Source organism: Desulfomicrobium macestii, assembly GCF_014873765.1.
In the GTDB taxonomy this organism is placed as follows: Bacteria; Desulfobacterota; Desulfovibrionia; order Desulfovibrionales; family Desulfomicrobiaceae; genus Desulfomicrobium; species Desulfomicrobium macestii.
The window spans coordinates 1-57,671 of the sequence record NZ_JADBGG010000025.1; the positions used below are offsets into that span (position 1 = coordinate 1).

At 53.6% G+C, this 57,671-nt stretch carries 55 protein-coding genes; 18 read left to right on the plus strand and 37 right to left on the minus strand.

What is annotated here, in order from left to right:
* From H4684_RS14795 to H4684_RS14805, 3 genes are all read right to left on the minus strand, one after another.
* Positions 1-200 (minus strand): aldehyde ferredoxin oxidoreductase N-terminal domain-containing protein (locus H4684_RS14795; RefSeq protein WP_318779647.1); only part of this gene is annotated, 200 nt, incomplete at its 3' end.
* A gap of 203 nt (positions 201-403) precedes the next feature.
* Positions 404-556, minus strand: coding sequence for a hypothetical protein (locus H4684_RS14800; RefSeq protein WP_153304603.1), 153 nt, complete (start codon positions 554-556; stop codon positions 404-406).
* 58 nt (positions 557-614) lie between these two features.
* A complete protein-coding gene (locus H4684_RS14805) occupies positions 615-1,796 on the minus strand; it encodes an iron-containing alcohol dehydrogenase (protein WP_092190206.1) in 1,182 nt (393 codons plus the stop codon).
* A gap of 498 nt (positions 1,797-2,294) precedes the next feature.
* Between H4684_RS14805 and H4684_RS14810 the strand changes: the two genes are divergently transcribed.
* From H4684_RS14810 to H4684_RS14840, 7 genes are all read left to right on the plus strand, one after another.
* Positions 2,295-3,437 (plus strand): iron-containing alcohol dehydrogenase, encoded by a 1,143-nt coding sequence (locus H4684_RS14810; RefSeq protein WP_192624348.1) that lies wholly within the window; start codon positions 2,295-2,297, stop codon positions 3,435-3,437.
* Positions 3,437-4,663 carry a two-component system sensor histidine kinase NtrB gene (locus H4684_RS14815; protein WP_092190202.1) on the plus strand — a complete coding sequence of 409 codons (1,227 nt, stop codon included), beginning with the start codon at positions 3,437-3,439 and terminating at the stop codon, positions 4,661-4,663. Before H4684_RS14810 ends, H4684_RS14815 begins: the two co-directional genes overlap by 1 nt.
* Positions 4,660-6,036 (plus strand): sigma-54-dependent transcriptional regulator, encoded by a 1,377-nt coding sequence (locus tag H4684_RS14820; protein ID WP_092190200.1) that lies wholly within the window; start codon positions 4,660-4,662, stop codon positions 6,034-6,036. Before H4684_RS14815 ends, H4684_RS14820 begins: the two co-directional genes overlap by 4 nt.
* 219 nt (positions 6,037-6,255) lie before the next feature.
* The gene (locus tag H4684_RS14825; protein WP_092190198.1) at positions 6,256-7,383 is read left to right on the plus strand and encodes a LuxR family transcriptional regulator; all 1,128 of its coding nucleotides are present in this window, start codon (positions 6,256-6,258) and stop codon (positions 7,381-7,383) included.
* 137 nt (positions 7,384-7,520) lie between these two features.
* Positions 7,521-8,714 carry a quaternary amine ABC transporter ATP-binding protein gene (locus tag H4684_RS14830; protein ID WP_192624349.1) on the plus strand — a complete coding sequence of 398 codons (1,194 nt, stop codon included), beginning with the start codon at positions 7,521-7,523 and terminating at the stop codon, positions 8,712-8,714.
* The gene (locus H4684_RS14835) at positions 8,711-9,547 is read left to right on the plus strand and encodes an ABC transporter permease (protein WP_092190194.1); all 837 of its coding nucleotides are present in this window, start codon (positions 8,711-8,713) and stop codon (positions 9,545-9,547) included. Before H4684_RS14830 ends, H4684_RS14835 begins: the two co-directional genes overlap by 4 nt.
* Before the next feature lie 16 nt (positions 9,548-9,563).
* Positions 9,564-10,403: a glycine betaine ABC transporter substrate-binding protein gene (locus tag H4684_RS14840; protein ID WP_192624350.1), complete on the plus strand. Its 840-nt coding sequence runs from the start codon at positions 9,564-9,566 to the stop codon at positions 10,401-10,403.
* A 183-nt stretch (positions 10,404-10,586) separates the two neighbouring features.
* Here the strand turns inward: H4684_RS14840 and secA are convergent, their stop codons facing one another.
* The gene (gene secA / locus H4684_RS14845) at positions 10,587-13,103 is read right to left on the minus strand and encodes a preprotein translocase subunit SecA (RefSeq protein ID WP_092190192.1); all 2,517 of its coding nucleotides are present in this window, start codon (positions 13,101-13,103) and stop codon (positions 10,587-10,589) included.
* Positions 13,104-13,242: 139 nt separating this feature from the next.
* Between secA and H4684_RS14850 the strand changes: the two genes are divergently transcribed.
* On the plus strand, positions 13,243-13,824 hold the full coding sequence (locus H4684_RS14850) for a cysteine hydrolase family protein (RefSeq protein ID WP_192624351.1): 582 nt from the start codon (positions 13,243-13,245) through the stop codon (positions 13,822-13,824).
* A gap of 28 nt (positions 13,825-13,852) precedes the next feature.
* On the opposite strand, the gene smpB is transcribed toward H4684_RS14850, so the two are convergent.
* From smpB to H4684_RS14925, 15 genes are all read right to left on the minus strand, one after another.
* Complete coding sequence (gene smpB, locus H4684_RS14855) at positions 13,853-14,317, minus strand: SsrA-binding protein SmpB (RefSeq protein ID WP_092190188.1); 465 nt, start codon at positions 14,315-14,317, stop codon at positions 13,853-13,855.
* Between the two features lie 23 nt (positions 14,318-14,340).
* A complete protein-coding gene (gene ptsP, locus H4684_RS14860; RefSeq protein ID WP_092190186.1) occupies positions 14,341-16,107 on the minus strand; it encodes a phosphoenolpyruvate--protein phosphotransferase in 1,767 nt (588 codons plus the stop codon).
* Positions 16,107-16,385, minus strand: coding sequence for an HPr family phosphocarrier protein (locus tag H4684_RS14865; RefSeq protein WP_092190184.1), 279 nt, complete (start codon positions 16,383-16,385; stop codon positions 16,107-16,109). The genes ptsP and H4684_RS14865 overlap by 1 nt, the downstream gene beginning before the upstream one ends.
* Before the next feature lie 10 nt (positions 16,386-16,395).
* Positions 16,396-17,142 carry a PTS system mannose/fructose/sorbose family transporter subunit IID gene (locus H4684_RS14870; protein WP_244150290.1) on the minus strand — a complete coding sequence of 249 codons (747 nt, stop codon included), beginning with the start codon at positions 17,140-17,142 and terminating at the stop codon, positions 16,396-16,398.
* Positions 17,143-17,144: 2 nt separating this feature from the next.
* Positions 17,145-17,975 carry a 16S rRNA (cytidine(1402)-2'-O)-methyltransferase gene (rsmI, locus tag H4684_RS14875; RefSeq protein ID WP_192624352.1) on the minus strand — a complete coding sequence of 277 codons (831 nt, stop codon included), beginning with the start codon at positions 17,973-17,975 and terminating at the stop codon, positions 17,145-17,147.
* Positions 17,926-18,330, minus strand: a complete 405-nt coding sequence (locus H4684_RS14880) for a YraN family protein (RefSeq protein ID WP_192624353.1) — start codon at positions 18,328-18,330, stop codon at positions 17,926-17,928. The genes rsmI and H4684_RS14880 overlap by 50 nt, the downstream gene beginning before the upstream one ends.
* Positions 18,312-18,935 (minus strand): ribonuclease HII, encoded by a 624-nt coding sequence (locus tag H4684_RS14885; protein WP_192624354.1) that lies wholly within the window; start codon positions 18,933-18,935, stop codon positions 18,312-18,314. The genes H4684_RS14880 and H4684_RS14885 overlap by 19 nt, the downstream gene beginning before the upstream one ends.
* A gap of 7 nt (positions 18,936-18,942) precedes the next feature.
* Positions 18,943-19,290 carry a 50S ribosomal protein L19 gene (gene rplS / locus H4684_RS14890; protein ID WP_015775468.1) on the minus strand — a complete coding sequence of 116 codons (348 nt, stop codon included), beginning with the start codon at positions 19,288-19,290 and terminating at the stop codon, positions 18,943-18,945.
* Positions 19,291-19,338: 48 nt separating this feature from the next.
* Positions 19,339-20,613, minus strand: coding sequence for a tRNA (guanosine(37)-N1)-methyltransferase TrmD (trmD, locus tag H4684_RS14895; protein WP_192624355.1), 1,275 nt, complete (start codon positions 20,611-20,613; stop codon positions 19,339-19,341).
* Between the two features lie 221 nt (positions 20,614-20,834).
* On the minus strand, positions 20,835-21,383 hold the full coding sequence (rimM, locus tag H4684_RS14900) for a ribosome maturation factor RimM (protein ID WP_192624356.1): 549 nt from the start codon (positions 21,381-21,383) through the stop codon (positions 20,835-20,837).
* 1 nt (position 21,384) lies between these two features.
* Positions 21,385-21,618, minus strand: a complete 234-nt coding sequence (locus H4684_RS14905; RefSeq protein ID WP_015775465.1) for a KH domain-containing protein — start codon at positions 21,616-21,618, stop codon at positions 21,385-21,387.
* A 61-nt stretch (positions 21,619-21,679) separates the two neighbouring features.
* Complete coding sequence (gene rpsP / locus H4684_RS14910; RefSeq protein ID WP_015775464.1) at positions 21,680-21,925, minus strand: 30S ribosomal protein S16; 246 nt, start codon at positions 21,923-21,925, stop codon at positions 21,680-21,682.
* Between the two features lie 74 nt (positions 21,926-21,999).
* The gene (gene ffh / locus H4684_RS14915; RefSeq protein WP_192624357.1) at positions 22,000-23,478 is read right to left on the minus strand and encodes a signal recognition particle protein; all 1,479 of its coding nucleotides are present in this window, start codon (positions 23,476-23,478) and stop codon (positions 22,000-22,002) included.
* Positions 23,479-23,596: 118 nt separating this feature from the next.
* Positions 23,597-24,790, minus strand: coding sequence for a pyridoxal phosphate-dependent aminotransferase (locus H4684_RS14920; RefSeq protein ID WP_092190170.1), 1,194 nt, complete (start codon positions 24,788-24,790; stop codon positions 23,597-23,599).
* Positions 24,791-24,817: 27 nt separating this feature from the next.
* Positions 24,818-26,233 carry a sigma-54-dependent transcriptional regulator gene (locus tag H4684_RS14925; protein ID WP_092190168.1) on the minus strand — a complete coding sequence of 472 codons (1,416 nt, stop codon included), beginning with the start codon at positions 26,231-26,233 and terminating at the stop codon, positions 24,818-24,820.
* A 145-nt stretch (positions 26,234-26,378) separates the two neighbouring features.
* Between H4684_RS14925 and larB the strand changes: the two genes are divergently transcribed.
* From larB to H4684_RS14965, 8 genes are read left to right on the plus strand one after another with little or no spacing between them, the layout of a single operon-like run.
* The gene (gene larB / locus H4684_RS14930; protein ID WP_225940464.1) at positions 26,379-27,131 is read left to right on the plus strand and encodes a nickel pincer cofactor biosynthesis protein LarB; all 753 of its coding nucleotides are present in this window, start codon (positions 26,379-26,381) and stop codon (positions 27,129-27,131) included.
* A 4-nt stretch (positions 27,132-27,135) separates the two neighbouring features.
* Entirely contained in the window at positions 27,136-28,260 is a 1,125-nt protein-coding gene (locus H4684_RS14935; protein ID WP_192624359.1) for a glycosyltransferase, read from the plus strand.
* On the plus strand, positions 28,251-29,252 hold the full coding sequence (locus H4684_RS14940; RefSeq protein WP_192624360.1) for a polysaccharide deacetylase family protein: 1,002 nt from the start codon (positions 28,251-28,253) through the stop codon (positions 29,250-29,252). The genes H4684_RS14935 and H4684_RS14940 overlap by 10 nt, the downstream gene beginning before the upstream one ends.
* Complete coding sequence (locus H4684_RS14945) at positions 29,249-30,313, plus strand: glycosyltransferase (protein ID WP_192624361.1); 1,065 nt, start codon at positions 29,249-29,251, stop codon at positions 30,311-30,313. Before H4684_RS14940 ends, H4684_RS14945 begins: the two co-directional genes overlap by 4 nt.
* A complete protein-coding gene (locus tag H4684_RS14950; RefSeq protein WP_192624362.1) occupies positions 30,310-30,915 on the plus strand; it encodes a protein kinase family protein in 606 nt (201 codons plus the stop codon). The genes H4684_RS14945 and H4684_RS14950 overlap by 4 nt, the downstream gene beginning before the upstream one ends.
* A gap of 11 nt (positions 30,916-30,926) precedes the next feature.
* Positions 30,927-32,678, plus strand: a complete 1,752-nt coding sequence (locus tag H4684_RS14955; protein ID WP_192624363.1) for an ABC transporter ATP-binding protein — start codon at positions 30,927-30,929, stop codon at positions 32,676-32,678.
* 2 nt (positions 32,679-32,680) lie between these two features.
* Positions 32,681-33,508 carry a putative nucleotide-diphospho-sugar transferase gene (locus H4684_RS14960; protein WP_192624364.1) on the plus strand — a complete coding sequence of 276 codons (828 nt, stop codon included), beginning with the start codon at positions 32,681-32,683 and terminating at the stop codon, positions 33,506-33,508.
* On the plus strand, positions 33,501-34,808 hold the full coding sequence (locus H4684_RS14965) for an O-antigen ligase family protein (protein ID WP_192624365.1): 1,308 nt from the start codon (positions 33,501-33,503) through the stop codon (positions 34,806-34,808). Before H4684_RS14960 ends, H4684_RS14965 begins: the two co-directional genes overlap by 8 nt.
* Positions 34,809-34,831: 23 nt before the next feature.
* Here H4684_RS14965 and wbaP read toward each other — a convergent pair whose 3' ends face one another.
* The 6 genes from wbaP to H4684_RS14995 form a co-directional block, all read right to left on the minus strand.
* Positions 34,832-36,298: an undecaprenyl-phosphate galactose phosphotransferase WbaP gene (gene wbaP / locus H4684_RS14970; RefSeq protein ID WP_192624366.1), complete on the minus strand. Its 1,467-nt coding sequence runs from the start codon at positions 36,296-36,298 to the stop codon at positions 34,832-34,834.
* Positions 36,285-37,409: a glycosyltransferase gene (locus tag H4684_RS14975; protein ID WP_192624367.1), complete on the minus strand. Its 1,125-nt coding sequence runs from the start codon at positions 37,407-37,409 to the stop codon at positions 36,285-36,287. Before H4684_RS14975 ends, wbaP begins: the two co-directional genes overlap by 14 nt.
* An 82-nt stretch (positions 37,410-37,491) precedes the next feature.
* Entirely contained in the window at positions 37,492-38,583 is a 1,092-nt protein-coding gene (locus H4684_RS14980; RefSeq protein ID WP_192624368.1) for a glycosyltransferase, read from the minus strand.
* Positions 38,584-38,621: 38 nt separating this feature from the next.
* Positions 38,622-39,413: a glycosyltransferase family 2 protein gene (locus H4684_RS14985; RefSeq protein ID WP_192624369.1), complete on the minus strand. Its 792-nt coding sequence runs from the start codon at positions 39,411-39,413 to the stop codon at positions 38,622-38,624.
* Positions 39,414-39,485: 72 nt separating this feature from the next.
* Positions 39,486-40,679: a hypothetical protein gene (locus tag H4684_RS14990; protein WP_192624370.1), complete on the minus strand. Its 1,194-nt coding sequence runs from the start codon at positions 40,677-40,679 to the stop codon at positions 39,486-39,488.
* A gap of 310 nt (positions 40,680-40,989) precedes the next feature.
* Positions 40,990-42,663, minus strand: coding sequence for a polysaccharide biosynthesis protein (locus H4684_RS14995; protein WP_225940471.1), 1,674 nt, complete (start codon positions 42,661-42,663; stop codon positions 40,990-40,992).
* Here H4684_RS14995 and H4684_RS20675 point away from each other — a divergent pair.
* Positions 42,553-42,876: a hypothetical protein gene (locus H4684_RS20675; RefSeq protein ID WP_225940474.1), complete on the plus strand. Its 324-nt coding sequence runs from the start codon at positions 42,553-42,555 to the stop codon at positions 42,874-42,876. The two genes, H4684_RS14995 and H4684_RS20675, sit on opposite strands and share 111 nt — an antisense overlap.
* On the opposite strand, the gene H4684_RS15000 is transcribed toward H4684_RS20675, so the two are convergent.
* The 9 genes from H4684_RS15000 to H4684_RS15040 form a co-directional block, all read right to left on the minus strand.
* Complete coding sequence (locus H4684_RS15000) at positions 42,870-43,709, minus strand: MraY family glycosyltransferase (protein WP_192624372.1); 840 nt, start codon at positions 43,707-43,709, stop codon at positions 42,870-42,872. The genes H4684_RS20675 and H4684_RS15000 overlap by 7 nt on opposite strands.
* A gap of 146 nt (positions 43,710-43,855) precedes the next feature.
* The gene (locus tag H4684_RS15005; protein WP_192624373.1) at positions 43,856-44,827 is read right to left on the minus strand and encodes an NAD-dependent epimerase/dehydratase family protein; all 972 of its coding nucleotides are present in this window, start codon (positions 44,825-44,827) and stop codon (positions 43,856-43,858) included.
* A 2-nt stretch (positions 44,828-44,829) separates the two neighbouring features.
* Positions 44,830-46,950 carry an STT3 domain-containing protein gene (locus tag H4684_RS15010; RefSeq protein WP_192624374.1) on the minus strand — a complete coding sequence of 707 codons (2,121 nt, stop codon included), beginning with the start codon at positions 46,948-46,950 and terminating at the stop codon, positions 44,830-44,832.
* Between the two features lie 23 nt (positions 46,951-46,973).
* Positions 46,974-48,098 (minus strand): glycosyltransferase family 4 protein, encoded by a 1,125-nt coding sequence (locus H4684_RS15015; protein ID WP_192624375.1) that lies wholly within the window; start codon positions 48,096-48,098, stop codon positions 46,974-46,976.
* Positions 48,095-49,993, minus strand: coding sequence for an asparagine synthase (glutamine-hydrolyzing) (gene asnB, locus H4684_RS15020; RefSeq protein ID WP_264080959.1), 1,899 nt, complete (start codon positions 49,991-49,993; stop codon positions 48,095-48,097). The genes H4684_RS15015 and asnB overlap by 4 nt, the downstream gene beginning before the upstream one ends.
* A 44-nt stretch (positions 49,994-50,037) precedes the next feature.
* A complete protein-coding gene (locus tag H4684_RS15025; RefSeq protein ID WP_192624377.1) occupies positions 50,038-51,000 on the minus strand; it encodes a glycosyltransferase family A protein in 963 nt (320 codons plus the stop codon).
* Complete coding sequence (locus H4684_RS15030; protein WP_192624378.1) at positions 50,997-51,746, minus strand: glycosyltransferase; 750 nt, start codon at positions 51,744-51,746, stop codon at positions 50,997-50,999. Before H4684_RS15030 ends, H4684_RS15025 begins: the two co-directional genes overlap by 4 nt.
* A 116-nt stretch (positions 51,747-51,862) precedes the next feature.
* Positions 51,863-52,360 (minus strand): DDE-type integrase/transposase/recombinase, encoded by a 498-nt coding sequence (locus H4684_RS15035; RefSeq protein WP_192624379.1) that lies wholly within the window; start codon positions 52,358-52,360, stop codon positions 51,863-51,865.
* 289 nt (positions 52,361-52,649) lie between these two features.
* Positions 52,650-52,931 (minus strand): hypothetical protein, encoded by a 282-nt coding sequence (locus H4684_RS15040; RefSeq protein WP_192624380.1) that lies wholly within the window; start codon positions 52,929-52,931, stop codon positions 52,650-52,652.
* A gap of 167 nt (positions 52,932-53,098) precedes the next feature.
* Between H4684_RS15040 and H4684_RS15045 the strand changes: the two genes are divergently transcribed.
* Complete coding sequence (locus tag H4684_RS15045; RefSeq protein ID WP_192624381.1) at positions 53,099-54,490, plus strand: IS4 family transposase; 1,392 nt, start codon at positions 53,099-53,101, stop codon at positions 54,488-54,490.
* 206 nt (positions 54,491-54,696) lie between these two features.
* On the opposite strand, the gene H4684_RS15050 is transcribed toward H4684_RS15045, so the two are convergent.
* From H4684_RS15050 to H4684_RS15060, 3 genes are read right to left on the minus strand one after another with little or no spacing between them, the layout of a single operon-like run.
* Positions 54,697-55,647: a GDP-mannose 4,6-dehydratase gene (locus H4684_RS15050; RefSeq protein ID WP_225940465.1), complete on the minus strand. Its 951-nt coding sequence runs from the start codon at positions 55,645-55,647 to the stop codon at positions 54,697-54,699.
* Positions 55,644-56,735 (minus strand): glycosyltransferase family 4 protein, encoded by a 1,092-nt coding sequence (locus H4684_RS15055; RefSeq protein WP_225940466.1) that lies wholly within the window; start codon positions 56,733-56,735, stop codon positions 55,644-55,646. Before H4684_RS15055 ends, H4684_RS15050 begins: the two co-directional genes overlap by 4 nt.
* Positions 56,736-56,760: 25 nt before the next feature.
* Positions 56,761-57,609 carry a glycosyltransferase family 2 protein gene (locus tag H4684_RS15060; protein ID WP_192624383.1) on the minus strand — a complete coding sequence of 283 codons (849 nt, stop codon included), beginning with the start codon at positions 57,607-57,609 and terminating at the stop codon, positions 56,761-56,763.
* Between the last annotated feature and the right edge of the window lie 62 nt (positions 57,610-57,671).

Genomic DNA, 57,671 nt, shown 5'->3' on the forward strand with positions numbered 1-57,671 from the left:
CCGGAGTTGGCTGCATTGGTCGGGGCAAGCACGCCGGCCGCGAAAATCAGCTTGTTTTCGGCGGAAAGCGGGTGACAGTTTGCCGGGACTTCCTTGTTGACCACTCTTGAGGTCAGGGCGCGACCTCCAAGACCGGCCAGCTCGCCGAGTTCTTCAAACTTGAAGCTTTTGGTTCTGGTATTGATGCGTAGGATTTTCATGAAGACTCCTTGATCAGCAAATCGGGTAAGAAGTTTGTGAAAGGCACAGGATCATGCCTCTCAAGACATAAAGCAAAAAAAAGGGCAGGGTTGGGAGGAATGCCACCTCTCAACCCTGCCCCAGTTACTGGCATCATACAATTACGGCAGTCTCACGCTTCGGGTCCGGATCAGGGTGACCCGGCTTGCACACACTTCACGCTTCAAAGCCGCGAACCCGCGCACCACGTTTCGTCGAATCTGGCCGTTTCCAGAAAATCTTCATCGCGCACCGTGGCCCCGACCTCATCGCGCTCAAGGCCGACTTTCCAATCAACCTCTTCCAGGGAAAGCAGCGAAGCATCGTCAAACCACATGCGGACCTCCGGTTTCTGAAAAAAAAAGCGCGCCGGTTGGCCGGCGCGCAATGATTAATTACAGGGCAGCCTCGTAAATGCGGGCTACATCGGCGTCTTTCAGGCAGACGGGATTGGTGAAACCGCAAGCATCTTTCTGAGCGTTGCCGGTCATGATGGCGATGTCTTCCTTCTTGACGTCCTTGCCATAACGCTTGCCCAGCTCGATCAGGCCGGAAGGAATGCCGACGTCGGTGGACAGCTGCTTGATGGCGTCAAGAGCCTTTTCCGCACCAGCACGCAGGGACATGCCTTCAACATTCTCGCCCAGGAACTTGGCCATGTCGACAAAGCGCTCGAGCTTGGCGTTCAGGTTGGCGCGCTCAACGTGGGGCAGCAGGATGGCGTTACATTCACCATGGGGCAGATCGTAGAAGCCGCCCAACTGGTGAGCCATGGCGTGAACGTGACCAAGGCTGGCGTTGTTGAAAGCCATGCCGGCCAGATACTGTGCGAAACACATACCTTCGCGGGCTTCGATGTCCTTGCCGTTGGCAACGGCTTTGCGCAGGTACTTGGCGATCAGTTCGATGGCCTTCTGTGCGCAGGCGTCGGTCATGGGGGTAGCGATGGTGGAAACATAGGCTTCCACGGCGTGGGTCAGGGCGTCCATGCCGGTGGCTGCGGTCAGCGCCGGGGGCATGCCGACCATCAGCATCGGATCGTCGATGGCGATACCGGGGGTGACGCGCCAATCAACGATGGCCATCTTAACCTTGCGGGAAGTATCGGTGATGATACAGAAACGGGTCATTTCAGAAGCGGTGCCGGCGGTGGTGTTCACGGCCAGATATGGAGGCATGGGCTTGGTGGACTTGTCCACGCCTTCGAAGTCATGAATCTTGCCGCCGTTGGCGACAACAAGGCCGATACCCTTGCCGCAGTCATGCGAGCTGCCGCCGCCCAGGGAAATCAGGGAATCGCATTTGGTTTTCTTGTACACGTCGACACCGGCGTGAACGTTGTTGTCGGTGGGGTTCGGAATGGTTTCGTCGTATACTTCATACTTCATTCCGGCGGCGTCCAACAGGTCGGTGATCTGCTTGGTCAGACCGCAGCCAGTGATGCCCTTGTCGGTAACTACCAGGGGCTTGCTGCCGCCCAGAGCCTTGATTTTCTCAGGAATCTGCTTGGAAGCACCAATACCGATCAGAGTAACGCTGGGAATGAAAAATCCATACACCATTTCTTGAACAGCCATGATTGCACCTCGCTAAAGATTGTTTGACTCGAATAGAATCCACTCAATTAACTCTCGTGATTCCCCATAAGGCAAGAATGAGGCCAGACTGCTCGAAAACGTGAAAAATCCTTGCTTTTACACTGTAACATACCGAAATAAAATACCATAGCCAATTCACTCTACCCCTGAATGAAAGGCGACCGGCAATATGTTTTCAAAGCCCATCCCGTTTTGTATCACTTTGATCCTGGCCTTTATAGACAAGTTGAGTCAAAATGACTCATTGTGCCTCCCCGCCCCAAAAAAGCACCTTTGCCAGTCCTCTCAATGTTGGGTAGCATGGCCGAAATCGACCATATTATTCTTATTATTTTCAACGCCTTGAAGATATTCATCAAAGAAACGGCGTATGCCGGACAAGCCGGGACAAGCGGTCGTGTTCTTGCACTCTAAATGAAACAGACCAGTCGAGCCCAATCCCGGAACTCAAAGACAAACCCGTCGCGAGGAAAAGACATGGATATAAGAAAATTCTCTCTGCCAGAAATAATTTTCGGACATGGCAGCATGGAATATACAGGATCGTACGCTTTGCAGCTCGGCGCCAAGAAAGTCTTTGTGGTCAGCGATCCGGGTCTCGAGCGCAGCGGCTGGGTCGGCAAGCTCATCGAAGTTCTTGAGGCCTCGGCCTTGAAGTGGGTTTACTACTCGAACGTGAGCTCCAATCCGCGTGACTATGAAGTGCATCTGGGTGCGGATCTGTACAAGGCCGAAGGCGCGGACGTGGTCATCGGCCTTGGCGGAGGCAGCCCGCTGGACATGGCCAAGGGTGTGGCCACCGTGGCCAGCAACGGCGGGATAATCCAGGACTACGAAGGCGCGAACCTGATCATCAGGCCGCTTCCGCCCATGATCTTCCTGCCGTCCACGGCCGGAAGCGGCTCGGACATTTCCCAATTCGCCATCATCACCGATGTGGCGCGCAAGGTGAAAATGTCGCTCATCAGCCGCTCCCTGACGCCCAACGTATCCATCATCGATCCGGAAATGCTCTCCACCGCCGGCGACGACCTCATCGTGACCTCAGCCGTGGACGCACTGTCCCACGCCGTGGAATCCTACGTCTCGCTCATCGCCCACACGCTGACCGAGACCCAGGCCGTAAAAGCCATGCACCTCATTCTGGACAATTTGAAACCAGCTCTCAAAACCCGCGATCCCCTCGCCATGGAAAACCTGTCCATGGCGGCGGTTGCCGCAGGAATGAGCTTCAGCAACGCCAGTCTTGGGGCCTGCCATGCCATTGCCCACTCTCTTGGCGGATTTTTCGATACCACGCACGGAATGGTCCACCCGGTGCTCCTCCCTGCGGTCATGAGCTACAACCTGCCTGCCTGCGAGGCAAAGATGGCCACCATCGGAGAAATTGTCCTCGGCAAACGCCTGTCGTCATCCCTGCAAACAGCCGAGGGCGGCATCAAACGTCTCAAGGAGATTTTTCTGGAACTCGGCACCGCGGTTCATTTTCGCGAAATTGTGGATGACGAGACCGCCTTCCCCCAGATCTGTGAAATGGCCACCAAGGACGCATGCCTGCTGACCAACCCTCGCCCGGCCACGGCCGAGGAATTGCTGCGCATCTGCCAGGAGGTCTGGTGATGGGTAAGACCACGCTCAGCGACATCGTCGGGCCGGAATATACCAAGCTCGGTTTTTTCCGCGAAGTGCAGGAAAAAATGGGAGAGCTTGAGACATATAATGCGGAGCTTGAACGGAAAAAACAGGAAATCCAGGACATCCTGAACGGAATCATGGATCTTTTGGCGGTGGTCTCGCCGGATTACCGCATTGTCTACGTGAACAAGGTGTTCAACGACTATTTTGATATCCCCCACCCAGAAGGGCTCTTCTGCTATCAGGTTTTCCGGGGCGGCTCCGAGCCCTGCCAGATCTGCCCCCTGCGCACGGCCCTGCAAACCGGCAAGCCCGACCGGGCCTCATATATCGACCACCGACCGGACCGCAGCCTGCACTTCGAGGTCGTGGCCTCGCCCATGTTCGACGACAAGAGCCAGGTTCGCACGGTCCTGGTCTCAAAACGCGACGTGACCATGGAAAAAGAATATCAGGCCAAATACTATCAGGCCGAAAAAATGGCCACCATCGGCCTTCTGGCGGCGGGCGTGGCGCATGAGATCAACAATCCCCTGGCGGCCATCAGCGGCTTCTCCGAGGCATTGAAACGCCGCCTGCCCTACCTTGGGACCCTTCTGGACAAGGAAACGGAACAGGGCATCCTGGAGGATTTCACGGACTATACGACCACCATCCTCGAAGAATGCAACCGCTGCCGGGACATTGTCGGCAACCTGCTCTCGTTCAGCAGCCAGAAAACATGCAAATTCAATACAATAGACCTAAACTCTCTGGTCACGGGGTCCCTCAAGATTCTGCATCACCAGATCAAGTTGCATCCGGGCATAACCCTGCATCAGGATCTGTGCCCCGAACCCGTGACCATCCGGGGCGCCCAGGGCGAACTCAAGCAGGTCCTTTTGAACCTTGTGCTGAACGCCATGGACGCCATCGACGCCAAGGGAACCATCACCATCCGCACCAGCATGGACAACGCGGAACGCGCGGCGCTCATTGTCGAGGATACCGGACAGGGCATCCCCCCCGAAACCCTGGACAAGCTTTTCATCCCCTTTTTCACAACCAAGACCAAAGGGCACAGCATCGGCATCGGCCTGTCCATCTGCTACAACATCATTAAAATGCACGGCGGGGAAATCCACGTCTGCAGCGAACCCGGCAAGGGTTCCGCCTTCCGGGTCATGCTCCCGACCGGATTTTCAGCAAACAACAAGGAAATGACTACATGAGCATCTTCAATTCCATTGAAATACTCGTCGTGGATGACGAGTCCAATATACGCAAGCTCTTCTCCCGCGAACTGGCCTCGCCCGGCCGCACCATCCACACCGTGGGCAGCGCCAAGGAGGCTTTCGAGCACCTGCACAAACATTATTACGACATCATCATTCTCGATATACGCCTGCCCGACGCCAACGGCCTTGAACTGATGACCAAGCTGCTTGAGACCGTGCCCAACGTGGCCATCATCCTCATCACCGGCTACGCCGACGTGGACAACGCCGTGGAGGCCATGAAGAACGGGGCTTACGACTACATCACCAAGCCCTTCTCTCTGGATCGCATGGAGCAGGTCATCGAGAAGGCCTACCAGCGAGTCCGCCTTCAGAGAGAAAATGAGCTCCTGCGCCACAATTCAGAGCACAAGTCCATGCCCAAATTCATAGGGCACTCCAAATCCGTGCAGCAGGTCCGCTATCTCATCGAAAAAGCCGCGCCCACGGATGTGCCGGTCCTTCTGACCGGGGAAAGCGGCACGGGCAAGAACGTGGCCGCCGCCGCCCTGCACGCCAAAAGCAAACGCGCGGGACAGCCGCTCATCATCAAAAACTGCGGCACCTTCGACAAGGAATTGCTCAGAAGCGAACTATTCGGATACTGCAAGGGCGCCTTCACCGGAGCGGAGCGCAGCCATGACGGCCTCCTGTCCCTGGCCCACAAAGCCACCCTCTTTTTCGACGAAGTCGGGGAACTGACCCTGGAGTTGCAGGGCGCCCTCCTGCGCGTGCTTGAAACCCAGCATTTCAGGCGTGTGGGAGACAAGGAGGAGCGTTGCGTGGATGTACGCTTCGTCTTTGCCACCAACAAGGACCTGGCCAAGGAAGTCGAGATGGGACGCTTTCATGACGCCTTCTACCACCGCATCAACGTCTTCAACATAGAGCTGCCGCCGCTGCGTGAACGGCGCGAGGACATCCCGGCCCTGGTCGAGTACTTTCTCATGTCACTGGCCAAGGATGGGCAGGAGTACAAGATCTCGCCCCGGGCCATGCAGCAGCTCATGGACAATCCCTGGCCCGGCAATGTGCGCGAACTCAAGAACATCATCGAGCGGGGCATGATCCTGGCCGAGAACAACATCATAAATGTCCAGGCCCTGCCATTCTGCCAAAAGAGCTGCCAGAATCCGCGTGAAAAAGGATTTTCAACCCTTGAGGAGCTGGAACGTTCACATATCAGCATGGTCATGCATGCCGTGCAGGGCAACAAGTCCCGCGCGGCCCAGGTACTGGGTATCGGACGCAAGACCCTTTACAGAAAGCTCGAAGAGTACAGGCTGACCGAAGTGGGCCTGCAGAACGCCAATTTTCTGAGCAAATAGCGGGGTGGATCTTTTTGACACGGTCTAAAAACGCATTACCGAATCAGGGGCGCCGACAGGGCCCCCGAGAAACACCGGTAAATCATGGTGCGCAATAACCGCTTATGGCTGTTGTGTTTTTTCCCGTCATCCTCTAGCCTGGGGCGGATCGTAAATTGCGCCGCGTCCGGGCTGGCCCGTGCCTGACCGTGCGACGGCAAAAAACTCCAGGATTCGCCAATGCCAACGGTATTTTTCTTTTGCGACGCCACAGGGCGCGTCGTCGAAGCGCACGCAGGGGAATTCGAGGAATGGGACCTTTCTCCCGGCACATCCCTGTGCAACGCCTTGGGCATTGACTGCCCGAACGGAGAACTTCTGAAGGCCCGCCTTTCCCCAGGCACCACACACACTCTGACCGGACCATCGGGACAGCCCATAAGCCTGCGGATCATGCCCCTGCCCAAAAGCCTTGCCCCCGAGGGAGGATTCCTCGCCACCGTAAGAATCTCCTCGCAGCTCGGCATCCTCGCCACGGACAATCCCGAACCCTCGGCCGCCACGCTGGATTATGCCGTGTTCAACGCCGTGTTCAACGACGCACGTGACGCGATCCTGCTCACGGATGAACAATTCCGCATCCTTGCCGCCAACCGCAAAGCCCACTCCCTGTACGCCGAAGGAGAAGAACCACTGGCCGGCGCCACGTTCAAACGCATCCTGCGCGCCGTGGACGAAGCGCGAGTCCTGGCCTCGGCCAGATCCCTGAAAAACGGGGCCTCGTGGCGTGGCACTCTCACGACCTTGAGGCCGGACGGCCAGGAAACACCGGTCAAGCTGGGCGTTCGATGCCTGAGCGTGGGCGAAGTGCGGCTGTTCCAATTCATGATGCGCGACCTGCGCGGACGCATCGCCCTTGAACGCGACCTGGCCCAGAGCCGACTGGCGGTCGCGGACATGAACACGGCCCTGAAGCAGGTTCTGCGCAATGTGGAAGAAGAACGCCAGGAGCTCAAGGACGAACTTGTGCAGCAGGTCCGTGAAGAAGTTCTGCCAACGGTGGAACGGATCGCCCTGGAAGACTCGCCTCTGGTACGCCAGGCCTACAGATCCGCCCTGGAGGAAAAGATCGCGGACATGGGCGTAACCACCCCCGAATCGGCCAATCTCTTTGCCAGACTCACTCCCCGCGAAATGGACATCTGCCGTCTCATCCAGCAGAGTTGGCAAGGCCGGGCCATCGCCGAGGAACTCGGCATCTCCTTTGAAACCCTGCAGACACACCGCAAGAACATCCGCCGCAAGCTCGGGCTCAAGGGCGGCCCGATTTCCCTTTCCGCCTTTGTGCAACAGCATCCTCCATTCTGATCTGTCGGGTACTCGCCCATACCCGATACGTCCCCGCTCCCTCCCCTTGATCTCTCGCGCTTTTCCCCTAGTCTATCCAATGCTGCAAAAAGGCGCGCAAGAAAGCGCGCTTCGTTAACTTGAGCCAAGGAGACTTAATGGCAAAAATATATGTAGAAGGTCTGTATAAAATTTTCGGCCCCAACCCGAAGAAAGCTCTGCAGATGTTATCCCAAGGCAAAAGCAAGGACGACATCATGGCCTCCACCCGGCACGGCGTAGGCGTCAACAACGCCAATTTCGAAGTGCATGAAGGGGAGATCGTGGTAGTCATGGGCCTGTCCGGCAGCGGAAAATCCACGCTGGTGCGCTGTCTGAACCGCCTGATCACGCCTACCGCAGGCAAGATTCTCATCGACGGACGCGATGTCCTGACCATGGGCGAGGACGAACTGCGGCAGTTGCGACAACGCAAGATGGGCATGGTCTTCCAAAATTTCGCCCTCTTTCCGCACCGCACCGTGCTCGAAAACGCCGCCCTCGGCCTTGAAATCCAGGGTATGGACAGGGAGCAACGGCTGAAACTTGCCGATGAAGCCCTCTCCCTGGTCGGACTTGACGGATGGGGCGCATCATATCCGCGCCAGCTGTCCGGCGGGATGCAGCAGCGAGTCGGACTTGCCAGGGCGCTGGCCCTGAGTCCCGACATCCTGCTCATGGACGAAGCCTTCAGTGCGCTCGATCCCCTCATCCGTCGCGACATGCAGGACGAACTGATCAGCCTGCAGGAACGGATGCAGAAAACCATCGTCTTCATATCGCATGACCTGGACGAAGCCCTGAAGCTCGGCGACCGCATCATTCTAATGAAGGACGGCGCCATCGTGCAGATTGGATCACCGGAAGAAATCCTGACCCACCCGGCCGATGAATACGTAGCGCGATTCGTCGAGGACGTGGACATCACCAAAGTCCTGACCGCCGAATCCGTCATGAAGCACAGCGAGGCCGTGGCCTATCTGCGCACAGACGGTCCCCGTGCGGCCCTGCGCAAGATGCGTAAGCACAACATCGCCCATCTCTTCGTCGTGGACCACACGCACCGGCTGGTAGGGATCGTCTCCGCCGACGCGGCGGCCATCCTGGCCCAACGCGGCGAGGGAAGCCTGACCGAAGCCATCTGCACGGATATCAAGACCGTTTTTCCGGACACGGCAGCTCATGATCTCTTCAGCATAATGGCCGATCTGCCTTACCCGCTGGCCGTGGTCGATGAAGCAAACAAGTTCAAGGGAGTCATTGTACGCGGCACACTTGTCGCGGCCCTGGCTGAAAGAGGAGGTGCCGCATGAACGAGTACAAACTGCCGGTAGGCGAAGTCATCGAGACTGGCATCGACTTTCTGGTCGAACACTTGTCATTTATCACCAAAGCCAGCGCCGAGGTGGTCGAGACGCTGCTGGGGGCCATGGAAAGCGGCCTGCTGCTCATCCCCATCCCGGTTTTCATCGTGCTGGTGGGAGCCTGCGTATGGTTCCTGACCAAGGAGCGCAAACTCACCCTGGGCAGCGCTCTCGGCCTTGCGCTGATCTGGAACATGGGACTTTGGACCGCGACGGTCAGCACCATCGCCCTGGTTCTGGTCGCCACGCTCTGCGCCATCGCCATCGGCGTACCGCTGGGTATCTGCGCGGCCATCAGCAAAGGCACATACAAGGTGGTCATGCCCGTCCTCGACGTGATGCAGACCATGCCGGCCTTTGTCTATCTGATCCCGGCCATCCCCTTTTTCGGGCTGGGCAAGACAGCGGCCATTTTTTCCACGGTCATTTTTTCAATGCCTCCGGCGATCCGCTTCACGTGCCTCGGAATCCGACAGATTCCCGCGGAGCTTGTGGAATGTTCCACCGCTTTCGGCGCAACGCGCATGCAGAGACTGTACAAGCTGGACCTGCCCCTGGCCGCGCCGACCATCATGGCCGGCATCAACCAGACGGTCATGCTGGCCCTGTCCATGGTCGTCATCGCGTCCATGATCGGCGCCAAGGGTCTGGGCGGAGAGGTTTGGAAAGCCATCCAGCGCCTGCAGATGGGGCGCGGATTCGAGGCGGGCATAGCCATTGTCATCGTGGCCATGATCCTGGACCGGGTGCTGCAGAAGCTTGGCACCCGAAAAGAAAACTAAAACAAAGGAGTTACCTGTGAAAAGAATTCTACTTACCATCGCGTGTCTGATGCTCTTGATTCAACCTGCCATGGCCGCCAAGGGCAAGGTTCGCATCGCTTACGTCGAATGGGACTGCGCCACGGCCAGCACTACGGTTGCCAAGGCCGCGCTGGAAGAAATGGGTTATGAAGTCGAAACCCTCGCGGTCGCGGCAGCAGCCATGTGGCAGGCCCTTGGAACCGGCGACGTTGACGCCATGGTCACCGCCTGGTTGCCCGTGACCCATGCCGACTATTACGCAAAGGTCAAAGACAAGGTCGAAAAAGTGTCCGTGGTCTCCGGCGGAGCCAAGCTTGGCTGGGCCGTGCCTGCGTACGTTACCATCAACTCCATTGAGGAGCTGAACGCCAACGCCGACAAATTCAACGGCAAGATCATCGGCATCGACCCGGGCGCCGGCCTCATGAAGCTGTCCGAACAGGTCATCGCCGACTACAAGCTGGACAAGCTGGAACTGATGGAAGGCAGTGGTGCAACCATGACCGCAGCCCTGGACAATGCCATAAAGAACAAGGAATGGGTGGTCGTCACCGCTTGGTCCCCACACTGGATGTTCGGCAAGTGGGAACTCAAGTACCTGGAAGACCCCAAGGGCATCCTTGGCGGCGAAGAACAGATCGAGGCCATCGTGCGCAAGGGCCTGGACAAGGACATGCCTGAAGTTCATGCCTTCTTCTCCAACTTCAAGTGGGATTCCCCGGCACAGCTGCAGATGGTCATGGCCTGGAACCAGGAAGGCGGAAGCCCCGAGGAAAACGCCCAGCGTTTCCTGAAGGAATATCCGGAGACCGTGAAGCGCTGGATGGGCAAATAACCGCAGTCTTAAACACGACGCTAAACGGCTCGGGCCAGGGATATGATCCCCGGCCCGAGCCGTTTTTTTTTTGCTTTCCCGGATGACAAGTCCTATAAGACCTATAGGTCCCATGGGACCCATAAATTTCCGCCAGAGGCATCTCCCCAACAAAAAACCCCGGCTCGCACCGGGGTTTTCTGATCAGGCCAGCTTACCGCAACATTTCTTGTACTTCTGCCCACTGCCGCAGGGGCAGGGGTCGTTGCGGCCGACCTTGGGGTCAACCCGGCGCACCGTGTCCGGCTTCTTGTCGGCGGGCTCGTTGCCGCCGACATATTTCACGTCTTCCTGTTCCTCGTGCTTCAGCTCCTCCTGCTTGACCGCCTCGATGCGCAGGTGGGTTAGCGCCTTCATGGTGTTCTCGCGAATGCGGAAGATGAGGTCCTCGAACAGCTCGAAGCCCTCGCGCTTGTATTCCTGCTTGGGATCACGCTGGGCGTATCCGCGCAGGCCGATGCCTTCCTTGAGGTAGTCCATCTGCAGCAGATGGTCTTTCCAGTTGCGATCGAGGGCATCGAGCAGAAAGAAGCGCAGGATTTCCTGGTACTGATCAGGGGCGGCGGCGCGATGTTCCTCCAAAACGGACAGGATCGCGGTCCGTGCATCGTCCTTTTCGATGAATTTTCCACCCGGTGCCATGCGCTCCATGGCGAAGACTTCGTCCAGCTTGGAGCGGATCATGCCCCGGATTTCTTCGGGAGATTCGGAGTGCCCCTTCTTGTTTTCAAGGGGCTCGTAGACCTGGGAGAGCAGATCGTCGATGAACTCCTCCACCGTGGGCTGCAGGTCGTCGGCGATCATGAACTCGCGGCGCAGGGAATAGATGACCTCGCGCTGCTGGTTCATGACGTTGTCATAGTCGATGAGCTGCTTGCGGATCTCGAAGTTGTGTCCTTCGACCCGCTTCTGGGCATTTTCAATGGACCGTGAAATGAGCGGATTCTCGATGGTCTGACCGTCTTCCAGGCCCAGCTTGTCCATGATTCCGGCGATGCGGTCGGATCCGAAGAGACGCATGAGCGTGTCGTCCAAGGCCAGGTAGAAGCGCGAGGAACCGGGGTCGCCCTGACGTCCGGCGCGGCCGCGCAGCTGGTTGTCGATGCGCCGGCTCTCGTGGCGCTCGGAGCCCAGGATGTGCAGTCCGCCAAGCTCGCGCACGCCTTCTCCAAGGACGATGTCCGTGCCTCGACCAGCCATGTTGGTGGCGATGGTCACCCGCCCTTTCTGTCCGGCCATGGCCACGATCTCGGCTTCCTTCTCGTGGTACTTGGCGTTCAGGACTTCATGCGGAACGCCTTTCTTCTTGAGCAGGGATGCGATGTACTCGGACTTCTCGATGGATGTGGTGCCGACCAGAACCGGCTGCCCCTTGGCGTGCAGGCCCTTGATCTCCTCCACGATGGCCGCGAACTTTTCGGCCTGCGTCTTCAGGATCACGTCGGGAAAATCCTTGCGCACCATCTGCTTGTTCGGTGGAGCGACCACGACTTCCAGCCCGTAAATCTGCTGGAACTCCACGGCTTCGGTATCTGCCGTACCGGTCATGCCGGCCAGCTTCTCGTACATACGGAAGAAATTCTGAAAGGTGATGCTCGCAAGGGTCTGGTTCTCGGCCTCGACCTTGACCCCTTCCTTGGCTTCGAGGGCCTGATGCAGGCCGTCGCTGAAACGCCGCCCGGGCATGAGTCGGCCGGTGAACTCATCCACGATGACCACCTGTCCGTCCTTGACGATATAGTGATCATCCAGGGTGAAGAGATAATGGGCGCGCAAGGCCTGAAGAATATGGTGCTGCAGGGTGATGTTGGCCGGATCGAAGAGGTTGGTCACGCCCAGGATCTCTTCGCAATGGGCCACGCCCTCGTCGGTGAGCACGACGGTTCGCGCCTTTTCATCGATGGTGAAATGCTCGTCCCGGTCCAGCTTGGGAATGATGGCGTTGACGCGGCCATAGAGCGAGGTCGATTTTTCGCCCGGACCCGAGATGATGAGCGGGGTACGGGCTTCGTCGATGAGGATGGAGTCCACTTCGTCGACGATGGCGAAATTGAGCGGACGCTGCACAAGCTGATGCTTGTAGAATTTCATGTTGTCGCGCAGGTAGTCGAACCCGAACTCGTTGTTGGTGCCGTAGGTCACATCCGCGCCGTAGGCCTGCTGGCGCTCGGCGTCGGAGAGGCCGTGCACGATGACGCCGACGGATAGTCCCATGAACGTGTAGAGCTGGCCCATCCAGGCCGCGTCACGCTTGGCCAGGTAGTCGTTGACCGTGACCACGTGCACGCCCTTTCCAGACAGGGCGTTCAGAACTACTGGCAGGGTCGCGACCAGGGTCTTGCCCTCGCCAGTCTTCATCTCCGCGATCTTGCCCTGGTGCAGAATCATGCCACCCATGAGCTGCACGTCAAAATGGCGCATGCCAAGCACCCGGCGGCTGGCCTCGCGAGTCAGGGCGAAAACCTCGGGCAGCAGGGAATCAAGTTCGCGCCCACCGGCCACTGCTTCCCGGTACTCCGCAAAGCGGCTCGGAATCTCGGCATCGGCAAGAGCCTGCATTTCCTTTTCCAGGGCGTTTATCTTGCCGACCGTGGGCTGCAAGGTTTTCAGGAATCTGTCGTTTCTGGAACCGAATATTTTCTTGGTCAAGTAACCGATCATGAATACTCCCGACTCGTTGGTCTTGGGGATAAAAGAGTCTCTTGCCGGGGGGCGGGTGCTCCGGCTAGAAATCGGACCCATGCCCCGAGCTCACGCACTAGGGCAGATTTTTTACAATTACAACCGCAAGAAGGCAGCCATGAACGAGCATAACCGCGCCCTATTGATCATCGACATGCAACACGACTTCGCCGTGCCCGGCGGGGCCTGCGAGGTAGCCGGGGCCCATGCCACCATTCCGGTCATCCGCAAGGTCCTGACCCGATTTCGGGACCTTGGCTTGCCGGTCTTTCACATCGTGCGCGAATACCGCAGCGATGGCTCCGACGTCGAAATTTCCCGCCTTGAAGCCTTGAAAACCCGGCCCATGGTGGTTCCCGGCACTCCGGGAGTGCGCATCGCGCCAGGGCTTGAGCCCATCGAGGGCGAGTACCGCATCGTCAAAAAACGCTTTAGCGCGTTCATGTTCACGGAGCTCGACCTGATCCTGCGCCGCAAGGGAATCACGCACCTGGCCGTGACCGGCACTCAGCTGCCTTTTTGCCTGCGCACAACCCTGTTTGACGGATTGAGCCTGGGCTACCACATGACCCTGCTGACCGACGCCTCTTCCTCGCGCACGCAACAGATCCACCTGGCCAACATCCAGGACATCCGGGACGCGGGCATGGCCTGCGTGAGCGTGGAGGAATATCTGCACGGCATCAACACGCCGGCCTGATGCCGTGCCGGGGGAAGACCGCCGCCTCTCAGGCCCGGTTCATCTCCCGCTCGGTGTCCCGGTTCACGGCTTTCTGTTTCAAGTCCTCGCGCCGATCGTAGACCTTCTTGCCCTTGGCCAGGGCCAGTTCGATCTTGATCTTGCCGTCCTTGAAATAGAGTTTGGTCGGCACCAGGGTCAGTCCCTTCTGCTCCATCTTCGATTTGAGCGAGTGAATCTCGTGGCGATGCATGAGCAGCTTGCGCTCCCGATCCGGGACATGCTGGGCGTATCCGGCGTTGGCGTAAGTGGAGATATGCACGCCCGAGAGAAAGGCTTCGCCTTCCGTGATGCGTACATAGCCATCCATGAAGTTTACTTTTCCTTCACGCAGGGATTTGACCTCGGAGCCGGTCAGCATGATGCCGGCCTCGATGAAATCGAGCAGTTCGAAAAAATGACGGGCCTTGCGGTTGGCCGCGATGATCTTGATGCCTGTAGGCTTGGCGCACATGAAAAAATCCTTGAAGTTGAAATCTAGTCGTCCACCAGGGAGGAGTAGAACATGAGCTCCTCGGGAAAACGGCGGAAGATCATTTCCCGGACGAGCTTGTTGTTGCGGGCCACCGAATGGCTGGCCATGACCTGCTTCAGGAGGGCGTTGCATTCCTCCATGGAGGCCTGCCGGACGATGCGCTTGATGCCCGGAATGGACTGGGGCCCAAGACTGATGGAGTCGACCTGCATGCCCATGAGTACAGGGATGCAAAAGGGATCGGCCGCAAGCTCGCCGCACAGGCAGACCTCGATGCCCGCCCGGTGGGCCGAGTCCACCACCCACTTGATGGAGCGCACGATGGCCGGATGCAAGGGCTGGTACAGATAGGACACATCCTTGTTGGTGCGGTCGATGCCCAGGGAATACTGAATGAGGTCATTAGTGCCGATACTGAAAAAGTCCACCTCGCGGGCCAGAAAATCGGCGGTGATGACGGCGCTCGGCACCTCGATCATGATGCCCATGGGCATGTCCTCGCGGAAGCAGATCCCTTCCGCGTGCATCTCCTCCTGGACCTCCCGGTAGAACTTCTTGACCTCGACCAGCTCCTGCAGGCCGGAAATCATGGGAAACATGATGGACACGTTGCCAAGCACGCTGGCCTTCAGGATGGCCCGCAGCTGGGTCCGGAAGACCTCGCGGTGCTTCAGGCAGTAGCGGATGGCCCGCAGGCCCAGGGCAGGATTGGACTCTGCCGAGGACTGCATGCGCATGAGCTTGTCCGCGCCCACGTCAAGAGTGCGGATGACCAGCTTCTTGGGCGCGACCAGTGAGGCCATGTCCATGTAGATTTCAGTCAATTCGTCTTCGGTGGGCATTCCGTCGCGGTTCAGGTAGCTGTACTCGGAGCGGAACAACCCGATGCCCTCCCCGCCGTTGTCGTTGACCGCGACGACCTCTTCGAAAAGTTCGATGTTGGCCAGGACTTGCACCCGGTAGCCGTCGATGGTCTCGGCGGGAAGGTGGCAGGAGCGCATGATCGTGGCCTGATAGCCCTCGAACTGAGCCTGCAGGTCCGTGTAGCGGGCCAGTTCGTCTTCGTCGGGATCGATGATGATGCGCCCATGGAAACCGTCCAGGATGATGATCCCGCCCTCGGCCAGGTCATCTCCGAGCCCTTCCATGCCGACCACGGCCGGAATCTGCAGGGACCTTGCGAGGATGCCTGCGTGGGAGGTCTTGCCGCCCTGAGCCGTGGCAAAGGCCATGATCTTGTTGACATCCAGCTCGATGGTATCGGCCGGGGAAAGATCATGGGCCAGCAGGATGGCGCGGTGCTTGATGGCCTGATGCCCGCTCTCTCCCCCGACCAGCTTGCCCAGCACCCGTTCGGCCACCAGACGCACATCCTGCATGCGCTGCCGAAGGTATTCGTCGGCGATGGAGGCGAAGATCTCCTGTACATCCCCGACGGCCCGCTCCAGCGACCATTCCGCATTGATCTTGGTGAGGGCGATGTGATCCAGGGCCCGTTTGCGAAACTTCTGATCGCGCAGCATCATGAGGTGCGATTCGATGATGGCCGAATGTTCCTTCAGATCCTCCGGCACCAGGGTCAAAATCCTTTCCAGATCGTGCAGCGCGTCATCAAAGGCCCGGTTCAGCCTCTCGATTTCAAAAGGCACATCCGCATCGGACACGGTCTGGCGGACCGTGCCGGAGAAATGGCTTTTGTTCAGGTAATACGCGCGGCCAATGGCAATGCCGGCCGAAACGGGGATACCGAAGAGCGTGCGGGAAGCCATCAGCGATCCTCTCCGAACATGTCTTCAAAAAGTTTCGAAAGGCTTAAAAGGGCATCGGCGGCATCTGGGCCGTGGGCACGCAAGGTCAGCTCGGTCCCTTGCGGTGCGGCAAGGGTAAGCAGGTCAAGGATGGATTTGGCATCGGCCTCCATGTCGCAGGAGTGCACAGTGATTGAAGCCACATAACGCTGGGCTTCCTGAGAAATCTTTCCCGCGGGCCGGGCATGAAGCCCGAGGCTGTTCCCGACCCGGATAATCTTTTCCTGCACTTCATCCATTTCAAATCACCTACATGGATACAAAAGCAAAAATCTTTTCCCAGGGTGCCATCAGGCCGCCCAGAACCAACGCCGCCAAAATCAGGGAGCGATCCCACTCACGCATGAAGCCGGCCAGGGCCAAAAGTCCGGCACAGGCGGCCCAGACCAGGGGCCACAGTCCGCCCGCAGGAGCTGCCTGCAACAGAAAAAGGGCCACCAGAACGCTGTTCATGAGCTTGAGTCGCTGCCCCCAGTCAATGAGATTCCAGGACCTTAGCCGTTGCAGAAAAGAAAGCCCCTGAGCATAGCCGCGTCCGAAGGTGTACATCTTGAAAAGCTGCAACCCGCAGAAGCACAGACAAATCCAAACCGCAAGCGTCCACGTGTATCCAGCGGCCGCCAGATTGACGCCGACCAGGGACCACAAAACCAGAAAACTGCCGCCGAAGAAAGAATCCCCCAGTGCCGACAGGGTATAAACCGTGGTCGAACGCAATTTGGGAAGGATGTCCGCAGGAAGCATTCCAAGAGCTATCTTCTTCTCCATGGACAAAAAAATTCCGACCAAAAGGGGCGTCCAGAAGGGGTGGGTGTTGTAATGCTTCAGATAGCGGCCCCGCGCACGCTTCAAGGCTTGCGGTTCAGAAGCGTAAAGCGCACGCAGCCCCGGCTCCATGATATAGGCCAGCCCGACATTCTGCATCCCCTTGGTGTTGAATGTGGCGCCAACCATATATGTTCGCAGAAAAATCTGCAGCAGGATCCGCGTATCCACCCTTACTCCGCGTCGTGTTCCAGGATCAGTTCGTATATCTGCTTGACCGACCAGCCCCGGGTTTGATCCCGCAGGGTCCGGGCCGCGTCCTTGGCGTGCATGCCCTCAAGCATCAGGCCCTGGACCCGCTCCAGAACCTCGGCCCTGGACGTGGCGGCAATCTCTTCAGGGGGACCTATGATCACGGTCACCTCGCCCAGTAGCTCCTCAGTGAATTCCTGGAGTTGACCAAGCCTGCCATTGATAAACTGCTCATGTTTCTTGGTCAATTCCCGGGCCAGACAAAATTCCCTCTCTCCAAGCACCTCGAAGGCAAGCGCAAGGGTCGGGAGCACCCGATTCTTGCGTTCAAAGAAAACCAGAGTAGCCCCGAGCTGTGCATAGGGCCGAAGCAAAGCGCGCGCGTCTCCGCCCTTGCGCGGCAAAAATCCAAGAAAAACAAATGGATACGGCGGAAGACCGCTGGCCATGAGCGCCGCGATGGGCGCGCAGGGACCGGGCACCGGCACGACGCGGATCCCATGCTGACGGCAGGCCGCGACCAGACGGTAGCCGGGGTCGGCGATGAGCGGAGTTCCTGCATCGGAAACCACCGCGACATCGAGCCCCTGCTCCAGAAACGCCAGCACCTCGGCAATGCGGGAGCCCTCGTTGTGTTCGTGCAGGCTCAAAAAGCGCTTGCCCGCAATACCGGCCAGCTGCAGCAGATGACCGGCCCGCCGGGTGTCCTCGGCCAGAATGACGTCAGCTTCTTCCAGGGTTTGCCGCGCCCGGGAAGAAAAATCACCAAGGTTGCCAAGGGGCGTGGCCACGATCCAGACCGTCCCGTACATCAATGATATCCTCCCAGTGTTCGACGACCGTTTCCCCGAGCAGAAAAAGTATGCTGACCAAATCGAAGCGGCATGGCCTGCTCCAGGCCCGATGCCGGCTCAGATATAACGTTCCCGCCTTGATCAGGCGCTTCTTCTTGGCCGGCCCGATGGCTTCGCCGGGCTCGCCGCGCACATCACCGGAACGGGTCTTAACCTCGACAAAGACGATCGTCCCTGCATCCTCGCAAATCAGATCGATCTCGCCGCTCGTGCAGCTGAAATTTCGTTCGACAATCCTGAGCCCTTTTTCCGCCAAAAAAGCTGCAGCCAGCTCTTCGCCGGCCTTGCCCGTGATCAGATGCCGGGCAGCCACAGCTGCGCCTCCCGAGGCACCGGCCCCACGCCGCGAAAACTGATCCTGTGCGCCGGGCTCGGGCCGAGACTGCGCAGCGCATCGAGGTGCGCCTTGGTGCCGTATCCCTTGTGCAACGCGAACCCGTAGCCCGGATAGCGCTGGTCCATGCACAGCAAAAGATCGTCCCGAAAGGTCTTGGCCAGGATGGAGGCCGCTGAAATGCAGGAATGGAGAGCATCGCCGCCGACCACGGTCATTTGGGGCAGGGAAGATGGGAAACGCTGGTTGCCGTCCACCAGAACCAGGCCTGGACAGACCGTTAAGGCGTCCAGGGCACGAGCCATGGCGGCCAAGGTGGCCTGCAGGATATTGATGCGGTCGATTTCGCCGGGCCAGGAAAAACCTAAGGCCCAGGACACTGCCTGGGCCTTGATGGCTTGTGCAAGCACCGCGCGCCGTCGCGAGGAGAGCTTTTTGGAATCGGTCAGGCCCGGAAGGTCGAAATCCGGAGGCAATATGACTGCCCCCGCCACCACCGGACCGGCAAGACAGCCGCGTCCGGCCTCGTCGATGCCGGCCTGAATCTGATCCGCGAACTGAGTGCAGCCTTTGGGGCTGAGCAAATTGATCCTACCAGGCGTTCTTGGTCTTGATGCGGGCAGCTTTGCCTCTGAGGCTACGCAGGTAGTAGATGCGGCTCTGACGAACCACGCCTTCGGAAATAACTTCGATGCGGTCGATGGTCGGGGCATGCAGGGGGAAGATGCGCTCCACGCCGACGCCATCGGAAACCTTGCGCACGATGAACGTGCTGTCGGTGGTGCCCTTCTTCAAACGCAGAACCACGCCCTGGAAAACCTGGATGCGTTCTTTCTCGCCTTCGATGATGCGGGTATGCACCTTGACCGTGTCACCGGCGCGGAAGCGGGGATGGTCGGCACGCAGGTGCTCGTTTTCAATCTTCTGGATGATGTTCATGATTTTCTCCTTTATCTGAAGCGGCCTGTAGGCCGCAACGTGTGCGTCTTATCCGATATCGCCCAGCAGGCGGTCCACCATGATGGAAGCCGCGGAACGGACGGAAAGGTGGTTGTACCTATCCATAAAACGTATGGCCCGCAACATGCCGTCGGCCCCTGCCAGAACGTCGCGATGCAAACCGTGTCCGGTGCCCAGAACCAGAAGAACCGGCTCCTTCTGAAGCATCTGTGACACCTGGGCGCAGGTCATGTTTCCAGCCTTGGCGCTGGTAGCCACGACCTTGGGACGCACGCCCGTGCAATCCGTGATTTCCGCGATGGCCTCGTCCAACAGGCCGACCACCCGGACCCGGCCCAGGGCGGTGCCCCGATCCGGATTTGCCTTGAGCCCGTAACCCTCGCGCCAATGGCCTATGAGGGTGCGGGCGAGATCCTGCTGGTCCGCGACCGGGGTGCAGACAAAATATCCGCCGAGCCCATAGGTACACGAAACGCGTGCAATATCGTGGAGGTCAAGGTTTGTCAAAGACGTAGTGATGGTCTGACCCGATTTATTTTCAACCGGGTAATGGACCAGCGCCACAAAAAGATTTCGCCCCGGCCGTGTCCGCTCAAGCCCTTTCAAATACTTGATGTCATCATCCGTCAGCGCCGCCTGGGCAAGAATGTCCGGACGCGAGGCCAGGGTCGTCTCCAGGCTCTTTTCCCGCCGCCAGGCCATGATGCGTCCGTGATGGCCCGAAGACAGAACCTCCGGCACTTTCAGGCCCTCGTACTCCTCCGGCCTGGTGTAATGGGGATATTCAAGCAGGCCGGAACTGAAGCTTTCCTCGTCGGCGCTTTCGTCCTTGCCCATGAAATCCGGGATGAGTCGGCCAACGGCCTCGATCAAACACAGGGCGCCAACCTCTCCGCCATTCAGGACAAAGTCGCCCACGCAGATGGGCTCGATGGCGCAAAGCTCTTCCAGCCTGGCGTCGATTCCTTCATAGCGGCCGCACAACAGCGCGATCTCTTCCTCCCCGGCCAGTTCCCGAGCCAAGGCCTGGGTCAGGGGGCGCCCCTTGGGACTGAGCATGAGCACCCTCGCCTTTGGCCCAAGGGCCCCAAGCGCGCGGCGGATCGGATCCACGGCCAGGACCATGCCCGGCCCGCCCCCGTAGGGACGGTCATCCACATTGTGATGCTTGTCCGTGGAATGGTCGCGCGGATTGATGAACGAAAACTCGATCAGCCCCTTTTCCCTGGCCTTGGACAGGAGTCCGCAGGAAAGGGGGGAATCGAAAAATTCGGGAAAAATGCTGATGACGGAAAATCGCATTCCTGCTTCCACTTTAATGGCCGGAGCACTAGGGAGGGAAACTGCAAAAGTCGCTCGGCACCGCCCCTGGTCATTCCCGCGAAGGCGGGAATCCATCTTATTCCGATCAGTTAAAATTAGGGGATTGATCCCCGCCTTCGCGGGGATGACGACAGTGCATGCGGGGATGACGACAGTGCATATCGACAATCCTGCGCGCCATTACCTCTGGCCAATCACGCTTACGGCTGTTGATACAATTCGAGCAGGCCGTCCGGGGGATCGACCAGGATGACTCCGGCATCGAGGTCGATATCGAGAATGAACTCGTCCACGGCCGGAAGCATGATCTCGTTGCCGTCCTCGTCGTGAATGAACCACAGCTCCTGACCGGCCACGTCGCGGATGTCTTCCAAGAGGCCGATGCGGGAGCCGTTGACATGCATGACCGGCAGGCCGATCAGGTCCTCGGGGCGATACTCGTCCTCGTCCAGCGGCGGCAGATCGCGTTCCCGCGCCAACACGTCGGCACCACGCCACGCCTCCGCCTGATCCCGCCCCTGGGAGCGGTCAACGGTGATGAGGGCGCGACCTTGATGCGCACGCCATCCTTCAAGGACGCAAGGCCTCGGTTTTTTGCCCGGAAGCCGCAGGTAGATGCGGGTCAAGCCCTCAAAGATGAAAGGGGAGTCTGCATATGGTTCGATGCAGAGCTCCCCCCTGAGGCCATGTGGTTTCTGAACCCGACCCAGTTCCACGAGCTTGACCGGGTCCAATTTCTCTTCGGACACGTTACTCCAGAATTTCCAGGACTGAACGTTTCCTGATTTTGGTTGAAGCCGCGCCCAAGATGGTCCGCATGGCCCTGGCCGTGCGCCCCTGCTTGCCGATGACCTTGCCCAGATCTTCCTTGGCCACCTTCAGCTCAATGACGGAGGTCTGCTCTCCCTCGATTTCAGTCACCGAGACACTGTCCGGATTATCCACCAAAGACTTGGCTATGAATTCGATCAAATCCTTGAGCATGAGCACCTCCGCTGAAGATCTGTGGATCGCACGATGAGCCGGGCGACGAGCCTTGGAGGTACTATTTACTGAATCCAGACTTCTTTAGCAAGGAGCGAACCGTATCTGTGGGCTGCGCACCCAGTTCGATCCAGCTTTTGACCTTGTCCTGATCGAACTTGATCTCGGCAGGCTCGGTCATGGGGTTGTAATAGCCCACATAATCAAGGGCCCGGCCGTCACGGCGGGAAGCGGAATCCACGGCCACGATGCGGTAAAACGGTTTCTTCTTGGAGCCCATGCGGGTCAGTCTGAGTTTCAAAGCCATTGTTGTTCTCCCTGAACGTAAGTGTATTGCGCGAACGCTTAAGTTCGGTCGTAACCGAAACAAGGGGCGCCCGACTATTTTTTTCTGCGCTGCTTTTTGGCCTTCTTGCGCTTTTCCTTGAGCTTGGCCGCTTCCGCAGCGGTTCGTCCGCCGCCTCCGGAAGGCAACCCGCCGGGCATCCCGGGCATGCCGCCCGGCATCGCTCCCATTCCTGGCATTCCGGGCATGCGTCCGCCCTGTGGCATGGACGGCATCTTGCCGCCCGCCATCTTCTTCATCATCTTCTGCATCTGCTCAAAATTCTTGAGAAGCTGGTTGACCTCGGTCACCGTGACCCCGCTGCCCTTGGCGATTCGCTGCTTGCGGCTGGGGTTGATGATCTTGGGCTCGTGGCGTTCGGCCATGGTCATGGAACTGATCATGGCCTCGACCTTGCCGAGTTCCTTCTCGGGCATTTGGACATCCTGCAACTGCTTGCGGATCTGTCCCATGCCCGGGATGAGCTTCATGATGCCTTCGAGGGAACCGAGCTTCTTGATGCGGCGCATCTGCGTACGAAAATCTTCAAGATCGAATTCGGCCTTCTTGAATTTTCTTTCAAGGGCCTCGGCTTCCTTGGAGTCGATGGTCGACTGCGCCTTTTCGATCAGCGTCAGTACATCGCCCATGCCGAGAATCCGGGACGCAATGCGGTCCGGATGAAAAACTTCAAGTTCGCTGAGACGCTCGCCCATGCCGACAAACTTGAGCGGCTTGCCCGTGATGGACTTGATGGACAACGCCGCGCCGCCGCGGGCATCACCGTCCATCTTGGTCAGCACAACGCCGGTGATGTCCAGAACCTCGTTGAATTTCTCGGCAACGGTGACCGCGTCCTGGCCGGTCATGGCGTCGGCCACGAACAAAATTTCCTGCGGACGGCACTTTTCCTTGATGCCGACCAGCTCCTGCATGAGCAATTCATCAATATGCAGACGGCCCGCCGTATCGATGAGGATCACGGAGCAGCCCTTGAGCTCGGCGTCACGCATGGCGTCAACGCAGATGTCCACCGGATTCATGTCCACGGTGGAAGGATAGACCGGCACTCCCAGCTCGGCTCCAAGTTTCGTCAGCTGATCGATGGCCGCCGGACGATAGACGTCGGCGGGGACCAGGTACGGAGCGTATTTCTGGCGGCGCAGGAACAGGGCCAGCTTGGCCGCCGACGTGGTCTTGCCCGAACCCTGCAGGCCGGACATCATGATCACGTAGGGCGGCTTACCCGAGAGGTTCAGGGCGCAGTTCTCGCCGCCCAGGAGCTCGATCAGCTCTTCGTGGACGATCTTGATGACCTGCTGGCCGGGTGTCAGGCTGCCGAGGACATCCTGCCCGAGCGCCCGAACCTTTACCTTTTCGACAAAGTCCTTGACGACCTTGAAATTGACGTCGGCTTCCAGGAGGGCCAGACGCACTTCGCGCAAGCCATCCTGGATGTTGCTTTCATCGAGGCGGCCGTGGCCGCGCAGTTTTTTAAAGACCGATTCAAGTCGGTCGGACAAGCTATCGAACATTCAAGGGCACCTGTGCTGGGGAAAAGAAGAAGGGATGCATAGACAAGTTCGATCCACTCGTCAAGCAGAAGCAAACCATGGTGTCGCGGCGCGCGGCATCCCGCGCGCCGCGACGAAATCAGCCCAAGGCCTTGGCCACGGCACGCGCAAAGCCGGGAGCCGCGCCCCGGATGGTGGACTCGTCCACACAGAAAGCCAGGCGGAAAAAGCCCGGATAGCCGAAGCCCGAACCAGGCACGGCCAGAATCTGCTCCTGCATGAGTTCATTGACAAAGGCCGCATCATCCCCGCCCTTGGGAATGCGCGGGAAGAAATAGAACGCGCCCTGCGGCATGGAAAATTCAATGCCGGCCTCACGCAGCACCTCGGCCATGGCGTCACGACGGCGGGCATAGACCGAGGCATCCACCTCGTGCCCCAAGGCCTTGGCCAGAAGCTTCTGCCCCACAGCCGGCGCGTTGACGAAACCGAGGATACGATTGGCCAGAATCACTCCCGCCACCAGATGCGCGCCTTCGGGCATGGCCGGATTCACGGCCACGTACCCTACCCGCTCCCCGGCCAGGGCCAGATTCTTGGAGAAGGAACTGATCACGACGCTGTGCTCGTAGATCGGGAAAATCGCGGGCACTTCAGTTCCGTCATAGGCCAGAAAACGGTAGGGTTCGTCGGAAATGAGCAGGATGGGCCGCCCGGTCCGGGCCGAAGCCTGCCGCAGGATGTCGGCCAACTGGGAAAGCTCTTCAAGAGAATAGATCCGGCCAGTCGGGTTGTTGGGTGAGTTGATCAGCACGCAGCGGGTACGGTCGGAGATGGCCGAGGCCAGGGCCTTCAGATCCAGCTCGAAGGTCAACGGCTTGGACGGGACGGCTTTCAAAACCCCGCGATGATTCTCGGCATAGAATCCGTACTCCACAAAATACGGCGCAGGACAAAGTACCTCGTCTCCGGGTTCGAGCACGGCCCTGAACAACGCGTTGATCCCGCCCGCCGCGCCGCAGGTGACGACCAGATCCTCGGCCGAAACGGCCACACCCTGCTCGACGGAAACCACCTCGGCCAGGCGCTCGCGCACCTGCGGATAGCCGGCGTTGGGCATGTAGCCGAAGGCAAAAGGCTTCCCGGCGTCCTCGGCCAATTCGCGCAGCCCCTCGGCCACCGCCGCCGGGGGAGCCAGGTCCGGATTGCCCAGGCTGAAATCATAGACATTCTCAGCCCCGTATTTCTTCTTGAGCTCGATGCCGGTTTCGAACATGCGCCGGATCCACGACGACTTGGCCAGATAGCCCTCGATCTGCGAACAAAGAATCATATGCTCTCCCTTGAAGGCCCGGTTCCCTTACGGAATATCCAGGCCGATCTTTCTGTATTCACCAAGTTTGTTGCGCAATGTGCGCACGGAAATTCCTAGGAGCTCCGAAGCCTTGGTCCTGTTGCCCAAGGTCGAATCCAGGCTCTTCATGATCAGATGCATCTCCATTTCCTGGATGGTCGGGATGCGTCCGGCAAAGTCCATGGTCATGCTCGGGGACAAGGATGACGCCCGCGCGGGAATGGGCGCGTCCGGCACCGATTCGCCCGCTTCGCAAAGCTCCGGGGACCACTCCTGCCCATCCAGCAGAAAATGCATCGGCCGGATGGGCCCCGCCCCGGCCAGGAGCACGGCCCTTTCCATCAAATTCTGCAGTTCACGCACATTGCCCGGCCAGTCGTGCGCCATGATCCAATCGCGGGCTTCGGTCGAAAGTTGCAGGGCGCCGAGTCCGTATTCCCGGGTGAGACGGCGGATGAAAAAATCGGCCAGCAACAGCACGTCATCGCCGCGCTGGGCCAGCGGAGGCAGGCGTAGCGGGATGACGTTCAGGCGGTAAAAAAGGTCCTGACGAAATTCGCCCTTCTCCACGCTCTGCTCAAGATTGCGGTTGGTGGTGGCCAGTACGCGCACATCCACCTTGACCGTCTCGACCCCGCCCACGCGGTCGATCTCGCCCTCCTGGAGGGCGCGCAGCAGCTTGGCTTGAAGAGCCAGGGCCATTTCGGAAATTTCATCCAGAAGCAGGGTCCCGCCGGTGGCCAGTTCGAACTTGCCCAGCTTGCGGGAAATGGCTCCGGTGAATGAACCCTTCTCGTGACCGAACAGTTCGCTCTCGAGCAGGTGCTCGGGCAAGGCCGCGCAGTTGACCGCCACGAAGGGAGCGTTTTCACGGCCCGAATGGGCATGAATGAAACGGGCGAACATCTCCTTACCCGTACCCGACTCGCCGGAGATGAGCACGGTGGCCTTGGACGGAGCCACCTGCTTGGCCAAAGCCAAAACCCGGGCCACGGAAGGATGGGAGCCTACGATGGCCACCTCGCGCGGATTGCTCCGGGCAACGGGACGAGGCGCGGCCGGGGCTTGCGCTTCCCGTGGCAACACGGCCTGGATCTTTTCCCAGGTCAGCGGACAGAGCCAGTAATCCTGCGCACCCATTTCCATATAATAGCGCGCTTCCTCGGCGCTGCCCTTGTCCGTAAACACGATGACGGGGATCTGGCTTTCGGCCTGGTTCAAGGCATCGAGAAGATCCTGGGCCCTGTATCCGGGCAGGGAAGGCAGGGTGAAGACGATATCGGCCTTGCGCGCCTCAAGCACTTTAAGCGCCGAGGCACGGTCGTCCACAACCATGGCCTGACACTCATGCGCCTTGAATTCGGCATGCAGGGGGGACACGAGTTCGGATCGTGAGACAAAGAGGATTCGCTTGGACGCCATATCCGCATACGCTATCTTTTCCCCAGCCTCTTTGCAATATGGAGAGCCTGCGGGCGCTTGCCCGCCATCCGCCCATCTGCTAGGGCTGGGTCGGATTTCGAGCCTTCAATTCACAGCAAGCCAAAGGGTCTCCCCTCTTATGCCCATGAACCCCCAAGAACTGACCTCCCTGCTGCGCGACGTCGCCGCCGGCAATATCTCGTGCGAGACTGCCCAGGCGGTCCTTGCGGGGAACGAAAACAAGGACCTGACCCTAGACACCTGGCGCCAGGAGCGCACCAATGTCGGCGAAGTGGTCTATGGTCAGGGCAAGACCCTGGAGCAGATCCGCGCCTCCCTTGCAGAGCTGGGGCGGCACCACCCGGTCCTGGCCACCAAGATTTCGACGGCGCACGGGCAGGAGCTTAAGAATCTTTTTCCAAATGGATGCCTGTGGGAGGAGGCGAGGCTCTTTTGCCTGGGAGCGGATCTGCTGGCCGCCGACCCCAAGGCGCCCGACTCGGAAGTGCTCATCGTCACGGCCGGATCCTCGGACCTGCCCGTGGCCCGTGAAGCCCTGGGCACTGCCAGATTCCTGGGACTTGGCGCGCACCTGGTGAGCGACGTGGGCGTCGCTGGCCTGCACCGCCTGGACCCGCACCTGCCGAGCCTGCGCCAGGCCAGGGTCATCATCGCGGTGGCCGGAATGGAAGGCGCGCTGCCAAGCGTCCTCGGCGGGCTCCTGAAGGCACCGATCATTGCGGTTCCAACCTCGACAGGCTATGGGGCCAACTTCGCAGGCCTGACCCCGCTCCTGGCCATGCTCAACTCCTGCGCCCCGGGCGTGGGAGTGGTCAACATCGACAACGGCTTCGGGGCGGCCGTGCTGGCAAAAAAAATCCTGGCCCGCCAAGAATAAACACATGAATAAACCGGTTCTTTTTCGAGTCACGAACAATCTGAAGGTGGGCGGCGTACAGAAACGACTGCGCGCACTTTTGCCCTTGCTGACGGAGCACTACGAAGTGCACGTCGTGACCTATAAGGACAGGGGTATATTTTTTGATGAATTGGCCAAGCTCGGCGTGCATACCCACTTCCTGCCCCGCAAGGGGCACTGGAACCCGATGGCCATCTGGCAGCTGGCAAAACTTTTCCGCAAACACCGGGCCGATATCGTTCACACGCATTCCTTCGGCGGCAATATCTTCGGCATCCTCGCGGCGGCCCTGGCCCGGGTGCCGGTGCGGATCGGCCAGGTGCACTCGCGCGGTCTGCATTGGTATGGAACTTCCATTTTTCGCCAAAGGAAGCAAATTATTGAAGAATCCTTCGTGCACCGACTATTTTCTCACCAAGTTGTATTTGTATCGGAAGAATCCCTTGCTTTTTTTCAATCAAAAACAGGCCTACCAAAATACATGCTGAGCGTACTCCACAATGGGATGACTCTAACAACCAGCAGACCGCCTCTCACAAGAGAAGATCTGAAGCTTCCGGTATCCATCCCACTCATTGGCTTCGTCGGCAGGCTGACCCAAGGCAAAGGACTCAACTTTTTTTTCACTTTTGCGATGCAGGCTTTGAAAATGCGTCCTGAATCATATCACTTTGTTGTTATTGGTGGAGGATGCCAGCGCACCTTCGTAGAATTGTGCGCCAATCTAGGTATTTCCCGATCGGTGACATTTACAGACGAATTGCACGAAATGGACCGCATTTACCCCATTCTTAATGCCATACTCTTCACGTCCAAACCCGAACATGAAGGTATGCCAGGAGTTGTGCTGGAAGCCTGTGCCCATGGCCTTCCCATATTGGCAAGAGAATCCCAACCCATCCAAGAAATTGCCCAGCACTACAGCCGAATACGCTATTTCAACGCAACTGAACCACACGTTCAGCTTGAAGATCTCCTTTGCGTTCCCGAGGACAATCGCAAAGCTTTCCAAAACGAATTCTCTCTTGAGGCCATGCGGGACAGAACGCACGCCCTGTATCAGCGCCTTCTCGACAAGCGTGGTGAAGGCTTCCGAAAATGTCCTTGATCATGCTGACACAACTCCTCTTCGGCACAAGCATTCCGGTTCTTTGCTACCATCAGGTGCGGCCGGACAGCGGCATGACGCCTGAGAAGTTTGGCCGCCATCTCGACCTCATCAAAAAGCTCGGCTTTCAGACCATCAGCCTGGCCAATCTGCACCGCATCATACAGGGACAAACACCTCAAACCGGCCCTTCGGTGGTCATTACCTTCGATGACTGCACGCTGGACAACTGGGTATACGCCGTGCCCCAGCTCTTGCGCCGGAACATGCATGGGGTTTTTTTCGCCATCACCGATTTTATTCAGCCCGGACCACCCCGGCTCCAAGCTGATCAAACGACGGCTCCACTTCCAGTGCCAGCCTTTGGCGACATAATGCAGCAGGCCTTGTCCGGAAACTGTGACGGGTTCATGAACGAGGCCGAAATCCGAGCCGTGGTGCACGATCTGGGCATGGAGGTCTATTCGCACTCCGCCACGCATCAGGCCTGTTTCACTCGCGCAGAACAAACCGGAACCCTCGGCGAGAACAGGCACTGGAGCCATGCCGCATTATGCGGCCAAGACGCTGACGCAGACTCTGCCGTCCACCCAGTGGGCAGTTCCTATGCCCATGCAGGCTTTGGACTGGACTGGAACGGCCGCCCCCTGACTCTGAAGACTGACCAAGAGCGTCTCGCTTTTTGTGTAACTGACTTTTCGGCAGCGAAAGCCAAGTTGGAAGACCTCCTGGGCCAGCCCTGCCCCTTTCTTTGCCTGCCCTGGGGCGAATACGACGACATCACCCTGGCTGCCGCAAAAAAGGCTGGCTATGAGGGTGTGCTGAACCTTGAGGCTGGACACGTCGGGCCCGGAATTGACCCCATGCGCATCGGCAGACTTGCGGTCAAGGACCGCAAAACATTGCCCTGGCTTGGCCTTAAGACCCTGCTCCTGGCTCACAGGACGCTGGCTCCATGGGCCCAGAGGCGGAACGTAGGCAGGCGCACATGAATATCTGCTTTGTCAATTCCACCAATAAATGGGGCGGGGTCAAAAGCTGGACCCTCGATGTGGCGCGCGGTCTCGCGGATCGCGGACATGGCATCCTCATCGTCGGCAGGTCAGGACCTTTCATCGACAAGGCCCGCGAAATGGGGCTCGACGCTCTGGGCCTTTCCTTTGGCCCGGACTTCAATCCAATGCGGATTCTTGGCTTCATCAAGCTTTTCAAGGCGCGCAAAACCGATCTTGTCGTCGTCAATGTGGGCAAGGATATGCGCATTGCAGGCATAGCGGCCAAAATGCTCGGCATCCCGGTGGTCCACCGCGTCGGCCTGGCTGGAGACATGCGCAACACATACAAGGTGCGCCTGCTGCACAAATGGATACGGCCACGTATCCTGGTCCCGTGCGAACAGATCAAAAGGGGCCTTCTGCAAGAACTGCCTTATCTGAAACCGGAAGAAATCACGGTCATTCTGACAGGCAAGGAACCTGCACCGTCTCCACCGGCAACCGTGCATTCACCGCTTCGCTTCATCTCCACCAGTCAGCTCAACGCCGACAAAGGGCATAAAGACGTCCTTGAGGCGCTGGCCGAACTGAAAAAACAGGGCTACGCGTTTGAATATCATATCGTGGGAACAGGACGCATCGAAGCGGAACTGAAAGACCTTACCACCAGCCTTGACCTTGACGACCGGGTCACCTGGCACGGATTTCAAAAGGATGTCAGGTCATTTCTGCGCAAGGCAGACGTCTTTCTTCTTCCGTCGCACCGAGAGGGATTGCCGAACACGCTGCTTGAGGCAATGGCTGAAGGACTTGTCTGTGTGGCTCGGGATGTGGGGGGAGTGGCCGAGGTGTGGCCAAACAGCGTATCAGATCTTCTGCTCCCTGCCTCCGCAGGACCGCATTGTCTCATCGCTATTTTGATGGGCATCCTAAAAACGGATGAATATTCTATCCTGAATCAAGGCCAGCATTTCTGGTCTGAAGCCGTGTCCAATTCTCTACAGGCCATGACACAACAGGTTGAACGTTTCTTCTCTGAACGAGGAACACAAAATTGATAGAACTAGGCCACCAACTCGTAAAAGGCGGATGGTGCGAAATTCGTGCGATACAAGGTCGCCCAGATCTTTGCGCCAAGGTGCTGATCCCAAAACGGAGATTCAAAGGAAGGCGCCCCGACCCTAATGAAATCGTCAATTCTAAATACGGGATCAAGGATTTTCTGGATTACGAATGGAGTAACTACCAAAAAATCTTGGCCTCCTGTCCCCAGGAACTGCGACGCTATTTTGTAGCCATGCACGGAATTGAGCTTACGACAGCTGGCAGCAAGGCGCTGATCATGGATGTCGTGCTGGATGATCGTGGAGAAATTGCCCCAAATCTGGTCAAAAACACCCGTAACCTCAGCCCCAAATTCTGGGAAATACTTGATCGCATTCGCCAAGAGGTTCTTTTGGCACACAGCATCGATCATTTTGGCATCGCTCGGCGCAACATTCTCGTCAAATCACCCGACTTTCCTCTCATCATTGACTTCCAAACAGGCAGAGAACGTTTTAGAGGGCAATTCTGGTTGCGGTGGCCTTTTTTTGTCAGAGCTAAAATCAATCGCTGTTTTCATAAGCTTTACAAGGAGATGGGCATAAATCCCCAGTAATCTAGAATATTATGGCACTACTTAAAAACGACACCATCCGCTTGTTACGTCGCAGCTTGAGCTATTTTTTACCATACAAGATGCTTATCATAGCGTCATTTGCAGCTCTCGGCGTCGTCGCCCTCAGCACCGCAGGAGCTGCTTACTTGGTACAGCCTGCTCTCGACGAAATTTTCATTAAGAAAGATCAAACTGCGCTGGTGTTCCTCCCTTTTTTGCTTGTCGCCGTTTTTCTCGCCAAAGGAATTGGTCTTTTCATCCAAAAATTTCTCATGTCCTATTGCGGCACGAAGGTCCTTGAACAGCTTCGATATGAGCTTTTCGCCAAAATAATCTGTCTTCCTCTTGATTTTTTTGGCGAAACTCGGGTTGGAATGCTAATGTCCAGAATCATTAGCGACGTAAACCTGATAAGCGCGAGTTTACCGGAACTCATCAGAATCATACAACACAGCCTGACCATGGTAGGCTTGATTGGACTTGTGCTCTACAGGGATGCGCAGCTTGCGTTCTGGGCCTGTCTGGTTTTCCCTCTTGCTGTATACCCCGTGATTTATTTCGGAAAAAAATTGCGCAAAATTGGACGAAAATATCAATCTGAGCTTGCAGACATCTCTTCTCACCTACAAGAAAGTTTCAATGGATTGCGGGTAGTTAAAGCCTTTGCGTCAGAGGAACTGGAAAAGGACAAATTTAGAATTGTCAGCAAAAATCTTGCACGCATTGGCATCAAAGGAAAAATGTACAACCAGCTTTCCTCGCCGATCATGGAACTCATAGGAGCAATCGGGGCGGGACTGGTCATCTGGTATGGCGGCAGTCAGGTTATCGCGGGGAATAGAACTCCAGGCGAATTCTTTTCGTTTATGACGGCTCTAATTATGCTGTATGATCCCTTTAAATCCATCAGCCAGGCAAACAATACTATTCAGCAGGCCATGGCTGGAGCGGAAAGGGTTTTTGAAATTTTAGACTCAAAGGATCTTATTGAAGAAAAGGGAGGCGATATTGAATATACGCCCCCGTTCGCGTCGCTTGCCTTCGAAAACGTGACGTTTTTCTATCCAGGAACAACTGACCCTGCGTTAAAAAATATCAACCTGACAATTAAGGCGGGTGAGAGGCTCGCATTTGTTGGTCAAAGCGGGGCCGGAAAAACAACCATAGCGCATCTCGTTCCACGATTCCATGATTGCACGCAAGGAACAATACGCCTCAATAATCGCCCTCTCTCAGAGTACACATTGGCCAGTTTACGTTCAAATATTGGTATTGTTTCGCAAGATCCATTTCTCTTCAACCTCTCGGTTCGAGACAACATTGCCTATGGGCAGTCGTCAACTGACCAAGCCCTCGTCGAACAAGCGGCCATAGCGGCCTATGCTCACGATTTCATAAAAGAACTCCCGCATGGTTACGAGACAATCGTTGGGGAGAAAGGCGTAAAACTATCCGGAGGTCAAAAACAGCGACTTACGATCGCCAGGGCTATCATGAAAAATCCGTCACTTTTGATACTTGACGAAGCAACATCAGCCCTCGATACGGAATCAGAGCGTATCGTTCAGAAAGCACTGGAAAACCTTATGGAAGGACGAACAAGCATCGTCATAGCCCATCGCCTCTCCACCGTTTTAAGTGCAGACAGAATTATCGTAATGCAAAACGGAAAAATCATAAGCGAAGGCACAAACGATCAACTTTTGCAAACATGCCCTTTTTATTCAAAACTCTACAAACTTCAATTTGAAGGTCAAAAATAATCATGGACTACGACATAGTTACCAGTGCTGATGAAGGATACGCACACTTCATCAAAAATCTAGCTGCTAATTGTTTACAAATATTTAACAAAAAACTCATAGTTTACGATCTTGGGCTTTTAGAAGAAACAAAAAAAACGATTGAAGCTGATTATATCGAATTCAAAACAAGCGAAGAATATAAAGCCATTAATTCAAAAAATAGTATACGAGCAACGCATAAGCCACGATGTATACTTGACTATTTTCATAGAGCGCAAGGAAAATTTCTTTTCCTTGATGCAGACTGCCTTTTTGTCCGACGTCCTAATTTTCCGGACGCGGATGTTTGTCTTACTTTTCGGATATACTCAGAACAGACGAAAAGTGACTTCGCAAAAAATGGAATCATCAATAGCGGAGTCATCTTCATAGATCCTACAAGTGCCCATAAAAACGACACTGAACTTCTGTTAAAAGAATGGATCTCGCGTTGTGAAATAAATCAAGATTCAACAGATCAAAAAACACTGAGCGATATCTTACTGAGCCTCAAGGAAAAAAAACACCCTGATGCAATATGCTACTACAATGAATCCTCAATTAAACTTCTAAGGTCTGAGCTTTACAATGATGTAAAGAGAAAAACTGGCGACATTTTACACTTCAAAGCCGCTTCACGGCGAAAAGAAAAAATGCAAGAATACGTCTTTTTTTGCAAAATGACTAAATTCATTTTTTTAATTCATGCATATTTAGGGATAAATAAAACGCTACTATTCTTAAAAAGAAAGATAAATCCTGGCAGGTACGAAAGAAGATACGTACAAGAAATGAGAAATTATGAATAAATCACCAGTAAAAAAATCATTACCCCAATATTTCACGAATAATTTTCGCAATAAAGACAATTTAATTTCTTTTTTTTCCTTCTTGCTTCGCTTTGGATTCTGTTTTTACATCCTTTTTTTTCCTATTGGTAAAGCTCCCGCAAACATCGGGTCTATCTGCGCAATGATAGGTCTTCTAGGCACCTATGCGCTGGACTATCAAAACTCAAACTTGAAGCTCCTCGGAAAGCTCAAGTGGATTTATTTTATCTTCATAGGATTTATTCTTTTCAAAGCATTTCATAATATAAATATTTCTAACGGATGGTATGGATTTAGAACAAACATTAATGGAGCATTTACTCTTTTCTTAATCGGACTGGAATTTATCCGCAATAAGCGGGACCTGAAAATTGTAATTGCGCTATTCACCGTTGCTGGTTTTTATGAAGGATTGGACGGTCTTTATCAATACATAGTCGGTGTTGATTTTATCCGCGGAGATCCCCCCTTAAGCGGACCGACTGGCATTCGCTTGACCGGATCAATGAAAACCTACCGAGTCGGCAATTATATGTCACTGATTTTACCCATAAGCTTGGGGGCTTGGGTTCTTCTTCCAAGCACATGGTCCAGATGGCAAAAAGCTATTTTCATGGCTGCTATTCTTTTTCCCGGCATGTTTCTCTTTCTCGGGGCTCAAACACGCAGTGGTTTTTTAGGTTTTTTTGTTGCAGCGGTAGCGCTTTACGCGTTGCTACGTGGATTTACATGGAAAATTTTGGCGGGTGGGGCAGCACTACTGTCTTGGGCTTTATTTTTCGGATCAAAGAGAACGTCCTTTGAAATGATTCTCCAGGATGGACGTATTCAAGAGTTATGGCCTTATGCCTTGAAAGTATTCCAAAGCGCCCCGCTCCTTGGAGTTGGACTCAACAGTTACAATCCCGGCGTTCACGCACTCGGACTTGAATTTCAACAACACTCGCAGAGCATTCAGCACCCTCACAATATCTATCTTCAATTCCTTTGCGAAATGGGAATTATTGGTCTTTTGGTGCTGGTTTGTTTTTTTGGGACTTATCTGATCTGGTCGTTGCGACACACAATCAAAGGATTCGTTACAAACGAAAAGCGCGCACCGTGTATCATGCTGTCTTTTTTCTGGGCCGCTTTCCTTGGCTACACTGCCACCGGTCTGAGCGGACACGACTTTTTCCGCCCGTGGTGGCTCGGCACGGCCTTTTCAATACTTGGCATAGTTATGGGTGGTTGCCTCACCTTAAGCGGAGAAACAAAACCAGCAAAAGATCGCAATTAGCTGTCGCCAGAGAAAGGATAAAATCAACATGCTCCCCGGCAACGGAATACTTCTCCCGGAGTCTTGAGTAGAATATAAATATCGAGCCAAACAGACCAGTTGCGAACATAGTACGCTTCCAGCCGAACACGTTCGGCATACGAGATGCCGCTTCTGCCGGATACCTGCCACAGCCCGGTCAAGCCGGGCTTAACCTTCTTGTAGAGGACGAAGCCCCCCTCATACTTGTCCACCTCATCCCAAACGATCGGCCTTGGCCCAACCAGGCTCAGATCCCCGCGTAGCACGTTCCATAGCTGAGGCAACTCATCCAAACTGGTTCTGCGCAAAAAATGCCCTACCCGTGTGATGCGAGGATCGCATGTCAGCTTGTGCTTCTCTTCCCATTCTGCGCGCAAAGCTGGATCGGACTGAAGGCACTCCTCCAGTACAGCGCCCGCATCGCGGACCATGGTTCTGAATTTCCAGATGGTTATATCTTTCCCACCGAGCCCGATCCGTTTATGACCGAACAACACAGGCCCCTTGGAATCCAGTTTGATCACCACGGCAATGATTGCGGAAAGAAGCAAAATTAACGGCAAGCAGATGAAAATCAAGGCCAGTTCCGCACCTCGCTTGATCCACTGTCTTCGCGGATCAAGAAGCTTCTGATGGACTTCAAGGCCCAGAATCCCGCCCATGTCAAAGGCGGAGATCCAAAGCGACGATGCCCCGAACAAGTCTGGAATTATGATCAATCGCCTGAAATCAGCCGCCGGCCCTTGCAGCACTTCCACAAGCTTGGCCGGACCTGCGCCAGGCATCGCCACAATAGCAGTGGCGCCTTTACATTCTTCGGTCACCCCCTTTGCAGCGTCCAATGACCCGATCACCGGCACTCCGTTACAGGTGGTGCCATGTTTCCGAGGATCATCGTCAAAAAATGCCACCGGCCGCAAACACAAACGGTGTTCGCGGTCCAGCGCTTTGGCCACAGCCTCTCCCGTCCTGCCAGCGCCCAAAATAATCGCAGGGTGCCCCCAGCGCTTCCAAATTTCCACTTTTCGCCGGACCATTGTCCGAAAAAAAGGCACCGTGCCCAAAACGCCAATCCAAGCCATGACAAAAATCCCACGCGAGTATTGATCGCTTTGTTTGGACAAAAATATGGCACCAAGGAGAATCAAAAAAATTACGGAAGTCGACTGAGTAATTTTCTTAAGCTCAGCGGGCGGACTGAGCAAAATTCCGGGATATAGCCCCGCAATTGCGTACGCGGCAGGGAAAAGAAGCAGAAATGGAATCATGTCCCAATAAAGAGCAAAACTAAAAGAACCACCCAGAACAAATCTCCCGACGACACTCAAGCACCAGACCAACAACAAGGCTAGGCAGTCGGAAAACAACAAGAGCCCGGTTACCCTGAATCCAGAAAGCGGCCCCTGCTTCGGAAAGTACGCTTTTAGCTCATCGCCTGAAACCACTCCTTCAGATCTATGCTTGAACATCCCAACGCCCCATTGCGCGTGTATGCGCCTGAAGTTGAATCTCGATAATCTTGGCCATTTCAGCCCTGAACCTCTCCGGCCCAAAACCGCACGCATGCGCCCGGATTTCGGCGGGATGAAAATGACTATTCATGCCTTCAAATCGTTCGACAGCTTCCATCAACGCATCCTCGGTCTGCTCATGAAAAAAGATGCCCGTCTTTCCATCCACAACAGTTTCCAACGCCCCCCCCTTGCCAAAGGCAATGACGGGGCGCCCCGAAGCCATGGCCTCGAGAGGCACAATCCCAAAATCTTCCTCACCAGGAAAAATCAGCGCCTGGCAACGAGAGTAGTGGTTGCGCAATACTTCAAACGGTTGACGGCCCAAAAACTCGACATTGTTGCCAGCTATCTCACGCAAAAGCCGCCCTTGTTCACCTTCCCCGATTATGACCAGGCGTTTCCCTGAACGGGTGAAGGCCTTCACTGCAAGATCGGCCCGCTTGTAACCAACCAACTGCCCGACCATAAGGTAAAAATCATCCTGCTGCTCCGAAACGGAAAAGTCATCCACCGCTACCGGGGGATAAACAACATCCGCGTCACGCCGATAATGCTTGGCGATCCGCCGCGCGACATTCACCGAATTGGCCACGAAATGATCTACCCTGTCGACGCTGAGCCTGTCCCAAATGCGCAGGTAATGAAGAAGGGGGGCCATGAAAAATCTTTTGATTCTACCTGAATTGGACATGTAATCATGATACATGTCCCAGACGTAACGCATGGGTGTGTGGCAATAACAGATGTGCAACGCATCAGGAGAAGTCAGCACGCCCTTAGCTGGACCGGATTCACTGGAGATGACAAGGTCATACTCGCGGAGATCAAATTGTTCCAGGGCCAAGGGCATCAAAGGCAGATAGTGTTTGTACCAGCGGTTAGAAAAAGGTAGATTGTCGATAAACGAAGTAAATATTTTTCGAGTTGCCACACATGGAGGCAAAGTTTCTCGATCAACGACGTGCGAGAAGATATCTGCGTCTGGATAAAGATTGCATAGTTCTTCTACTACTTTTTCGCCACCTCTTTGGGCTATAAACCAATAGTGAATAATGGCAATTTTCAATGAAAAATTCCTACTTTTTGATCAAGAATAAAATTGCATTACCAATAATATGTTTATGATATTTAAATTAAATATCACAACTTTAAATATTTCGGTGTACATCTCGAAGAATTTGAAAAGTCCGTTCAGCCATACGCTGCACATCATGCGCTTCAAGCACGAACTTGCGGGCGCATTTTCCAATAGCTGTACGCCGTTCGGCATTCTCTGATAAGAAAATTAATGACGAGGCTGCACTTTTCGGATCTCCTTCTGGATACAAAAATCCTGTTTCGCCGCTGGAAACAGCATCCCTGTTGCCCACGACATCAGTAGCTACCACAGGAAGGCCATGGGCCATAGCTTCCAGCACCGCCAAAGGCAACCCTTCCCATTTGGAAGTCGAGAGATAGCAAAGCGCACCTGCAAACGTGTCATGTGGAGCTAGGGTAGCCCCCGGGCAGAATATCTTTTCAGAAAAACCTGATTCGCTGGCAAGAGCTAGCAGTTTCTCTCTGTCAGGACCGTCACCAACCACATGAAAAACAAATTCGTCAAGACGCCCTTGAGCACGCAATTCCTGGGCTATTTCGACAATAACCATGCTATTTTTCTGGATATCAAACCTGCTGAAAGAAATCACTGCCCATGGCGGCCCCACGGCTGGTAGAGCCTCGCTTATAGGGATCACTACGCCATTGTCGACAACATCGAGTTTTGATTCTGGCATTAATCCTTGGCGTAAAATTTCAGCTTGCTCCCCTTGCGAAACAGCTATTCCCCTTCGGGTGAACAGGGAAGCGCATCGCTCGTAAAGACGGTACAATTGTCGTTTAAGCGGCCCGTATGCCTGCAGATGTACTCCATGAAAAGTATGAACAGCAGGTATGCCACAAAGCAAGGCTAACAACCGTGCATACAACCCTGCACCTTTACCATGAGCGTGAAGAATATCGTACTTTTGCTCCCGGCAACGCTTTCTAAGGCGCAGCAGCGTAGACCACGAAAATGCACGATGTGGAATCTCAAACAGATTACTATCGCCAACAATGAACCGGTAACGATCAAAGTTAGGGTAGTCGGCTGGACAGGCAACGCTGCACTCGACGTCTGAGGGTTGATGTTTAAGCAACTGCAACAGGTGCTCAGGGCCTCCACCGAAATCGGCACGGGCAGTGAGAAACAAAATTCGCATATTCGATCCTTAAAATTAACTCACAAACTATTTAAACACTATAACTTACGCATTACAGAAAAATAATTCCTGAAAAAACGGACAAAATCATCAAGACCCAAAAATTCAAAAAACCGACGAACATACCCCCTAACAAGCTGAATTAAAAAATAAAACCTGTTTCGAAAAAAAGATGGAAAATGTTTATCCTTAGCCCGCATAACTTCAAGAATCGACTTTTTCCAGCACAAATCGGACACCCCCCCCGTACTCATATTCGCCAGAATCACATCACTTACCGCACAAAAACGGTAACCAGCCGCTAGAGCGCGGAGCAGGAACTCATAATCCATTGCGTACCGGTACGCGGGGTCGAATCCACCAAGAGCCTCGTAAACTGAACGCCGGACAAAAACCGATGGATGATTGATCGACATTTCCCAACAAAGACGAGCTTGATTAGGATAATAGACGCCTATTGGAGTCTCGCTTTTCCAGTATCGGACAGGACCATGGATAATATCTGCATCGTTCGCGTGCATCATAGCTGATTTAACTGCATCAATCTCATACCAATCATCAGCATTAATAATACCAATCCATTCGCAACTAGAAAGCGCAATTCCTTTATTGAAAGCGTCAGAAATTCCATTATCAGGCTCACTGACCCATTTAGTAACCGCAGAACATTTTTTTATTAAATCTACAGTAGAGTCAGTAGATGCTCCGTCAACAACTATATATTCAATATTAGGGTAGTCTTGAAATCCAACACTACTAAAAGTTTTACCAATTGTTCTTTCAGAATTTAGGCAGACCGTCACTATAGACACAGAATTTGACAGGTTCATAGTCACTCATCATTTTAAACACGTAATATTCCAAATTTTTCAATAAAAACGACGAAATATGCAACTACCACATCATGAATCATGATAAAGATCGACAGACCCAAAGCTCAAATCGCGCCAGCTAAACCTTAAAGGCAATAAAGAACATGAAAAACCGATACTACACCACAAAGCCCATTCTGACATTGCATTTATGAACGTATAACCGACCAAAGAAGAAATAATAATTAATACTTTTTTATTGTTCGACTGCAGCAAAGCCCACACTAAAACAAAAATTAAGCACCAAAGTGACAAATATCCAACCACTCCGAAATCACTCAAAACTTGCAACTGCAAACTATGTTGCTCAATAAAAACGGCACGAACGCCGTCTTTTCTTATCAACCCCTGATTAACATATCCAGACAAATCATCGTGCAATAATAAATCCATATCTATAAAATCCAGAGCGTTTTCTAAACTATTAAAATAACCACACCCTAAAGGACTCTGAATACCGAGCGTGCAGTAAGCCACCCAAAAAGGATAGCGGGCCGACGTTATTTTAGTTAAATATATTTTATCGTCCACAGAAACATAACTATCAACAAGCAATAAAGAGACGGGAAACAAGAAAACAAGAAACAAAAAAAACCAACAATAAATTTTAAACAACTCCCGCCTCATCAACATTCCCAAAGAAAAAACAAAATAAACAATAAACACAGTGCGACTAAACGTAAACAGAGATATAAAAACAATGACCATCCCAACAAAAAAATTAACTCTTTTTCTAAAAGAAAAGAGGATCATGGAAGCAACAGCACACAACATTCCTGAAAAATTCGGATCTCCAGCAAGCCCAACATATCGAGGAACAACAAAACCAAATATATTTCTTGTATGACTTGCATTTTCAAAAAAATAAAACGATAGAAAAAACAGAAAATCGACCACCAAAACAGGAAAAAAAACTCGCAGTATTAAGGTAGGCAAAAAATCATCGCTTCTTGACGATACATATATTGCACCATAAATTATAAGAAAGAGCTGAATAACTCTAAAATAGGATTCCGCGGGAGCTAAGTGCCAAAAACAGATAATCAGATTAAAAAAACACGAAACTATTATTGGATAAAATAAAAAAGGGATATTTCTAAATCTAAAGAACTGGACTAACCCAACTAGCGGAAAAAATATGTTAAAATAAACAAAAGTTCCACACAAATATTTAATTGGAGATACGGCAACAAACGTAGCTAAAATTTTTTCAAGTAGATACATCGAAAATAGGTTATTTCATAAATTTTAAATATTTATTCCAGGAAACTTCAAATCTATACTTAAATTTGGAGTACTACTCTAGACTCGTTGAATCTTTTTTCGGATTTCAGCTTTTTTCAACGCTACAGTTTACTGCAAACAAAAAGGGCATCAAACGACCTTGTGTTCAGAGAGAACTGTGGTTAAACACGTAAAATTGGTTACGTCAAACCCTTGCTGAAGCGTATGACGACAATCTCAAGGCAGACGGACTGAAAGTAAAATGTAATACAAAAAGTGAGCTTTCAACCGAATAGGCAGAAAGGTATGATCAGCTAGATATACAACTCACGGGTAAATATTCAGGAACCAATTTTTGGAGCTTTTTTTTGACTCCATCTGAATCAAAGCACCGCGCAGCCTCCAGCAATGTCTCCAGTTTCCCGTCACTCTCAACAGCAACGCTTTCGGATCGCAGCACCAAGATCTTCTCGTGCCCTGTCTCAAGAACACCCTCGCCCGCCGTAATCAACTCCTCAAAAAGCTTCTCACCCGGCCGTAGCCCCGTAAATTTGATCTCTATCTCTGCCGGATCCTTACCCGAAAGCACGATCAGATCTCGGGCCAGATCGGCGATGCGTACTGGCTGGCCCATCTTGAGTACAAATATCTCTCCGCCCTGGCCTAGCGCACCTGCCTGAACAATAAGCTGGGCCGCTTCGGGGATGGTCATGAAATAGCGGGTCACGTCCGGATGAGTGACCGTGACCGGGCCGCCGCGTTCGATCTGGCTGCGGAAGAGCGGGATGACCGAGCCCGATGAGCCCAGCACATTGCCAAACCGCACGGCCATGAACGTCGTCCCCCTGCCCTGAAAGCCATGCATGAGCAGCTCCGCCACCCGCTTGGACGCGCCCATGACGTTGGTCGGCCGCACGGCCTTGTCCGTGGACACGAGCACGAAGCGCCCGACGCCATGACGGACCGAGGCCTCCATGACCGTTCGTGAGCCAAGAATGTTGTTGGTCACAGCCTGCCATGGGTTGCATTCAAGCATGGGCACATGCTTGTAGGCCGCGGCGTGGAAAACGACCTGCGGCTGCCGGGCCATGAAAACAGCCTCCACCAAAGCCGTGTCCTGCACCTGCCCCAGCACAGTGACATAACGCGTAAACCCATGCTGGTGCAGGAGCTCCATCTCTATGGAATACAGATTCTCCTCTCCCGCATCGAAAAGAACGAGCAGGCGCGGATCAAAGCGAATGATCTGCCGACAAAGCTCCGACCCGATGGATCCCCCGGCGCCTGTGACAAGCACCACCTTGTCCGCGAGGTAGCCTTTGATGCCAGCCTCGTCCAGATGCACTTCCTCACGGCCGAGCAGGTCCTCGTAGCGCACGTCCCGTAGAGCCTTGACCGACACCTTTCCGCTGGCGATATCCGCCAAGGCGGGCAATTTCTTGATGCGGAGCTGGGCAGCCTCGCAGGCGTCCACGATCTCTCGCAGACGCTCGCCGCTCTGACCCGCGCTGACCAGAATTTCTTCAGCGCGGGTCATCTGGGCAACACCCTCCAGCGTCGAGAGCGGGCCATAAACGGACAGATCATGGATCTTGCGCCCGATACGGGACTGATCATCATCCACGAAACCGACCAGATGCAAGCCGGAATCGCGAACGTCCAGAATTTCCTTAGCTATGCGAGCACCATCGGCGTCAGCCCCGACAATAAGCGCCCTTATACCGGACTGGGGCGCGCAAAAATTTGCGGGTAGCAGAACAGAACGCCAGTCTTTGGGATATAACGAGATTTCATACAAAGATCGGATCATCACTCTGGCCCCACATGCGAAAACAAAAGCCAGCAAGGGGTCCAGGATGAACACGGAACGCGGGTGGCCATGGAAATGCGAGGTGAACGCGACATAGATGATGAGCGCCACCTCAGCCATGAAAACGGCGCGCCCAATCTTCCAGAGATCAGCCAGCCCAGTGTAACGCCACATGCCCCGATAGAGACCGGTCATCCAGAAAAATGCGATTTTAAAAAATACGGCCACCGGCAAAAGCGTGGTCATCTGCCGGGCATATTCCGCAGGAATGTCGAACTCGAATCTCAGCAAAAAGGCAATTACCAAGGCCATTGCAAAAAAAAAGCTCTCACCGATAAGCATGAGGTAGAGGTTCTTGTTTGTCAGCAACCGTGGAAATTTCATTGAAATCCTTGCTGTTTCAAAAAATATCTTCGCTTTAACGAATAATGCGCCCAAGCCCACAAGACGAATGCAACAACATCGACGCAAATCACATGGCCTATCCCGTTGCGTCTCCCGATCACCACCAGCAAAACCACCAAAATCTGTATCAATCCGTATGCCACGCTCACTTTCCAATGCGCAATTCCGCGCTCGTTGGCCAAAAACTGATACAGGTGCCTGCGATGCGGTGCAAGGAGCGATTCGCCGCGCCACAATCGCTCAACCACAGTCACAGCCTCATCTGCATAGAAGGGAAACAGAAAGGACGCAAAAACGAGAAAATCTGCCCACGAGCGAGCCTGCAGACACACGATCACCGCAAAAAGAAAACCCAGGAAGATGCTGCCCACGTCGCCCATGAAAAGCCTGGCCCGGGGGAGATTGAATGGCAAAAAAGCCAGAATCGCACCAATTACCGCCATTATCGGATACGAAAAGTCAGGCAGGGAAACCGCCGTTCCTCCAAAAATCAGCAGACTAGCAAAGGCGATCAGACCGGTGATTCCCGCCAACCCATTGATTCCATCCATGAAATTGTAGCAGTTGGTCGTGCCGACCACGAAAAAAAGCGCGGGAAAAAGCGCCAAGACAGGCCAAGACACAAGACCCGTCCACCATGCACTGCCCAAGACGAAAAAAGCGGCCGCAAACTGTGCTATCAGCCTCGTTCCCGCGGAAATACTGCGCAGGTCGTTGACGAAACTCAAAACCGCCAAGGCCACGATCGGAAGCCAGAAGAACGAAGGCAGCCCGACCGTAAGGCCGACCCAGACAAAGGCCAGTACAAAGCCCACTCCGCCACCCTTGGGCGTGGGCCTGACATGGGAACTGCGTTCCCCCGGCATGTCCAGAAAACCTGCTCGGGTCAAAAGGTGGGGAATCAGTATGCAACAGGGAATGCTCAACAATACTCCCGCGCATAAATACAGAATACCCCCTGTCACTTGCGCCTCAACCCTTCGACCATTTCATTGATACCTCTGCGCAAATCCCAGGATGGGGCAAACCCCAGTTCGCGGCAAATTTTCGCATTGGAATAGCGAGCCGAGCCAGCCAATTTGTCCAATCGATCCCGATTGAATGGAGAAAGGATTCCGAAGCGCTCCACCATATCACCAAGAAAGGCCGCAGCTTTCAGTGCACCAAAAGGGAGGGGAAGTCCGGGCTTTTTGCCCAAAGCTTCGTGAATCCAGCCTAGCATCTCTTTTGTCGAATACTCGTTGCCGTCGGTAAGAACATAAACCTGCCCGCAGGCAGCAGGGTTTGCCGCCGCAAGCAGGCAGGCTTGAACGACATCTTGCACATGAATCATGGAACGTCCGTTGGCAGGAAAGGCCACGGACGGAAATACTCCCTTTTGCACGGCGCGGATCATCAGATCAAGATTGCCCTTGCTCCCGGCACCATAAACGAGGGTGGGCCTCAGAACCACCGAGCAAGATAGCGGGAGTTCTTCAAGCACGACTCGCTCGGCTGCGAGCTTTGTGATGCCATAAGGATTCTGTGGGGAACATGGCGTAGACTCATCCCAGACCTCAACCCCGCCCTCGCCCATGGCCTTGACTGAACTCAGGAGTACGCAAGCGCGTACTCCGGCTTGCCTGGCGGCACCCAGCAGCGAACGGGTACCGTGCACGTGCACGGCTTCGTATTCGGCGTTTTCAATGGCGTTCTTGGCACGCGTATGGGCCTTGCCTGCCAAGTGAAAGATCGTGTCCACGCCATCCAGGGCCCGAGGGTCGACTTCGTCCTGTGCAAGATCGATTTCCAGCACATGTCGCCACGGTCCCGTTTGCGGCCTGCGCAGCATGGCCGTGACAGCGAAGCCCTGATCCATCAGTTTCTGGCACAGACAGCGCCCGATAAATCCCGACGCGCCGGTGACCAGGACGCGAGTTCCAAGTTGATCCATGCCTAATTCGTCACCTTATATGCTCTGGCCCACGGAGAATTATCCACGACCAGGGTGAATTCCTCGGCAAAATCCAAGGCTGGGCGCAAGAGCATCTGTACCATCATGGACCGGTACATCTTGGCATCCATCAGAAAAACCTGACGGGACATCTGATTGACGACAACATGCATGCCCGTCCCGTTGGGCCACTCGAAATGCCGTGTTCCAGATTTTTCGACCACATCCATGGAGTCAAGAAGGGTCGGCTTGCCGCCAACCACTAAAGTGCCTGCTGCCGAATCCATACGGACCTCGCCGCGCACTTGCTGAATCTTGCCCGGCGCGCTAGTGCCGGAGGCAATATCCCAATTTCCATAGTAGCTGATCCAGGAGGCCAAGCGCAGATTTTCCCAGGAAACAATGAAATAGTTCGACAGGCTCGTTGGCCAATTCGTGTCATCCAGAACTAGATCGGACAAGAATTCCTGAGCTTCAGCAACATCCTTTTTTTGGATATCGGACACTGGATTCCCCGAGAAAAGCGCGGTCCGAAGATCCGTTGTTCTCGCCAGACCATCTTCAAGCATGGCCTGCCCGAAATACCGAATCAACTGACTCGCCTGTCGCGGAGAGGTGGCGCTGTGTACTTGTGCAAGGGGATAGAGCCACTTCCCGGACTGTCGCCCGCCATCACCGAACGTTGCCCGCTCAGCATAGTACTGCCCTGCGTAGCCGTAATCCCACCACTGCCAGAGCAGGGCCTCCGGTTCCGTCTTTTCGCGTAATTCCAGAAATGTTTCGGCATAGATTTTGGGTAATACCGGCACGGGCCTGACCTCTTGCATAAACACCGCCGAGGGCCACAAGACAACGCATGCCAGAACCAACTGTGCGATCCAACGCCGTCCCTGACTCTGGCCGAGCATGCTCATAAATTCACTCAGCCCCAAACCAAGTCCCATGCCAATGCCTACCGTGCCGTACATGGCAAACCTGTTCCCAAGCTTAACGCTGGCAAGACCAAGGACAAGAAAGGGCAAAAATACAAGAAGCGCAGGGCGACGCCAACTGACAAAACCAAAGCCCAAAATACCCAGAACAAAAACGAACCAATTTCCCCCCAAACGTGGTCCGAGCAGCCCCCAGTCAAGGTTTTGCGCCTCACGCACGCTCTGGGCAATATCGGGGAGTTTCATGCCCGTGGCGTTGTTCACCATCTCCGGAGTCGCCACCTTGGCGTACATGTAAAGCCTCTGCAACAAGCTCTGGAAAATCGAGTCCACGTTGCCCAAGTATGCAAGAAATCCTGCTATGGCGATCAGGATCAGCATCAAAAAAACCGAGGAAAATTTAGCGCGGAACACAACAAGAGCAGCCGCTGTCAATACGGAAAAAAGGAAGCCGAACCAACCGGCAAACGCGGTTCCAAAAGTCAGTAACAGTCCCACCCACAGAAAAAACCTGAACTCCCTGCGAATCAGAAAAAAGCCCAGAAGGCCCGACAGTCCCAAAGCCGGAAGCAATACGCTCGAACTTCCCGGGTAGAAGTACAGGGCCATTTTTCCGCAAATCCCCGCCACTAAGGCCAACGCCAAACTCTGGAGACCAGCCCCACCGGCCATGTCTCTAGACAGGGACTTATTTTTCAACATCTCGATCCAGGCGGCCAGGCAGCAGACCATGGAGACCGGGAAAAGCAGATTGATGACATCGGTATCACAAAATCCGAGCCGGGTGCGCACAAGAAACCCGATGCCGGACGTGACCAGAATGCCGAACACCAACCCACCATCAGGCAGGCGCAGAAAGCGGGCCAGCAGACAAACCGGAACCGCTAGCAAAGGGACAAAGACAACGGGCGCCCAAAAACCGACAGCAGCCACAGGGAAGCCAAGACTTACAATGCCCCGCAGCAACACCGTAATAGCATCATGCACATGCCGCCCAATCATTTTCACTCCGGCCAGCCACGTGTATGCGTCGTGGGTAGCCATGAGGTACCCGCCGTCCAGGATAAACGCCTCATTTTGCCACAGGGGGAGTTCCGCCAAGCGGACGGCCACTGCCGTGAAAATCACAAGGCCCAAAGCCAGCCAGCATTCCGTGGCAAGAGAGAAAGAAAAGCGATCAGGGTTGGTCATTGATGCACCGCAATGGATAAAATTTAACGGGTCATGCGCGCTTTAGCCAAAGAGGCGTACACGGTGAGAGTTTCCGCAATGATGCGCTCCGAGGAAAATTCGGAAATGGCCAGGTTTCTGGATGCGAGGCCCATGGATTTCCGTAGTTTATCGTCCGATATCAGTCTATCCAATGCATCCGCCAAAGCCAAGGCGTCCCTGGGCGGGACCAAAAAACCGTTAACTCCTTCAGCCACAGTCTCCCTGCACCCCGGAGTGTCCGTGGTGACCACGGGAAGCCCTGCGGCCAGCCCCTCCAGTACGAATTTCGGGATTCCTTCCCTGTATGAAGGTAAGCACACAATATGACAACTTTTCAGAAGTGCGGGCATATCTTCCCTGTATCCCAGCCATTCCACAGTATTGCTCTCATGCCAGCCATACAGCACCTCACGTGGGATACTGGCAGGATTGCTCTCATCCGGATCGCCTGCCAAAACCATGCGAACATCAACGCCCCTTGCTCGCAATAAACGCGCGGCCTCGACATACTCTCCCACGCCCTTGTCCCAGAGCATACGCGCGGCAAGAAGAACAACGCACGGCCCCGGTGGTTCAGAGGACGCCTGTATGGCCGCCACATCGACCCCAGCTCCGCGGATCAGATGCACCCGATGACAACCCAAACCGCGAATCAACTCGGCGTCATCCCGATTCTGCACGATGACGCTCGTGCGAGGCAAAATGACGCGAAAAAGCGACAACACGCTCCATTTTACGATACGAGCAAGCCATGTTCCAGAGGCAAGAATCCAGCCCATGCCGGCCAGAGCGTTCACGACATGCCGGACTCCACACAAGCGGGCGGCGAGCGTGCCATAAAGAACGGGCTTCATGGCAACGTGGTGCACTATATCCGGCTTTTCCCTCCGATACACCCGGACCAGCCGCCAGAGCACCCACGCTTCCAAAAACAGGTTCATGGCCCGCCGGGACATTTCAAACGGAACCAGCCGCAAGCCCGCGTCACGAATGCGTTCCCCGTGGGCCGTAACCCGGGTGACCACCGCGACATCATACCCCGCGTCCTTGGCGGCAATGGCGAGAGGCAAACGATGCGAACAAAAATACCAATCCTCGCTGACGAAATAGAGGAGCTTTTTTTTCATTTCCAGCGATCCAGCCAGGATTGAAACATGAGCACATTCCATAGCAGATGTTGCCAATTCCTCGTGCCTGCGAGATGCTCCGCCCATTTTCTGCGTATCGGGACCGGATCGAAATAGCCGTCTTGAGCAAGGCGTTGTTCACTGAGCAAATCACCGGCCCACTCCCGCAACGGGCCGCGCAGCCAAGCGTCCAGTGGTACGCCAAACCCCATCTTGGGTCGCTCGACCAAAGCCGAAGGGACATATCTGTGCAAAACCTGTCTTAAAGCCCATTTGCCTTGGCCGCAGCGAATCTTCATCTCCAACGGCAAACTCCAGGCAAACTCGGCAAGACGGTGATCCAGGAAGGGAACTCTAGTTTCCAGGCTCACCGCCATTGTCGCCCGGTCCAGCTTCACAAGAATGTCATCGGGAAGATATGTCGTCAGATCTAGGTACATCATGAGATGCGCAAAATCCGGACACTCGGGCCACGCATCAGGGTCAGACACATGGGTTCGCGGTTCCCCCCCCCCAAGCACAACCTGCGCGGGGTCGTTCCAGTGAGTAACAAAATGGCGATACAATGATTCGAAATCTTGAGCATCCAGCACGCCAGCCAACTTGTGAATCTTGTCTCCGGGGCTAGCGTGTCTGATTCGCGTTGGAAGCACATTCCCGAAAAAAGCAACAAACTGATTCCAGCGCCGAGGAGGAAGAGATGTCAACAGCGTCGACAGAATCTTCCGCAATCGAAGCGGCACCCATCGCCCACGTCGCAATAGCCTCAGCCCCCAAAGATGTCGGTTATAACCACCAAAAAGTTCATCTCCACCATCGCCCGAAAGGGCGACGGTGACATGACGGCGAGCCAGTTGCGCGATCAGATAAGTCGGTATCTGGGATGAATCTGCGAAGGGTTCATCATATATATCTGGAATAAGGGGAATGATTCGCCTAGCCTCTTCTGGAGCCACATAAAGCTCCGTATGATCGGTGCCAAGATGCTTGGAAACACGCAAAGCATGCTGCGCTTCATCATACCCACTTTCATGAAAACCAACAGTAAATGTTCGAACAGCGCTTGAAGACAAAGACTGCATGATCGCAACAACTGTAGATGAATCCACTCCGCCAGACAAAAAAGCACCTAAAGGCACATCGGCTACCATTTGGCCAGAAATGCTTTGACAAAGCAAACGCTGCAACTCGTTTACAGCCTCAATATCATTGCCGCAAAATTTATTCCTCAGGCCATTTGTGACGACTTGGCTGGCGGACCAATATGCCTTAACCTGACCACTCGCGACGTGCCCCGAACCGGGCGCTGAAAATTCCACCCAGGAACCGGGCGGAAGCTTCCGGATATTCTCGTAAATACTCCAGGGCGCAGGTACGCAATTGTGACGCATAAAAAGCGTCAACGCCCGACGATCCACAGAGTTATTAAAACCGGGAAATGCTCTGATAGCCTTGAGTTCGGAAGCAAATACAAGTGACCTACCGACCCAGCCGTAATAAAGTGGCTTTTCTCCGCAGCGATCACGAGCCAGAAAAAGTTTGCGCGCCGCCCGATCCCACAATGCAAACGAAAACATACCCACGCTCTTTGAAAGCGCGCCTTCAATGCCCCAAACCTCGATTCCAGCGAGCAGCGTTTCGGTATCAGAGTGGCCGCGCCAAGTGGGCGAGTCCCCGAAACATTCCAATTCCGCGCGAAGCTCGCGATGGTTGTAAATTTCCCCGTTGAAAGCGACCACAAAACGCCCACGGGCCGAAATCATAGGCTGATGTCCCGCAGGAGAAAGATCCAGAATACTCAAACGCCGATGCGAGAGCGCCAGTTCACCAACCTCGTCCACCCACACGCCGGAGTCGTCCGGGCCGCGATGAGCGAGGGCCAGAGCCATCGCCATGGCTTCTTGATGATGGCTTCCGCCATCCCTCGTCCAGAACCCGGCTATTCCGCACATGCGCCCACTCCGGTCAGCTTGGTTGGCGCAGACTTGTGACGAAACTTCCGCGCCCTTTGGAGTACCGTGGCAGGCGTGAATTCAAGAATGGCAAGGCCAAGGCGAAGTCTTATGCTTCCAGCCGTTTGTGCCAAGCGTCTAATGGCGCGCAAGCCGGCAACGTCTCCAGACACCTTCATGCCGGCAGCGGTGAAAAAGGAAATTTTTTCGAACAAAAGACGGGCGGAGTCAATGTGTGCATGCGGCAACCCGTGCTCGCTAAGCATCTTTGCCAAGTACACCAACGAACCTGGCGGTTCCTGCTCCCGGAGATGGATGGAGCGATTGATGGCGTCGCGATGGTAAATTGCTGTACGAAATGGGGCGTGGGCCATGCCTGCGGTCAAAAAAAGCCTAGTCCAGAGAATGATGTCTTCACCCCTCCGAACCCCTGCGGGAAAGCCGCCCTCCGCCAAAGCCATCATTCTCGGCACGGCTGCGGTGGTCGAATTGACCAAGGACAAGCCAGCCGCAAATGAACCAAAAAAATCCTCCACAAGACAAAAGCCGTCATTTTCGGAAAAAGGTGAAGCAGGCTCAAAAAATTCTATACCGTCCCGGATGAAATGCATGGTGCTATAAAGGCCTTTATCTGGAAATGCTCTAAACAACCTGACAAGCGTGTCCAGATGACTTGGGAGCCACTCATCGTCAGCATCCAAAAAAGCGATTAGATCCGTGCCAGCCTCGCTCATCCCCCTATTTCGAGCGGCGCTCACTCCTAGATTCTTTTGAGAAATCAGACGCAGTCCTTTCATCTCAAACAGTCTAACGATATCTCCGCCCCCATCCGTGGATCCATCATCCACAACGATCACTTCGGCAGGCTCGTAAGTTTGCCGTTGAATGGATCTCAAAGCACGCTCTATATGCGCAGCTTTGTTATACAAGGGCACAACTACGGTAATCATGCCCGCCACACCTTGATACGAGACCAATTTTTAAGAATGCGCGCAACCAACAATATTAGCTGCAACAACAATCCGTGCCCTACTCGTACCTGAACACGAAAGCCCTCCACGAGTGTTCCAAGTATATCTTGCCCACTGAAACCTCCGTGATAATATTTCCCGGCAATGAAGGACTGTTCACACACTGTGGCACCGCCATGTATGGCTTCTAAAATAAAAAGTTGATCGGCTGCTATCGGAAATGATCGAGAGTAATACCCAAATCGTTCATGCAGAGAGCTACGAATGGCCAATCCCACAGCGTGACAGCCCACATGAGCAAATGGTCCGTATAACCACTCCCACTTTCTTTTGCGTACTCCGCAGATACGACCAGCCCCTTCGACGAGCGCGGTCACGAAATCTGCGTTAGTGCTTCTACATGCGACCTTGTATTGCGCTACGGCGTCTGGGAAAAACTCGTCGTCAGCGCCTATCACAATATAATAATCACTGTCCGCCATTCTTACACTCCGGTTGAGAGCATCATAAATTCCAAAGTCCGAACGCGTATCTACCGTCACATTTAAGCTCTTTGCTGCATCGCGCAGAAGCGCAAGTGTCTCATCAGTCGACCCACCATCAGCGACTATCCATATAAAATCCGGATCACTTTGGGACTTCAAGGAGTCTATAAGGCGAGGGAGATACTCGGCTGTATTGAATGTTGCAGTTATGATTGCAAGGCGAACTGACGAGGCAAGCATTGAGTGACTATATTCCTTGGCTATTTGGTTGAATCAAGCAAGATGTCATGATCAGAAAAGAGGTGCTCCCCAATCATTGGACAGGGGATCGCCGTTATTAAGCTTGAGATCTTTCGTCAGGCCGCCTTTTGCAGGTTGTCCCGGTAGAACTCACCGGGAGTCTTATCCATCAGGCTAATATGAGGCCTGACCGAGTTATAGAACTTTAACCACTTGCCAACGCCGGCCCTGGCCCCCGAACCGGTCACGTAGGCGTTGAGGTACACGTTTTCGTATTCCAATGATCGCCAAAGTCGTTCGATGAAAACGTTATCCATCCAGCAGCCACGACCATCCATGGATATGGGAATCCCATTCTCCTGCAGGACCTTAAAGAAGCCCTGGCTGGTTAACAGGCTGCTCTGATCAGTGTTGAAGATCTCTGGGGGGCCGTACTTATCCAGGGCCTCTTCAAGGGCAGCAACGCAAAAGTACGTAACCATGCTGTTAGAAAGCCGCCAAGACAGACCAGTCCGGCTATGCAAGTCCATGATCGCCACCAAGTACAGGAAGCCCTTACGCATAGAAATATACGCGATGATGGTGCACGAGACCTGACTACTTTTTTCAATCACGACATCACGTAATAAACAGGGATATTCCTAGTGCATGGGGTTTTGAATGCTGGCCCTAGACTTCTGATATGCCTCAATGAGTTAAGATAGCGACGCGTTTGCCTCACTCCAAAGAACGTCCACTTCATGAATATTCGATCTATCTCTTGTATCAGCATGAAAATACAAGAAAATTCTTCTTTTGCTTTGTAGTAGTACGTCGCTCGATTTAAACCAAGCAACATACACTAACGGTTAATACTGAGCGCCGTGTACACTGGCTCAACCGTCTCTCGCCTGCGGGACGCACTTAACGGACGCTGACTTTAACTAAAAAATCACGCTCCACCGTTAACTGGCCAATTTTAGCGTGCAGATTATGGAGTTGTTTCTCAGCGTTCACGTCTTTGCTCGTTTTTGCACCGGAAAAAATGTCGGCGACTTCGCTTTTGAGCTGCTTGAGCCATTTATTGATCAACGTTTGACGCACTCCATGTTCGGCACTGAGCTGCGCGATGGCTTGCTCTCCCGAAAGGCCCACGAGAGCGACTTTCGCTTTAAACGCCGAGGCGTGATTTTTCCGTTTGGACATGATGATTCTCATTGTGTGAGGTTAATCTACTCGACTTTCGGGGTTGTTAGTAAAGTCGCTGAAACAGAAATCTATCGAGAATAATTAGATATTTTGATTAAGGGGATCCTCCTTCTGTAGTAGTTCTTTTGTTACCACACAACAGAACACAAAAAAAGGATTCCCGCATGCAAACTACAAATAATGCCATCGATTTGCAACTCATTAAAAACGAATGTGAGAGCAGAATCGATTCGTTTTTCAGTCAGTTCGGAATTGCGACTATTGCGCGAAATTCAAGCATTAAGAAAGCAAGAGGATATTCTGCTTTGACTATTCTTCTGAACATCTTTGTTCTTCCGTTTATCGGAAAGAATATCTATCGAAGCATCGTCATCAATCCAAAAAGCGATGTCGGAAAAGATGCCATCTATGAGTTCATGCGCTCAAGCAATTTTGGTTGGAGACGATTCTTGCTCAAACTGGCCTTTGGCGTTCATGAATTCATAGACGGGTTGACCAGCAAAGATCGCGAATCCGTGCTTATTCTCGACGATTCCACCATTGAGCGTCCCAGATCAAAGAAGGTTGAACTGTTGGCAAAGGTTCACGACCATACGACCGGGCGATTCCTCAAAGGCTTCAAGTTGCTCACGCTGGCCTGGTCCGATGGATCAACCCTTTTACCTCTGGACTTTGCGCTACGCTCTTCCGCGAACAAAAAGCAACGATACCAGGAAGTTTCCAAAGACCTTGATAAAAGATCATGCGGTGCGCGGCGGCGTCAGGAGGCAGTGACCAAATCGACAGAACTGGTTGAGCCCATGATTGTGCGTGCACTGAAGGCCGGTATCAAGGCCAAGTACCTGCTCATGGACAGTTGGTTCGCCATGCCCACCCTGATCTCCGATGTGTGCAAGCACATCCCCGTCATCTGCATGGTCAAACGCACGCCCAAGATCCACTACATCTTCGAAGGACAGAAGATGGACGTGACGCAGATTTACAGCCAGATCCGCAAACGTCGAGGCAGAGCCAAGATCCTTGCCAATGCCCAAGTCGAGTTCAAGGATGGCCTCAAAGCCAAGCTCGTCTTCGTACGAAACAAGCACAAGAGAGACTGGCTGGCCTTGCTTACCACGAACGTCACCCTTGCCGATGAAGACGTAGTCCGCATTTACGGCAAGCGCTGGGACATCGAGGTATTCTTCCGCACGGCCAAGCAGCATCTGGAACTGGAGAAAGGCTGCCAAAGCCGGGACTTCGATGCCCTCATCGCCCACACGACCATCGTGATGACCAGATACATCTTTCTCAGCATCGAGAAACGCAGGACGGAAGATCCAAGAACCCTCGGCCTGCTGTTTCATCGTTGCTGTGAGGAGGCCGAGGACTGCAATCTCGTCAAGGCACTGTGCCAAATCCTAGGCATCACCTTGGAAAACCTAAAGAAACTTGGCGAAGCTCAGAGCCAGGCAGAGCGCATACTGCTTAAGGCTTTTCAAGAAGGAATGCGTAGTTTGGGGCACAATTTCGATTATATTTTCAATGAACAAAGGTTGTTAGCTGCTAATGGCTAACCCCGAAAGTCGAGTTAATCTATCATACCTGCCCAAATTTTGGGGAGCACCTCTTTCCCAACCATTCAGCTTTTTCCGTACTGCCGACAGAAGTGTTCAGGCGTCATGTTGTTAAGACTTTAAGGCGGACGAGCGGGACCGTTGTGCCACCTCCATTCCCCAATCACAATCCGAGCCTCGACCCGACACAGTAATCGTTACATCACTCAAGACCGAACAGCTCCACACATATTAGCTATAACACCGTCGACATCGACCGCATGACACCAGCCCAGAATCTTCCGCGCCTTTTCCGGATTAGCTCTTCCTTCCATAATATCTGCAGGACGGAATAATGATGGATCAACTTCAACGTAATCTTTCCAGTCTAGACCAAAATAAGCAAAAGCTTTTTCTGTGAAATACTCCAAAGAAACAGTGCGCCCTGTAGCGATCACATAGTCATCAGCAACATCTGTATTTAACATGCGCCACATCGCCTCAACATAATCTGGCGCCCAACCCCAATCTCGCTTAATAGCAACATTTCCTAACTCTAGCTTTTCCTGACAACCTTGAGCTATACGTGCTGCTGCTTGAATAATTTTTTGTGTCACAAATCTATTTAGACGCAATGGCGACTCATGATTAAACAATATTCCAGTACAAGCAAATATATTGTAAGCCTCTCTGTAATTATGAACTAACCAATGAGCCGAAGCCTTCGCAACCGCATAAGGACTGCGCGGACAAAATGTAGTCGTTTCGCAGGCGGGCGTTGCACCGGTATCTCCAAAGCACTCACTGGACCCAGCGTTGTAAAAACGTATTGGCTTGTCGACAAAACGAATCGCTTCTAGCAAAGTCAGCGTAGCTCCAGCTATGCTGTCCATCGTTTCAACCGGTTGATCGAACGATAGCCCCACTGAACTTTGCCCCGCAAGATTATAAACTTCATCCGGTGCATGCCGTTTAAAGGTATACAGCACACTGCGAAAATCATTGATAGCCATCGATACGGTTTCAACTTGATCTAAAATTCCTAGTGTTCTCAAATTGCCAAAAGATGCGACCATTGAATCTCGCGACGTACCTACCACATCATAACCTTTCTCAAGGAGAAAACGCGCCAAATAAGCACCATCCTGACCACCAACACCACAAATCAAGGCTTTCATGATAGCACCCGACGGTAAACATCCAATGTTTCCAGAGCACAGCGATCCCAAGCGAACAATTTAACTCTTTCTTTTCCACGACCTATTAAGTCATTTCGAACCGAATTATCAAAAACTACACGCTCAATTGCGTCCTGAATAGACTCAACATCATATGGATCAAACATTCCAGCGGCATCTCCTACAACTTCAGGAATTGAACTTATATTGCTGCAAATTACCGGACAATCATAAACCATTGCTTCGAGAGGGGGCAAACCAAAGCCTTCGTATAAAGATGGATAGATTAGCGCACTTGCGTTTTGATATAAGCTAGCTAACACCTGATCATTACTGGAAATTTGTGATATTTTTTTCTCTGACAGGCCTTTCCGTGATAAAAATTCCCTCTCACTTTTACTGAACTCTCCTCCGCCAAAACAAATTATATTGAAATGCTGAACTAATTTTTTCGAAGATACAAATGCAGTAATAAACTTATCGAAATTTTTGTATCCACCTCGCGAACCAACATAAAGCAAATAGGCATCGGCATCCATTTTCAAAGAAGAAATATCTTTTAGCATCACAACTGAATTTTCGATACCTAAGTATACTACGGAAATTTTAGACTCATCAACTTTAAAATACTCTATCAAATCATTTTTTGTCTGCTCAGATATGCAAATGACATGGCTAGCCCTCTCTACAGCCTTTCGCTTCAACTCAGAAGTTCTATCCGAACTGCTAAACAAATCTGGAAATATCTCATGAATCATATCATACACTGTCAGCACATTATTTTTTTGCGCAATCGAATTAAAAGTATAATAAGTCTCATGCACTATATCAGGCTTCCATTTTAACACATATTTTTTTGATAAATAATTATTTATTTCTTTTATAATTCGATGTGTTTTTGGAGGAAAAGAGTTGAAATAATGGTTTATTAAAAAATCCCTGATCGACTCATTCAAAAAAGCATTTTTATGTAACGGAGCAAAAACGCAAACATCTTCTCCTGCACCGATCATTGCATTAGCTATTTTAACAAAATAGCGTGAAATACCGCCATATTTTTGCACTGAAAATATTTGATGATCGAACATAATTCGCATTTTAAATAGCCCTAAGTTAAAACTTAAATTTAATCTGACAAAACACAGAAGCCTTTACTGCCAGCATATTTAACTTGAATAAATCTTTAAAAATTTTAATTTTTACAAAAAAAGAACAACCGGAACAAATCAAAACAACTGATTTAATAAGATCGATGAAGGGAATAACGTAATGAATAGAACTCTGCCTGTAGTGCTTCAATATTTTACCAGAATTACTAAAACCCGATCTACCTAATACAAGATACCCTTGATTAAGTCGCATTGTCTTTCCCTCAGAAATAACTCCTAAAACAATAGCCCAGTCAGAACCCAAAAAGTCATGCTTTAAAAATATATTTTTTTTTAAAATGCTTGATCTAAACAGCGAGTAAAACCGACCATTCGCATGCCAATATCCAAAAAAATTTGAAATTCGAGCAGATTTTGCACCCTCTAATGCTCCATCACCCATTCTTTCTTGATCGAACGATCTACCCTCATATCTAGTTGGACTTGTAGATGCGACATATTCCAGATTGCGATCCAAAAAATAACAATTCAACTCTAAATAGTCTAATGATCGAATGTCATCACATGCATTCCACATAAAATATTCGCCTACAGATTCAAAAAGTACAAAATTAAAGTTTGCTAAAGCTCCTCGGTTTTCTGGCCACCGTACATATCGAATACGTTTATCTCTGGCTGCATACTCGCGACAAATCAACTCGGTCCCGTCCGTCGAAGCATTGTCAGAAATAATCAACTCAAAATCTGTGAAAGTTTGCTCCAACAAGGATTCTAGCGCCTCACGTATAAATTTTGCACCGTTATAAACCGGCATGCCAATGCTGACTCGGGGAGGCATTGTTGTTTCTTCCATAATCTTCCATAATATTCTGGGGTTATTCGAGTTTGATGCGAAATTAACCAACCTCAATCAGC

What these genes read in the sequence shown, in the direction of transcription:
- H4684_RS14800 (WP_153304603.1), bottom strand. Translation starts at nt 556, where the DNA reads ATGTGGTTTGACGATGCTTCGCTGCTTTCCCTGGAAGAGGTTGATTGG.
- H4684_RS14805 (WP_092190206.1), bottom strand. Translation starts at nt 1,796, where the DNA reads ATGGCTGTTCAAGAAATGGTGTATGGATTTTTCATTCCCAGCGTTACT.
- H4684_RS14810 (WP_192624348.1), top strand. Translation starts at nt 2,295, where the DNA reads ATGGATATAAGAAAATTCTCTCTGCCAGAAATAATTTTCGGACATGGC.
- H4684_RS14815 (WP_092190202.1), top strand. Translation starts at nt 3,437, where the DNA reads ATGGGTAAGACCACGCTCAGCGACATCGTCGGGCCGGAATATACCAAG.
- H4684_RS14820 (WP_092190200.1), top strand. Translation starts at nt 4,660, where the DNA reads ATGAGCATCTTCAATTCCATTGAAATACTCGTCGTGGATGACGAGTCC.
- H4684_RS14825 (WP_092190198.1), top strand. Translation starts at nt 6,256, where the DNA reads ATGCCAACGGTATTTTTCTTTTGCGACGCCACAGGGCGCGTCGTCGAA.
- H4684_RS14830 (WP_192624349.1), top strand. Translation starts at nt 7,521, where the DNA reads ATGGCAAAAATATATGTAGAAGGTCTGTATAAAATTTTCGGCCCCAAC.
- H4684_RS14835 (WP_092190194.1), top strand. Translation starts at nt 8,711, where the DNA reads ATGAACGAGTACAAACTGCCGGTAGGCGAAGTCATCGAGACTGGCATC.
- secA (WP_092190192.1), bottom strand. Translation starts at nt 13,103, where the DNA reads ATGATCGGTTACTTGACCAAGAAAATATTCGGTTCCAGAAACGACAGA.
- H4684_RS14850 (WP_192624351.1), top strand. Translation starts at nt 13,243, where the DNA reads ATGAACGAGCATAACCGCGCCCTATTGATCATCGACATGCAACACGAC.
- smpB (WP_092190188.1), bottom strand. Translation starts at nt 14,317, where the DNA reads ATGTGCGCCAAGCCTACAGGCATCAAGATCATCGCGGCCAACCGCAAG.
- ptsP (WP_092190186.1), bottom strand. Translation starts at nt 16,107, where the DNA reads ATGGCTTCCCGCACGCTCTTCGGTATCCCCGTTTCGGCCGGCATTGCC.
- H4684_RS14865 (WP_092190184.1), bottom strand. Translation starts at nt 16,385, where the DNA reads ATGGATGAAGTGCAGGAAAAGATTATCCGGGTCGGGAACAGCCTCGGG.
- rsmI (WP_192624352.1), bottom strand. Translation starts at nt 17,975, where the DNA reads ATGTACGGGACGGTCTGGATCGTGGCCACGCCCCTTGGCAACCTTGGT.
- rplS (WP_015775468.1), bottom strand. Translation starts at nt 19,290, where the DNA reads ATGAACATCATCCAGAAGATTGAAAACGAGCACCTGCGTGCCGACCAT.
- trmD (WP_192624355.1), bottom strand. Translation starts at nt 20,613, where the DNA reads ATGCGATTTTCCGTCATCAGCATTTTTCCCGAATTTTTCGATTCCCCC.
- H4684_RS14905 (WP_015775465.1), bottom strand. Translation starts at nt 21,618, where the DNA reads ATGCTCAAGGATTTGATCGAATTCATAGCCAAGTCTTTGGTGGATAAT.
- rpsP (WP_015775464.1), bottom strand. Translation starts at nt 21,925, where the DNA reads ATGGCTTTGAAACTCAGACTGACCCGCATGGGCTCCAAGAAGAAACCG.
- ffh (WP_192624357.1), bottom strand. Translation starts at nt 23,478, where the DNA reads ATGTTCGATAGCTTGTCCGACCGACTTGAATCGGTCTTTAAAAAACTG.
- H4684_RS14920 (WP_092190170.1), bottom strand. Translation starts at nt 24,790, where the DNA reads ATGATTCTTTGTTCGCAGATCGAGGGCTATCTGGCCAAGTCGTCGTGG.
- H4684_RS14925 (WP_092190168.1), bottom strand. Translation starts at nt 26,233, where the DNA reads ATGGCGTCCAAGCGAATCCTCTTTGTCTCACGATCCGAACTCGTGTCC.
- larB (WP_225940464.1), top strand. Translation starts at nt 26,379, where the DNA reads ATGAACCCCCAAGAACTGACCTCCCTGCTGCGCGACGTCGCCGCCGGC.
- H4684_RS14935 (WP_192624359.1), top strand. Translation starts at nt 27,136, where the DNA reads ATGAATAAACCGGTTCTTTTTCGAGTCACGAACAATCTGAAGGTGGGC.
- H4684_RS14940 (WP_192624360.1), top strand. Translation starts at nt 28,251, where the DNA reads ATGTCCTTGATCATGCTGACACAACTCCTCTTCGGCACAAGCATTCCG.
- H4684_RS14945 (WP_192624361.1), top strand. Translation starts at nt 29,249, where the DNA reads ATGAATATCTGCTTTGTCAATTCCACCAATAAATGGGGCGGGGTCAAA.
- H4684_RS14955 (WP_192624363.1), top strand. Translation starts at nt 30,927, where the DNA reads ATGGCACTACTTAAAAACGACACCATCCGCTTGTTACGTCGCAGCTTG.
- H4684_RS14960 (WP_192624364.1), top strand. Translation starts at nt 32,681, where the DNA reads ATGGACTACGACATAGTTACCAGTGCTGATGAAGGATACGCACACTTC.
- H4684_RS14965 (WP_192624365.1), top strand. Translation starts at nt 33,501, where the DNA reads ATGAATAAATCACCAGTAAAAAAATCATTACCCCAATATTTCACGAAT.
- wbaP (WP_192624366.1), bottom strand. Translation starts at nt 36,298, where the DNA reads ATGTTCAAGCATAGATCTGAAGGAGTGGTTTCAGGCGATGAGCTAAAA.
- H4684_RS14980 (WP_192624368.1), bottom strand. Translation starts at nt 38,583, where the DNA reads ATGCGAATTTTGTTTCTCACTGCCCGTGCCGATTTCGGTGGAGGCCCT.
- H4684_RS14985 (WP_192624369.1), bottom strand. Translation starts at nt 39,413, where the DNA reads ATGAACCTGTCAAATTCTGTGTCTATAGTGACGGTCTGCCTAAATTCT.
- H4684_RS14990 (WP_192624370.1), bottom strand. Translation starts at nt 40,679, where the DNA reads ATGTATCTACTTGAAAAAATTTTAGCTACGTTTGTTGCCGTATCTCCA.
- H4684_RS14995 (WP_225940471.1), bottom strand. Translation starts at nt 42,663, where the DNA reads ATGTGGCGTTACACTGGGCTGGCTGATCTCTGGAAGATTGGGCGCGCC.
- H4684_RS15005 (WP_192624373.1), bottom strand. Translation starts at nt 44,827, where the DNA reads ATGGATCAACTTGGAACTCGCGTCCTGGTCACCGGCGCGTCGGGATTT.
- H4684_RS15010 (WP_192624374.1), bottom strand. Translation starts at nt 46,950, where the DNA reads ATGACCAACCCTGATCGCTTTTCTTTCTCTCTTGCCACGGAATGCTGG.
- H4684_RS15015 (WP_192624375.1), bottom strand. Translation starts at nt 48,098, where the DNA reads ATGAAAAAAAAGCTCCTCTATTTCGTCAGCGAGGATTGGTATTTTTGT.
- asnB (WP_264080959.1), bottom strand. Translation starts at nt 49,993, where the DNA reads ATGGCGATGGCTCTGGCCCTCGCTCATCGCGGCCCGGACGACTCCGGC.
- H4684_RS15025 (WP_192624377.1), bottom strand. Translation starts at nt 51,000, where the DNA reads ATGATTACCGTAGTTGTGCCCTTGTATAACAAAGCTGCGCATATAGAG.
- H4684_RS15030 (WP_192624378.1), bottom strand. Translation starts at nt 51,746, where the DNA reads ATGCTTGCCTCGTCAGTTCGCCTTGCAATCATAACTGCAACATTCAAT.
- H4684_RS15040 (WP_192624380.1), bottom strand. Translation starts at nt 52,931, where the DNA reads ATGTCCAAACGGAAAAATCACGCCTCGGCGTTTAAAGCGAAAGTCGCT.
- H4684_RS15045 (WP_192624381.1), top strand. Translation starts at nt 53,099, where the DNA reads ATGCAAACTACAAATAATGCCATCGATTTGCAACTCATTAAAAACGAA.
- H4684_RS15050 (WP_225940465.1), bottom strand. Translation starts at nt 55,647, where the DNA reads ATGAAAGCCTTGATTTGTGGTGTTGGTGGTCAGGATGGTGCTTATTTG.
- H4684_RS15055 (WP_225940466.1), bottom strand. Translation starts at nt 56,735, where the DNA reads ATGTTCGATCATCAAATATTTTCAGTGCAAAAATATGGCGGTATTTCA.
- H4684_RS15060 (WP_192624383.1), bottom strand. Translation starts at nt 57,609, where the DNA reads ATGGAAGAAACAACAATGCCTCCCCGAGTCAGCATTGGCATGCCGGTT.